This is a genomic window from Massilia sp. X63 (assembly GCF_041023745.1).
Taxonomy (GTDB): Bacteria; Pseudomonadota; Gammaproteobacteria; order Burkholderiales; family Burkholderiaceae_D; genus Telluria.
In genome coordinates this window covers 1-57,671 of record NZ_JBFTEF010000005.1, presented here as the reverse complement: position 1 = coordinate 57,671, position 57,671 = coordinate 1, and the positions used below count along the sequence as shown (strand labels likewise).

General features: G+C 66.0%; 43 protein-coding genes and 1 tRNA gene (1 of these 44 running past the window's edge). 24 read left to right on the top strand and 20 right to left on the bottom strand.

Features of this window, described 5'->3' with window-relative positions:
* From AB3347_RS11665 to ispB, 3 genes are all read right to left on the bottom strand, one after another.
* Positions 1–1,244, bottom strand: the 5' portion of a protein-coding gene (locus AB3347_RS11665; RefSeq protein WP_369091970.1) for a prolyl oligopeptidase family serine peptidase. The gene continues 1,123 nt to the left of window position 1, outside the view; the window shows 1,244 of its 2,367 coding nt (coding positions 1–1,244); it begins with the start codon at positions 1,242–1,244; the stop codon falls past the left edge of the window.
* A 708-nt stretch (positions 1,245–1,952) separates the two neighbouring features.
* Positions 1,953–2,029: transfer RNA gene (locus AB3347_RS11660), tRNA-Pro, on the bottom strand.
* Positions 2,030–2,081: 52 nt separating this feature from the next.
* Positions 2,082–3,068, bottom strand: coding sequence for an octaprenyl diphosphate synthase (gene ispB / locus AB3347_RS11655; RefSeq protein ID WP_369091969.1), 987 nt, complete (start codon positions 3,066–3,068; stop codon positions 2,082–2,084).
* 294 nt (positions 3,069–3,362) lie between these two features.
* On the opposite strand from ispB, the gene rplU reads away from it, so the two are divergent.
* The 6 genes from rplU (at position 3,363) to AB3347_RS11625 (ending at position 7,268) form a co-directional block, all read left to right on the top strand.
* Positions 3,363–3,674, top strand: a complete 312-nt coding sequence (rplU, locus tag AB3347_RS11650; protein WP_027865917.1) for a 50S ribosomal protein L21 — start codon at positions 3,363–3,365, stop codon at positions 3,672–3,674.
* A gap of 43 nt (positions 3,675–3,717) precedes the next feature.
* Positions 3,718–3,990 carry a 50S ribosomal protein L27 gene (gene rpmA, locus AB3347_RS11645; RefSeq protein ID WP_027865916.1) on the top strand — a complete coding sequence of 91 codons (273 nt, stop codon included), beginning with the start codon at positions 3,718–3,720 and terminating at the stop codon, positions 3,988–3,990.
* Positions 3,991–4,099: 109 nt separating this feature from the next.
* Positions 4,100–5,212, top strand: coding sequence for an Obg family GTPase CgtA (gene cgtA, locus AB3347_RS11640; protein ID WP_369091968.1), 1,113 nt, complete (start codon positions 4,100–4,102; stop codon positions 5,210–5,212).
* Between the two features lie 9 nt (positions 5,213–5,221).
* Positions 5,222–5,632 carry a DUF4345 family protein gene (locus AB3347_RS11635; RefSeq protein WP_369091967.1) on the top strand — a complete coding sequence of 137 codons (411 nt, stop codon included), beginning with the start codon at positions 5,222–5,224 and terminating at the stop codon, positions 5,630–5,632.
* Positions 5,629–6,756 (top strand): glutamate 5-kinase, encoded by a 1,128-nt coding sequence (gene proB, locus AB3347_RS11630; RefSeq protein ID WP_369091966.1) that lies wholly within the window; start codon positions 5,629–5,631, stop codon positions 6,754–6,756. The genes AB3347_RS11635 and proB overlap by 4 nt, the downstream gene beginning before the upstream one ends.
* A 149-nt stretch (positions 6,757–6,905) precedes the next feature.
* Entirely contained in the window at positions 6,906–7,268 is a 363-nt protein-coding gene (locus AB3347_RS11625; protein ID WP_369091965.1) for a nuclear transport factor 2 family protein, read from the top strand.
* A 15-nt stretch (positions 7,269–7,283) separates the two neighbouring features.
* Here the strand turns inward: AB3347_RS11625 and nth are convergent, their stop codons facing one another.
* Together nth and rsxB are read right to left on the bottom strand one after the other, a co-directional pair.
* A complete protein-coding gene (gene nth / locus AB3347_RS11620) occupies positions 7,284–7,967 on the bottom strand; it encodes an endonuclease III (protein WP_369091964.1) in 684 nt (227 codons plus the stop codon).
* 5 nt (positions 7,968–7,972) lie between these two features.
* On the bottom strand, positions 7,973–8,668 hold the full coding sequence (gene rsxB, locus AB3347_RS11615) for an electron transport complex subunit RsxB (RefSeq protein WP_369091963.1): 696 nt from the start codon (positions 8,666–8,668) through the stop codon (positions 7,973–7,975).
* A gap of 164 nt (positions 8,669–8,832) precedes the next feature.
* On the opposite strand from rsxB, the gene AB3347_RS11610 reads away from it, so the two are divergent.
* Positions 8,833–9,165, top strand: coding sequence for an RcnB family protein (locus tag AB3347_RS11610; protein WP_369091962.1), 333 nt, complete (start codon positions 8,833–8,835; stop codon positions 9,163–9,165).
* Positions 9,166–9,225: 60 nt separating this feature from the next.
* Here the strand turns inward: AB3347_RS11610 and AB3347_RS11605 are convergent, their stop codons facing one another.
* The 5 genes from AB3347_RS11605 to AB3347_RS11585 all read right to left on the bottom strand — a co-directional run bounded on the left by AB3347_RS11605 (position 9,226) and on the right by AB3347_RS11585 (position 14,283).
* A complete protein-coding gene (locus tag AB3347_RS11605; protein ID WP_369091961.1) occupies positions 9,226–10,461 on the bottom strand; it encodes a polyhydroxyalkanoate depolymerase in 1,236 nt (411 codons plus the stop codon).
* Between the two features lie 292 nt (positions 10,462–10,753).
* Positions 10,754–11,851, bottom strand: coding sequence for an NAD(P)/FAD-dependent oxidoreductase (locus AB3347_RS11600; RefSeq protein WP_369091960.1), 1,098 nt, complete (start codon positions 11,849–11,851; stop codon positions 10,754–10,756).
* Positions 11,852–11,959: 108 nt separating this feature from the next.
* A complete protein-coding gene (gene fdxA / locus AB3347_RS11595) occupies positions 11,960–12,283 on the bottom strand; it encodes a ferredoxin FdxA (protein WP_369091959.1) in 324 nt (107 codons plus the stop codon).
* 195 nt (positions 12,284–12,478) lie between these two features.
* On the bottom strand, positions 12,479–12,754 hold the full coding sequence (locus tag AB3347_RS11590; protein WP_369091958.1) for a protealysin inhibitor emfourin: 276 nt from the start codon (positions 12,752–12,754) through the stop codon (positions 12,479–12,481).
* Complete coding sequence (locus AB3347_RS11585; protein WP_369091957.1) at positions 12,751–14,283, bottom strand: hypothetical protein; 1,533 nt, start codon at positions 14,281–14,283, stop codon at positions 12,751–12,753. The genes AB3347_RS11590 and AB3347_RS11585 overlap by 4 nt, the downstream gene beginning before the upstream one ends.
* A 193-nt stretch (positions 14,284–14,476) precedes the next feature.
* On the opposite strand from AB3347_RS11585, the gene AB3347_RS11580 reads away from it, so the two are divergent.
* On the top strand, positions 14,477–14,758 hold the full coding sequence (locus AB3347_RS11580; RefSeq protein WP_369091956.1) for a polyhydroxyalkanoic acid system family protein: 282 nt from the start codon (positions 14,477–14,479) through the stop codon (positions 14,756–14,758).
* Positions 14,759–14,809: 51 nt separating this feature from the next.
* Here AB3347_RS11580 and AB3347_RS11575 read toward each other — a convergent pair whose 3' ends face one another.
* Both AB3347_RS11575 and AB3347_RS11570 read right to left on the bottom strand, forming a co-directional pair.
* A complete protein-coding gene (locus AB3347_RS11575; protein ID WP_227800198.1) occupies positions 14,810–15,064 on the bottom strand; it encodes an acyl-CoA-binding protein in 255 nt (84 codons plus the stop codon).
* A gap of 258 nt (positions 15,065–15,322) precedes the next feature.
* Positions 15,323–15,679, bottom strand: a complete 357-nt coding sequence (locus AB3347_RS11570; protein ID WP_369091955.1) for an FKBP-type peptidyl-prolyl cis-trans isomerase — start codon at positions 15,677–15,679, stop codon at positions 15,323–15,325.
* Positions 15,680–15,852: 173 nt separating this feature from the next.
* Here AB3347_RS11570 and AB3347_RS11565 point away from each other — a divergent pair, with 173 nt between their 5' ends.
* The 5 genes from AB3347_RS11565 to AB3347_RS11545 all read left to right on the top strand — a co-directional run bounded on the left by AB3347_RS11565 (position 15,853) and on the right by AB3347_RS11545 (position 24,423).
* Positions 15,853–16,662 carry an EI24 domain-containing protein gene (locus tag AB3347_RS11565; protein ID WP_369091954.1) on the top strand — a complete coding sequence of 270 codons (810 nt, stop codon included), beginning with the start codon at positions 15,853–15,855 and terminating at the stop codon, positions 16,660–16,662.
* Between the two features lie 13 nt (positions 16,663–16,675).
* On the top strand, positions 16,676–17,476 hold the full coding sequence (locus AB3347_RS11560) for a competence/damage-inducible protein A (RefSeq protein WP_369091953.1): 801 nt from the start codon (positions 16,676–16,678) through the stop codon (positions 17,474–17,476).
* A 259-nt stretch (positions 17,477–17,735) separates the two neighbouring features.
* Positions 17,736–21,020, top strand: coding sequence for a transglycosylase domain-containing protein (locus AB3347_RS11555; protein ID WP_369091952.1), 3,285 nt, complete (start codon positions 17,736–17,738; stop codon positions 21,018–21,020).
* Between the two features lie 38 nt (positions 21,021–21,058).
* Positions 21,059–22,399, top strand: a complete 1,341-nt coding sequence (locus tag AB3347_RS11550) for a TAXI family TRAP transporter solute-binding subunit (protein ID WP_369092298.1) — start codon at positions 21,059–21,061, stop codon at positions 22,397–22,399.
* 71 nt (positions 22,400–22,470) lie between these two features.
* A complete protein-coding gene (locus AB3347_RS11545; protein ID WP_369091951.1) occupies positions 22,471–24,423 on the top strand; it encodes a CocE/NonD family hydrolase in 1,953 nt (650 codons plus the stop codon).
* Between the two features lie 142 nt (positions 24,424–24,565).
* Here AB3347_RS11545 and AB3347_RS11540 read toward each other — a convergent pair whose 3' ends face one another.
* The gene (locus AB3347_RS11540; protein ID WP_369091950.1) at positions 24,566–25,024 is read right to left on the bottom strand and encodes a rhodanese-like domain-containing protein; all 459 of its coding nucleotides are present in this window, start codon (positions 25,022–25,024) and stop codon (positions 24,566–24,568) included.
* 303 nt (positions 25,025–25,327) lie between these two features.
* On the opposite strand from AB3347_RS11540, the gene glnA reads away from it, so the two are divergent.
* The 5 genes from glnA to corA all read left to right on the top strand — a co-directional run bounded on the left by glnA (position 25,328) and on the right by corA (position 31,092).
* Positions 25,328–26,743 carry a type I glutamate--ammonia ligase gene (glnA, locus tag AB3347_RS11535; protein WP_369091949.1) on the top strand — a complete coding sequence of 472 codons (1,416 nt, stop codon included), beginning with the start codon at positions 25,328–25,330 and terminating at the stop codon, positions 26,741–26,743.
* Positions 26,744–26,902: 159 nt separating this feature from the next.
* Positions 26,903–27,424: a DUF4124 domain-containing protein gene (locus AB3347_RS11530; protein ID WP_369091948.1), complete on the top strand. Its 522-nt coding sequence runs from the start codon at positions 26,903–26,905 to the stop codon at positions 27,422–27,424.
* A gap of 38 nt (positions 27,425–27,462) precedes the next feature.
* The gene (glnL, locus tag AB3347_RS11525; RefSeq protein WP_369091947.1) at positions 27,463–28,545 is read left to right on the top strand and encodes a nitrogen regulation protein NR(II); all 1,083 of its coding nucleotides are present in this window, start codon (positions 27,463–27,465) and stop codon (positions 28,543–28,545) included.
* Between the two features lie 60 nt (positions 28,546–28,605).
* Entirely contained in the window at positions 28,606–30,078 is a 1,473-nt protein-coding gene (ntrC, locus tag AB3347_RS11520) for a nitrogen regulation protein NR(I) (RefSeq protein WP_369091946.1), read from the top strand.
* 45 nt (positions 30,079–30,123) lie between these two features.
* Positions 30,124–31,092, top strand: coding sequence for a magnesium/cobalt transporter CorA (corA, locus tag AB3347_RS11515; protein ID WP_369091945.1), 969 nt, complete (start codon positions 30,124–30,126; stop codon positions 31,090–31,092).
* Between the two features lie 127 nt (positions 31,093–31,219).
* Here corA and AB3347_RS11510 read toward each other — a convergent pair whose 3' ends face one another.
* Positions 31,220–32,086 carry an EamA family transporter gene (locus AB3347_RS11510; protein ID WP_369091944.1) on the bottom strand — a complete coding sequence of 289 codons (867 nt, stop codon included), beginning with the start codon at positions 32,084–32,086 and terminating at the stop codon, positions 31,220–31,222.
* A complete protein-coding gene (locus tag AB3347_RS11505) occupies positions 32,083–33,708 on the bottom strand; it encodes an NAD(P)/FAD-dependent oxidoreductase (RefSeq protein WP_369091943.1) in 1,626 nt (541 codons plus the stop codon). Before AB3347_RS11505 ends, AB3347_RS11510 begins: the two co-directional genes overlap by 4 nt.
* A gap of 764 nt (positions 33,709–34,472) precedes the next feature.
* On the opposite strand from AB3347_RS11505, the gene AB3347_RS11500 reads away from it, so the two are divergent.
* The gene (locus AB3347_RS11500) at positions 34,473–37,370 is read left to right on the top strand and encodes a TonB-dependent receptor (RefSeq protein ID WP_369091942.1); all 2,898 of its coding nucleotides are present in this window, start codon (positions 34,473–34,475) and stop codon (positions 37,368–37,370) included.
* 145 nt (positions 37,371–37,515) lie between these two features.
* On the opposite strand, the gene AB3347_RS11495 is transcribed toward AB3347_RS11500, so the two are convergent.
* Positions 37,516–38,241 carry a 16S rRNA (uracil(1498)-N(3))-methyltransferase gene (locus AB3347_RS11495; RefSeq protein ID WP_369091941.1) on the bottom strand — a complete coding sequence of 242 codons (726 nt, stop codon included), beginning with the start codon at positions 38,239–38,241 and terminating at the stop codon, positions 37,516–37,518.
* Positions 38,242–38,375: 134 nt separating this feature from the next.
* Here AB3347_RS11495 and tkt point away from each other — a divergent pair, with 134 nt between their 5' ends.
* Together tkt and gap are read left to right on the top strand one after the other, a co-directional pair.
* Entirely contained in the window at positions 38,376–40,373 is a 1,998-nt protein-coding gene (gene tkt, locus AB3347_RS11490; protein ID WP_369091940.1) for a transketolase, read from the top strand.
* An 84-nt stretch (positions 40,374–40,457) separates the two neighbouring features.
* Positions 40,458–41,468 carry a type I glyceraldehyde-3-phosphate dehydrogenase gene (gene gap, locus AB3347_RS11485; protein WP_369091939.1) on the top strand — a complete coding sequence of 337 codons (1,011 nt, stop codon included), beginning with the start codon at positions 40,458–40,460 and terminating at the stop codon, positions 41,466–41,468.
* Positions 41,469–41,521: 53 nt separating this feature from the next.
* On the opposite strand, the gene map is transcribed toward gap, so the two are convergent.
* From map to glnE, 4 genes are all read right to left on the bottom strand, one after another.
* Positions 41,522–42,286: a type I methionyl aminopeptidase gene (gene map / locus AB3347_RS11480; RefSeq protein WP_369091938.1), complete on the bottom strand. Its 765-nt coding sequence runs from the start codon at positions 42,284–42,286 to the stop codon at positions 41,522–41,524.
* Positions 42,287–42,421: 135 nt separating this feature from the next.
* Positions 42,422–45,316 (bottom strand): TonB-dependent receptor, encoded by a 2,895-nt coding sequence (locus AB3347_RS11475; protein ID WP_369091937.1) that lies wholly within the window; start codon positions 45,314–45,316, stop codon positions 42,422–42,424.
* Positions 45,317–45,651: 335 nt separating this feature from the next.
* On the bottom strand, positions 45,652–48,552 hold the full coding sequence (locus tag AB3347_RS11470) for a TonB-dependent receptor plug domain-containing protein (protein WP_369091936.1): 2,901 nt from the start codon (positions 48,550–48,552) through the stop codon (positions 45,652–45,654).
* Positions 48,553–48,862: 310 nt separating this feature from the next.
* Positions 48,863–51,601, bottom strand: a complete 2,739-nt coding sequence (gene glnE, locus AB3347_RS11465; RefSeq protein WP_369091935.1) for a bifunctional [glutamate--ammonia ligase]-adenylyl-L-tyrosine phosphorylase/[glutamate--ammonia-ligase] adenylyltransferase — start codon at positions 51,599–51,601, stop codon at positions 48,863–48,865.
* A 170-nt stretch (positions 51,602–51,771) separates the two neighbouring features.
* Here glnE and AB3347_RS11460 point away from each other — a divergent pair, with 170 nt between their 5' ends.
* The 3 genes from AB3347_RS11460 to AB3347_RS11450 form a co-directional block, all read left to right on the top strand.
* Entirely contained in the window at positions 51,772–55,968 is a 4,197-nt protein-coding gene (locus tag AB3347_RS11460) for a YhdP family protein (RefSeq protein WP_369091934.1), read from the top strand.
* Positions 55,969–55,974: 6 nt separating this feature from the next.
* Positions 55,975–56,772, top strand: coding sequence for a carbon-nitrogen hydrolase family protein (locus AB3347_RS11455; protein WP_369091933.1), 798 nt, complete (start codon positions 55,975–55,977; stop codon positions 56,770–56,772).
* 669 nt (positions 56,773–57,441) lie between these two features.
* On the top strand, positions 57,442–57,671 hold a 230-nt coding region (locus AB3347_RS11450; protein WP_369091932.1), incomplete at its 3' end, for a transposase.

The window sequence follows — 57,671 nt, the reverse complement described above, 5'->3', positions numbered from 1 at the left end:
ATCGTGTACAGGTGCGAGTAGCCGCTTTCCTCGGACAGGTACCACAGGGTGCGGTTGTCCGGCAGCCAGCCGAATTCGTTGTTGTCGTAGTTGACCCAGGCGCCGTCGGTCAGGCGGTGCAGCGGCTTGAGCCTGGCCGCCTGCAGGTCGACGCCGGCGATCCAGCGGTCCTTGTTGTCCACCGAGCGCAGCATGACGGCGACGTTGGCGCCGTTGGCCGACCATTCGATGGCATCGGCGCCGTCGCCGATGCGCACCGCGCGGTTGCCCTTCAGCGGCTCCTTCTTGGCGGCGGCGCGCAGCTCGGCCAGCGGATCGACCGTGATCCCGGGCAGCACGTCGAAGGACAGGTCCTGCACCGTGTTGGTGCGCAGGTCGACCAGCTTCAGTGCATGCGGCGCCGGCATGTTGCGGCCGACCCGGGTGCGCTGGTCGTCGAATTCCTCGTAGCCGGATTCGGTCACGTAGCGCGGCATCTTGCCGACGCGGCCCTTTTCTCCGCCTTTCGGCGCGGTGACGACCAGCAGCCAGCGGCCGTTGGGCGACAATGCGCTGCCTTCGATCTCGACCTTGTCGCCCAGGTAGATCGGGGCAGGGGGCAGGGTCGGGTCGACGCGGCGCAGCTCGTTCATGCGCTCGCGCAGCGCATCGCGCTCGTCCTTCTGGCGCTTCAGGGTGGCGATCAGGCGCAGCTGCTGCTCGCGCAGCGGGTCCGCTTCGCTCACGGCCGGGTCCTTGGCGGCGCGCGGCAGCGCGACCGGGCCGACCACCCTGGTGGCGCGGTCCCAGCTGTACCAGTCGGTGCCGATGCGGTAGTGGACGCTGCGCTCGTCGCTGGAATACTGCATCGCATCGAGCTTGCTGGCGCCGCGCGTGATCTGCACCAGCGCGCCGCTCTTCAGGTCGCGCTCGAACAGGTCGCCGTTACGCAGCATCAGGGCGCGGGTCTGGGCCGGGTTGTAGACGACGTCGGCGCCGTCGATTCTGGCGCCGTCGGCATCGCTCACCAGCTTCGGCTTGCCGCCCTGCGCCACCTGCCAGGTGTCGCGCACCGGCGAGCCGTCGCGCTTCTGCTTGTAGAACACCTGCTTGCTGTCCCAGCTCCACCAGGCGGTTTCCGCCGGGGTGCCGATCCAGTCCGGGTGGGCCATGGCCTGGTCGAGGGTGATGGGCGTGGACGCCGCCGCCGGCAGCGCGAAGAGTGCCAGGTGCGCTGCAAAGATCGTGAGTGCTGGTGTACGCATCGTGTCGTGAGTGCTGAGTGAAAGGGATTGGCTTTCTTGCCAGAAAATGCGACTTGCATTCTAGCTCAGCATTCCACACTGCGGGCGGGGGATCGGGAAGATGCGCCGGCCGATAAAGACAGCGCCGGCGTACGTACGTACGACCGGCGCGTGCATGTGCATACGGCTGCTGCGCCGCAGCGTGTCAGGCCGCCTTGCGCAGGCCCTTGGCCGGGCGCAGGAACAGCGCCAGGCGCACCACCAGCGCCACGATGGCGCAGGCGCTCAGGACGGTGTCGAGCATGGTCATGATCAGCCCCGCACTGCCGGTGCCCAGCCGCCATGGGCGGCATAGAGTTCGATCGAGAAGCTGCGCACGGCAGCGGCGGCGTTGGCGAGGAAGCGACGGGTGAGGCGCATGGTGGAATCTCCTACATTGATTATGTTGCGATGTTGCAGTGCAGTATAAGGAGGTCCAAGCCATAAATAAACTTTAGATTGGTGATCCCAGCGATGCGTTGCATGAATAATTGTTGAATTCACCCGACCGCTGATATTTACGGCGCGAATGTCTCTTTGTTGCCACTGTGAATATTGCGAGGGATTGTGCGCGGGGGTGTTGCAAGTACGGTGCACCTGTGTTGCGCGCGAGCGCGGCCCGACCTGCAGCCGGCCAAAAATGAAAAAAGCCAGATCAGCTTGCGCTGGATCTGGCTTTCTCGAATTCTGTGGTCGGGGTGAGAGGATTCGAACCTCCGGCCTCTACGTCCCGAACGTAGCGCTCTACCGGGCTAAGCTACACCCCGACTGTTTGAGACTTCGTTTCCGAAATCTCGGGAAGGCATTACTATAGTCGGCTCAATGGTTCCTGTCAACAGCGAAACTGCAGAGCTGCAGCAGGCTTGCCTTGTAGACGCTCTCCGGCAGGCCGGCGATGGCTTCGGCAGCGCGCCGGGCGGCCTGTTCGGCCTGGCGGCGGGTGTAATCCAGGGCGCCGCTCGAGGTCACCGCGGCCAGTACCGCTTCGAACTGTTCTTCGTCACCATGCTCGATGCAGCTGCGCACCAGCTGGCGCTGTTCCGGCGTGCCGTTTTCCATCAGCCAGATCAGCGGCAGGGTAGGCTTGCCTTCGCGCAGGTCGTCGCCCAGGTTCTTGCCGATCTCGGTGGCGTCGCCGGCGTAGTCCAGCACGTCGTCGATCAGCTGGAACGCCGTGCCCAGCGAGCGGCCGTATTCGCCGGCCGCGGCGATCGCGTCGTCGTCGGCGCCGCCGACCAGGGCGCCCAGCTCGGCCGCCGCCTCGAACAGCTTGGCGGTCTTGGAGCGGATCACATTCAGGTAGTTTTCATGGGTGACGTCCGGGTCGTGCATGTTCAGCAGCTGCAGCACTTCGCCTTCGGCGATCACGGTGGTGGCGCGCGACAGGATGCTCATCACGCGCATGTTGTCGAGGCTGGTCATCATCTCGAACGAGCGCGAGTACAGGTAGTCGCCCACCAGCACCGAGGCGGCGTTGCCGAACAGGGCATTCGCGGTCTGGCGGCCGCGACGCATCGAGGATTCGTCGACCACGTCGTCGTGCAGCAGGGTCGCGGTGTGGATGAATTCGACCACCGCCGCCAGCTCGTGGTGGGCGCTGCCCTTGTAGCCGTAGGCGTTGGCCAGCAGCAGCACCAGCACCGGGCGGATGCGCTTGCCGCCTGCGCTGATGATGTACTCGGCGATCTGGTTGACCAGGCTAACTTCCGAGTGCAGTCGCTGTCGGATCACCGTATTGACGGCCTCCATGTCGGTGGCGATCGATTGGGCGATGGTGTTCTGTGCGTGTTGGGTAGCGGCTGACAAGGCGAACCTGCAATAAACGGTGAGTATTGGCGTAGTGATGTTAATTTTGGCGAGATTATACGTCATGCAAGGGAAGCTCGTCCCACTGATGACTCCCGACGGCGGAAACTGGTCCGACCGCATGACGGCGCCGGCCTTGGCAATGCGCCAACTCTGCAACACGGCCGGCAGGAATCGTCAAGGCCTTTTGACGCGCTGCAGCGACTTATGTATAATCCCCTGTTCCCCGGCATCCGAACAGTCCAGCGTCTCGACGCCGGCGGGATTCTTTTAACATTTGATGAGGTTTCAATCATGTACGCGGTCATAAAAACCGGTGGCAAGCAATACAAAGTTGTCGCTGGCGAAAAACTCAAAGTAGAACAGATACCTGCTGACATTGGTTCCGAACTCACCATCGATCAAGTTCTCGCGCTCGGCGCGGGCGACAGCATCAAGTTTGGTGCTCCGCTGGTCGAAGGTGCCTCGGTCCTGGTGAAAGTTGTTTCCCACGGTCGCCACGACAAGGTCCGCATTTTCAAGATGCGCCGTCGTAAGCACTACCAGAAGCGTCAGGGCCATCGCCAGAACTTCACCGAAATCCAGGTGGTGTCGATCAACGGCTAATCGCCGTTCGATTCACCAAGTTCATTCATCAAGGAGCAAATAAATGGCACACAAAAAAGGCGGCGGTACTACCCGCAACGGCCGTGACTCAGAAAGCAAACGCCTCGGCGTGAAAGTCTACGGCGGCCAGGCGATCAACGCCGGCGGCATCATCATCCGTCAACGCGGCACCCCGGTGCGCGCTGGCACCAACGTCGGCACCGGCAAGGATCACACCCTGTTCGCGCTGGTCGACGGTACCGTCAAGTTCGTCAAGCAAGGCGTCGGCTCGAAGCAGTTCGTGACCGTCGTTGCTAACGAAGCAGTCGCTGCTTAAATAGCACACCTGCGCCGCATCCATGGCGGCGCTTCTTTGCAAGGCGCAAGCCTTCCATCGAAAGGCTCTGCCCACGGTAGGGCCTTTTTAGTTTTTATCGGTCATCATCATGAAGTTTATCGACGAAGCAAGAATTGAAGTCATCGCCGGCGACGGCGGCAACGGGTGCGCCTCGTTCCGCCGCGAGAAGTTCCGCCCATTCGGCGGCCCGGACGGCGGCGACGGCGGCAAGGGCGGCTCGATCTACGTGGTGGCCGACCGCAACATCAACACCCTGGTGGACTTCCGCTATTCGAAGACCCACCACGCCCGCAACGGCGAACCGGGCCGCGGCTCTGACTGCTACGGCAAGGGCGCCGAAGACGTCTACCTGCGCATGCCGGTGGGCACCCTGATCGTGGACGACGTCAACGGCGAGATCATCGCCGACCTGATGGAACACGGCCAGACCGAACTGCTGGCCAAGGGCGGCGAGGGCGGCTGGGGCAACATCCACTTCAAGACCTCGACCAACCGCGCACCGCGCCAAAAGACCGAGGGCAAGGAAGGCGAGCGCCGCACCCTGCGCCTGGAGCTGAAAGTGCTGGCCGACGTCGGCCTGCTGGGCATGCCGAACGCCGGCAAGTCGACCTTCATCACCGCCGTCTCGAACGCCAAGCCGAAGATCGCCGACTACCCGTTCACCACCCTGCATCCGAACCTGGGCGTGGTGCGCGTGTCGCACGAGAAGAGCTTCGTGATCGCCGACATCCCGGGCCTGATCGAAGGCGCCGCCGAAGGCGCGGGCCTCGGCCACCAGTTCCTGCGCCACCTGGCGCGCACCGGCCTGCTGCTGCACATCGTCGACCTGTCGGGCTTCGATGAGAAAGCCGATCCGGTCAAGGAAGCCAAGGCCCTGGTCAAGGAGCTGGAAAAGTACGACGAAGAGCTGCTGAACAAGCCGCGCTGGCTGGTGCTGAACAAGCTCGACGTGGTCGATGAAGCCGAGCGCAAGAAGCGCGTCAAGGACTTCGTCAAGCGCATGGCCTGGAAGGGTCCGGTGTTCGAGATCTCGGCACTGAACCGCGAAGGCTGCCAGGACCTGGTCAATGCGATCTACCTGCACCTGGAAGAGAAGCGCACCAGCGAACACCGCGCCGAAGAGACCTCGATGACCGAGGAAGCGCGCGGCATCAACTCGATCGACCCGGACGATCCGCGCTTCAAGATCCTCGAGGACTAAGGCGCGAACTTGGCTGCAGCGTCGCTGAACCGCAGCTGGCTGCGCAGCCAGCTGCTGCAACTTCTCGCCACCGCCAGTTCGCTGGCGGCGCTGGCGGCCATGCTCGATCCCGACCGCATTGCGTCGGCGATGGGCATCTTTCTCGTCGGCGTGAACGGCTACAGCCAGTTCTACGCCGTCTACGTGGGCATGCGCCTCGCTACCGCGATGCTTGCGCTGCTGGCAGCGAGACAGGGCGACCGGCCCCTCCTCGTCGACCTCACCGCATTGTTCCTCCTGGCCCAGCCGGCCGGGCGCCTGGTCGCGGCTTTCGCGATCGGATTGCCGAAGGGGGTATTATTAGCAGTCTGCGCGGTCGAGTTGTTGGCAGGACTTTCCCTGCTGGCCTTACGGCCGCGAGGAAAATTCCTGTCGCCATGACTCAAGTTCACTCCGCTCTCCAGCAAGCCTCCCGCATCATCGTCAAGGTCGGTTCCTCGCTCGTCACCAACGAGGGCAGGGGCCTGGACCAGTCCGCCATTGCCCGCTGGGCGTCCCAGATCGCCGCGCTGCGCGGCCTCGGCAAGGAAGTCGTGCTGGTCTCGTCCGGCGCGATCGCCGAAGGCATGCTGCGCCTCGGCTTCGCCGCCCGCCCCACCGACATCCACGAACTGCAGGCCTGCGCCGCCGTGGGCCAGATGGGCCTGGCGCAGATCTACGAGACCAGCTTCCGCAGCCATGGCATCGGCACCGCCCAGGTCCTGCTCACCCACGCCGACCTGGCCGACCGCGAACGCTACCTGAACGCGCGCTCCACGCTCACCACCCTGCTGCGCCTCGGCGTGGTTCCGATCATCAACGAGAACGACACCGTGGTCACCGACGAGATCAAGTTCGGCGACAACGACACCCTGGGCGCGCTGGTGGCCAACCTGATCGAGGCCGACGTGCTGGTGATCCTTACCGACCAGAGCGGCCTGTTCTCGGCCGACCCGCGCAAGGACCCGGACGCGCGCCTGATCGCGCACGCCCAGGCGGGCGACCCGGCGCTGGAAGCGATGGCCGGCGGCGCCGGCTCCAGCCTGGGCCGCGGCGGCATGCTGACCAAGGTGCTGGCGGCGCGCCGCGCGGCGCGCTCGGGCGCCCATACCATCATTGCCTGGGGCCGCGAAGAGAACGTGCTCACCCGGCTGGCGGGCGGCGAGGCCATCGGCACCCAGCTGAGCGCGCCGACCGGGCGCCTGACTGCGCGTCGCCAATGGATGATCGACCACCTGCACACCACCGGCGAAGTGGTGATCGATGCCGGCGCCGTGCAGAAGCTCACCAACGAAGGCAAGTCGCTGCTGCCGATCGGCGTGGTCGCCGTGCGCGGCGAGTTCGGGCGCGGGCAGGTGATCACCTGCATCGACGAAGCCGGCAAGCCGCTGGCGCGCGGGCTGACCAACTACACCAGCAGCGAAGTGCGCCGCATCATGCGCCATTCGTCGGCCGAGATCGAACGCATCCTCGGTTACGTCGAGGGCCCGGAGCTGGTTCACCGCGATAATCTGGTCTTGTTGTAGGGTGTTCGGCTCGCCGAACGCGCGTTCAAGTACATCATGGGCCGCCACCGTGCATCCGCGAGTCGGACGCGCGGTCGGCAAAGCCGACCACCCTACGTTAAGATGGGCACGCGCCAATGTGGCGCGTTTTTTATCCATCAACGGAGCCCATGAACCCGACTTCCCCCCTCGCTGTCGTCCAGGCGCAGCTCGATGCCTACAATGCCAAGGACCTCGATGCGCTGATGAACACCTATGCGCCGGATGCCCGGCAGTTCGCCCTGCACGGCGCGCTGCTGGCGCAAGGCCACGCGCAGATCCGCCCGCGCTACCAGGAGCGCTTCGCCGAGCCCGACCTGCACGCGCGCCTGTTGAGCCGCCAGGTGGCCGGCAACGTCGTCACCGACCTCGAGATCGTGACCCGCAACTTCCCGGAAGGACGCGGTACGGTGGAGATGCTGTGCGTGTATGAAGTGGTCGGCGGGCGCATCGTGTGCGCCTCGTTCGCAACCGGAGAAAAACGCCTCGCCTGAGACGTGCTAGCCGAGTTAGGCCGCCTGGCTGGCCAGGTCGGCCGCCGGATCCATCACCCCGGCGGGCGCAGGGGTCTTGTCCTTGAACTCGCACAGGTCATTGATCAGGCAGTTCCAGCATTTGGGCTTGCGCGCCACGCAGGTGTAGCGGCCGTGCAGGATCAGCCAGTGATGCGCATCGTGCAGGAAGTCCTTGGGCACGAACTTGAGCAGCTTCTGCTCGACGATGTCGACGTTCTTGCCCGGCGCGATCTTCGTGCGGTTGGCGACCCGGAAGATGTGGGTGTCGACCGCCATGGTCGGCTCGCCGAAGGCCGTATTCAACACCACGTTGGCGGTCTTGCGGCCCACGCCGGGCAGGGCTTCCAGCGCTTCGCGCTCGCGCGGCACCTCGCCGCCGTACTGGTCCACCAGGATCTGGCAGGTGGCGATCACGTTCTTGGCCTTGTTGTTGTACAGGCCGATGGTCGAGATATACGACTTGAGTTCGTCCAGCCCCAGGTCGAGGATGGCCTGTGGGGTATTCGCCACCGGGTACAGGCGGCGCGTGGCCTTGTTCACGCCGACGTCGGTCGACTGGGCCGACAGCAGCACCGCGATCAGGAGCTCGAAGGGCGTGGTGAATTCGAGCTCGGTGGTCGGCTTCGGGTTGGCGGCGCGAAAGCGCGTGAAGATTTCTAGGCGTTTGGCGGGGTTCATGCTGCTCAGGTTTTATCGGGCGGCGGGCTGTCGGACGCGTTCGCCGCGGCCTTCTGGCGCGCGCGCTCCATGGCGGCCGCGATGATGGCGCGCTTGCGTTCCTTTTCCGCCAGTTCTTCCGGCGTGTTGGTCACTTCGGCCGTCACCGCACGCATCTTTTCCAGCGCCTTGGCGGCCAGCCGGGCATCGTTTTCTTCCTTCTCGCGGCGCAGGCGCTCGCTGCGGAAGTCGTGGCGCGCGCGCGCCGCCTCCGCGGCTTCCTGCGACCAGGCGTCCCAGCCGGTGCGTTCGCCCGTCACCGGCAGCATCGAGATGCAGTCGACCGGGCAGGGCGCCACGCACAGGTCGCAGCCGGTGCACAGGCTCGGCAGGATGGTGTGCATCTGCTTGGCCGCCCCCAGGATGGCGTCCACCGGGCAGGCCTGGATGCACAGCGTGCAGCCGATGCACAGCGACTCGTCGATGAAGGCAACCGGGCGCGGGCGCTCGACGCCGTTGGCCGGGTTGATCGGGATGACCGGGCGGCCGGTGACGGCGGACAGGCGGCGGACGCCCTCGATGCCGCCGGGCGGGCACTGGTTGATCTCGGCTTCGCCGCGCGCGATCGCTTCCGCATACGGACGGCATGCGGGATAGCCGCACTTGGTGCATTGCGTCTGCGGCAGCACGTCTTCGATCTGGTCGGCGAGGGTCTTGGTCACGATGCGGAGGAGGGCAATGAAAGCCGCCGGTAAAAGCCGACATTATCCGCCAAAACTGCAGGCGATGCGACTTTGGCAGCACGAGGGGCACTGCGTGCTGGAGCGAACAGACCACCGTGTCCGTGCGTGCTGTACTGGAGCCTCGACGCTGAAGAGGAGCTCTCATGAACAAACTCATCGTTCCGCTGCTGGTCGCCGCGGCGCTGGCCGGTGGCGCCGCGGCCCAGGTGCACCAGCGCGGCGAACAGGAAGCCCGCGCCCAGCAGGCCCGCGCCGTCAAGACCGGTCCCTACCGCAGCGTGGAAACCAGCGGCCAGCTCAAGCGCGGCGGGCAGCTGCCGCCACGCTATCGGACGCATCATTATGTGGTGGAGAACTGGAAGACGCATCGCCTGACCGAACCGCCGCCGGGGCACCAGTGGGTGCAGGCCGGCAGCGATTATGCCCTCGTGGCGATTGCGACGGGCGTGGTGCAGGAGGTGCTGGTAGGGCGGTAAACGCCGGGCGCCCAAAAGAAATGCCGGAGCAAGCTCCGGCATTTTTCACGTCAGGCAGGCTTACGCATGCTTGCGGATGAACTCCCCGATCTTCGGGCAGATGATCTCGCGCCAGCGGCGGCCCGAGAAGATGCCGTAGTGGCCGCACTTGGGCGCCACGAACTCCTGGTGCATGTCCTTCGGGATGCCGGTGCACAGGTCGTGCGCGGCGCGGGTCTGGCCCAGGCCGGAGATGTCGTCCAGCTCGCCCTCGACGGTGAACAGGGCCACCGTCTTGATGTCCTGCGGACGCACCAGCTGGCCGCCGACTTCCCAGGTGCCCTTCGGCAGGCGGTGTTCCTGGAACACCGTCTTGATGGTCTCGAGGTAGTACTCGGCCGGCATGTCGAGCACGGCGTTGTATTCGTCGTAAAACTGGCGGTGCGCCTCGGCCGAGTCGTCGTCGCCGCGCACCAGGTGCTGGTAGAACTCGCGGTGGCTCTGGGCATGGCGGCCCGGGTTCATCGCGATGAAGCCGGCGTGCTGCAGGAAGCCCGGATAGACCTTGCGTCCGAAGCCCGGGTAGTTGCCCGGCACCGAGTAGATCACGGTGTTCTCGAACCACGAGAAGGGTTTCTCGACCGCCAGGTCGTTGACCGCGGTCGGCGACTTGCGCGGGTCGATCGGGCCGCCCATCATCGTCATGGTCTTCGGCAGCTTCGGATCATTGTTGGTCGCCATCAGCGAGATCGCGGCCAGCACCGGCACGGTCGGCTGGCACACCGAGATCACGTGCACGTCCGGGCCGAGGTGGCGGATGAAATCCTGGACGTAGTAGATGTAGTCGTCGAGGTGGAAGGGGCCGGCGGACAGCGGCACCATGCGCGCATCGATCCAGTCGGTGATGTAGACGTCGTGTTCGACCAGCAGGGCGCGCACGGTGTCGCGCAGCAGGGTGGCGTGGTGACCCGACAGGGGCGCGACGACCAGCACCTTCGGCTGTTCCAGCGCGGCGAATTCCTTGTCGCTCAGGTCTTTCTTGAAATGGATGAGCTTGCAAAAAGGCTTTTCGACCGTCGTGCGTTCGATGATGCCGACGTCGGCACCCTGGATGGCGACGGTCTTGATGCCGAATGCCGGCTTTTCGTAATCCTTCCCGAGGCGGTACATCAGCTCGTAGCCGGCGGCGATACGCTGCGAGAACGGGGTGTGCGCGAATGGCGAGACAGGGTTCGAGAACAGTTTCGAGGACGCATCTGCCCATTGCATCAGCGGGGTCAGGAAGGAGCGTTGCATCTCGTGCAGTTGGTAAAGCATAAATAATTCCTTCGGATGGACTAGGCGTCGCAATCGTTTGCGCGTGCTCTCAGTCAATTATAGGGGATAGTGATTTACTTGTGGAAACAGTCCTTTTCACATCCCTTGTGCATAGTCCAGTTGTAGCATATTTGCGTCCCGCCGCTCGGTGAAGCGGCCCACATAAGCAGGTAGGCCCTGTCCGACAGCGCTTTCCGTGGCTTCGCACTAACTGAACGCAGATGGGGGCGGCAATGAAAAATGCCGCCGGGCTTGCGCCGGGCGGCATCTTTGTAGGAGAGTTTCCTGCTTATCAGTCGAAGACCGGGGTTTCGACGCCGAGAATCTTGTGCAGCTTCGGCGAGGTGGTCGTGTACTGCATGTGGATCTTCTTGTCCGGGAAGATGTAAGGCGCGGCGCCGAAGGCGGCCAGCGCGGCCTCGTGGAAGCCCGACAGGATCAGCTTCTTCTTGCCCGGGTAGGTGTTGATGTCGCCCACGGCGAAGATGCCCGGCACGTTGGTCTCGAACTTCTCGGTGTCCACGACCTTGAGCTGCTTGCGCTCGATGTCCAGGCCCCATTCGGCGATCGGGCCCAGCTTCGGCGACAGGCCGAAGAACACCAGCAGCATGTCCAGCGGCACGCGGCGGGTGACGCCGTCGGCGCCGGTGACCTTCACTTCGCTCAGCTTGCCGTCGGTTTCGTCGAAGCCGACCACCTGGCCGGTGATCAGCTGCATTTCGTATTCGTCGCACAGGGCCTTCATCTTGGCCACCGACGCCGGCGCGGCGCGGAAGTCCTCGCGGCGGTGCAGCAGCACGACCGACTCGGCCTTGCCGACGAAGTTCAGGGCCCAGTCCAGGGCGGAGTCGCCGCCGCCGCAGATGACCAGGTTCTTGCCTTCGAACAGTGCAGGATCCTTGACGCGGTAGAACAGCTGGCTGTTCTCGAACTTCTCGATGCCGTCGACCTTCATGGTGCGCGCCTGGAACGAACCGACGCCGGCAGCGATGAAGATGGTCTTGGTGATGAAGCGGGTGCCGGTCGAGGTCTCGACGTTGAAGCGGCTGTCTTCGCGACGCTGGACGGTGGTGACTTCCTGGCCCAGGTGGAAGGTCGGCTCGAACGGCTCGATCTGCTTGAGCAGGTTGTCGGTCAGTTCCTGGCCGGTGCACACCGGCACCGCCGGGATGTCGTAGATCGGCTTGTCCGGGTACAGTTCCACGCACTGGCCGCCGACGGCCGGCAGCGAATCGATGACGTGGGCCTTGATTTCGAGGAGGCCGAGTTCGAAGACCTGGAACAGGCCGACCGGACCGGCGCCGATGATCACGGCATCGGCTTCGATCGCGCCGGCGAACGAGCTGTTGGGAGCGATGCTGCCCGCTTCGTGGGAGGCACTGATAGTCATGCGCTTAAATCCTGTGTTTTTTGGGTATGGATGGGACGATGGCCGCTAGTGTGCCACGATTGACGAACCTGCGCTGGCCGGGACCCTGGCGGGCCCGGCCGGGAAAAATCAGCGGGCCAGCTGGTCCAGCTTGCTCTTGACGTCTTTCCACTCATCCGCGTCGGGCAGGGCCGGCTTGGTCTTGGTGATCGACGGCCAGGCGCGCGACAGGTCGGCGTTAATCTTGATGAACTGCTGCTGGTCGGACGGCACGTCTTCTTCCGCATAGATCGCGTTCACCGGGCACTCGGCCACGCAGACGGCGCAGTCGATGCACTCGTCAGGATCGATGGCGAGGAAATTCGGGCCTTCCCGGAAACAATCTACCGGGCATACATCGACGCAGTCGGTATAGCGACAACGGATGCACGATTCGGTGACAACGTGGGTCATAACAGTCCTATTAGTTGGTGTAGTGTGTCGCGGCACCGGGCGCTGTGTGGGCCGGCGGGACTTGCAAAGCACTGTATTTTAGGGCAATTCGGGTTTTCCTACAAATTAGGCTTATACACAATATATATAAGCAAATGAGGACCGTGGCGGGAGCTGCGCGCGTGCCGCCACGGTCCGATCCGGCTCAGTTGCCGCTCATGCGCTGGTGCGCAGCCGATCCAGCAGGGCCTGCCAGTCGCCGCCGCTGCCGTCCTCGCGCAGGAACACGGTGTGGCAGCGCTGGCCGTCCTCGACCGTGATCTCCCAGCGCGGCAGGTCGGCCCCGACCGGGCAACTGGGCGAGGCCGAGAAGAAGTCGACCCGGTGCAGCAGGTCTTCCAGCTCGCCGCCAACCGGGTGGGCGGCGGTGTCGAGGTCGTAGGCTTCGGCCAGCCCGGCGAAGCCGCCGCAGGCGCGCGCGCTGATCTTCATGTCGGCTCCGCCACGCCGGCCACCGGCACGATGTTCGTCCCCAGCGCAGCCGTGGGCAGCACGCATTCGCCGAGCCGGCCGTTGGATGCGCACCAGCGCGCCAGCGCCTGCGCTTCGCCGTCGAGCACCCGGTCCACCCGGTGGTACTCGGGCAGGTTCATGGTGCCGCAGCAGGCGCGCCGGTCCTGGCGCGCGCCGGGCTTGTCGCAGACCTTCGGTGCGAGCGGCCCGCATGCCAGTTGGGCCGTGGCGGCCTCGCCCGGGTTCTCGACCACGTGGCGGCGCGCGAACTGGTTGCGGATGAAGCCGGCGTAGATGGGCGGCTTGCCGTCGTCCTGCACGATGCGCAGCATCTCGTTGACCACGTCCACGTAGCTGGCGGCGCTGTCGGGGGCGGCGATCAGGGCGCGCAGCAGCAGGCCGCGCAGGTAGGCCGCCACCCGGTGCAGCACGGCGGCGCAGTCGTCCACCGTGGGATTGCGCTCGTAGGCGAACATGTCGGCCAGCACGTCGTACATGGCGCCGGTGAACACCTGCGAGATCGCATGCACCTGGGTGCCGGCCTGGCTGAGGGTCAGGTCGTTGTCGGCATTGCGCAGGCCGGTGCTGCCGCCGAGCGCCGTCCCGAACTGCTCGGCGATGTCGGATATGAAGGTCTTGTCGTGCAGGTGGGCCTTGGTCTGGGCCACCACCGCCTCGCACTGGTCGAGCTGGGACAGGGCCAGGAAAATCGCGGTGAGGTCGCCGAAGGCTTCGTGCAGGCCGCCGGTCTGGGGCGGGGCGTCGGCCAGCAGCCACTGCGGCTTGAGGCCGTCGAGCACGGCGTGCGCGGTCTCGTGGGCCACGATGTCGAAGGAGCGGCAGGTATAGATGCGCGCGGCTTCCTCCGGCTGCGCGCCGCCGTTGGCGCCGGGCGGGATGAAGTCGCCGAACTTCAGGCAGCCCTGGTTGCGGCTGTAGAAGGCGTTCATGGTGTTCGGCAGGCCGTAGGGATACACCGTCAGCGGACGCGTGTCCATGCTGGTGTTCCACTGCCAGGGCAGGGGCATCTCGAGGCCGGCCGCCAGCATCGAGCGCTGGTACATGGTCAGGGTCTGGCGCACCACGGCGAAGGTATGCACGGCGTCGAACTGCGGGGTGTCGGGCTGGGTGACGAAGTCGCCGAAGGCGTTCGGTTCGACCGGATCGATGCCGGGCGCACCCGGCGCGATGCGGGCGTCGCGCGGACCGGCCAGCACCGGGCCGGGCAGGTAGGCGCGGCGGGTGCCGATCTCGCCCACCGACGGGTCCTGCTTCCACATCAGCACGCGCGCGCCGAAGGCGTAGGGCAGCGGCGGCGCTTCGGCCTGCGCCTCTTCGTCGGACGGCGCCGAGTCTGCGGGCGCCTCATTCGGCTCGAGCGGGCGCTCGAGCAGCCTGGCGAGGCGGTGTTCCTGCTGGTAGGGGGCGCTGGGCGTGGGGATGAAGCGGACCGGCGGCTGGTCACGAGGCGTGTCCAGTTCGTCCGGCAAGAGGGCACCTGGTTCCATGACGGCTCCTTGCGAAATGTCGGGCGGCAGCTCCATGGTCGCGCGCCCGGCGGCGCGAGCATTGACTACGGTCAATTGACTTAGATCGGGGCCCGAATCGCCCGCGCGTCTGGCTTACTGCGCCGCCAACTGGCATCATGGCGGACTTTCTCGCAACAGTTCAGTTACTTATCAGAAAGAAGGATTGCCCAGCATGTCGGAAATTAGCATCGTCCAGGAACACAATCTGCCCCCTGAACAGGCGCGCGCGGCCGCCCAGCAGGTGGCGCACAAGATCGCGGCCGAGTACGGCCTGGCGTGCAAGTGGGATGGCGACGTGCTGCGCTTCGAGCGCAGCGGTGTGGAAGGGGCCCTGAGCCTGGAAGGCCAGCGCGCCGCGTTGCGCATCCGCCTGGGCATGTTCATGGGCATGTTCGCCCCGGCCATCGAGGCCAAGGTGACGGAAAAGATGCGCAAGGTGTTCGTGCCGGCCTAAGGTCCAGGCCGGCAGTGGCGCCCATGCGGGCGGCCACGGTTGGTCAGGGCATCAGCCCTTCAGTTCCTCGATCAGGTCGATGTACTGCTGCATCGCGTCTTCCTGCGAGGTGCCCTTCAGGGCGGCCCAGGCGTCGAACTTGGCGCGGTTGACGAAGTCGGTCATGCCCGGACGCTCGCCGGTGGCGTCGCCGCTCGAACCCTGCTTGTAGAGCGCGTAAATCTTCAGCAAGGTCATGTTGTCCGGGCGTTCCGGCAGATTCTTCGATTCGGCCTGGGCCTGGGCAAACTGTTCCTGCAAGCTCATGGATACTCCTGTATTGGTTGCGTTGGCAATGTGGTAATGCAGGAGGCGATCTTAGCGCAGGCGGGGCCTGTTCACCGCCAAACGGGGCGAACTTTAGAGGGGATGCTCGGGGGAGGGTGGGCGGGGGAAAATAGTCCAGTGGACTGTTTTCCGCCCAGGCGGTGATCGCTACGGCATGCACCGCGCAAATGATCCGGCTGCTTGAACGCGTGGGCGGGCAAGCCGCCCACCCTACAGCACGGCAGCTTGCCGCGAGGCTTAAACGGCCAGCAGTTCGACGTCGAAGATCAGGGTCGCGTTCGGCGGGATCACGCCGCCGGCGCCGCGCGCGCCGTAGCCGAGGCTGGCCGGGATGGTCAGGCGGCGCTGGCCACCGACCTTCATGCCCTGCACGCCTTCGTCCCAGCCGCGGATCACATGGCCGGCGCCCAGTGCGAACTGGAACGGGTCGTTGCGGTCCTTGCTCGAATCGAACTTGGCGCCCTCGCTGCCGTCGTCGTTGCGCAGCCAGCCGGTGTAGTGGACGGTGACGTGCTGGCCGGCTTTCGCCTCGGCGCCGCTGCCGACGACGGTGTCTTCGTATTGCAGGCCGGAATCAGTGGTAATGGTGGACATGGTTTTCCCTGTTGTTCAAGTTGAACGGCGATTGTAGTGCATGCGCCCGGGGCACGCCAAACGGCCCCGGCGCGGAACTGCCGCGCCCATATGCGTACAATGGGAACATTGGAATCCAGACAAGGAGCCGCGATGCCCCACCGTTCCCGCCCGCGCCCGTGCAAGGCCGCCCGATGAAGGGCGTCGGCATTGCTTACCGGCGTGCGCTGCGCGCCCAGTTCTCGCGCCGCATGCTGCTGCTGTCCGGCGCGCCGCTGGTGCTGTCCTTGCTGCTGTGGGGCGCGCTGCTGTGGACCGGCCTGCAGCCGCTGCTCGACTGGCTGCAGGCCACGTTTGCCGACTACGGCCTGTTCCAGGCCAGCGGCAGCATGCTGGCTACGCTCGGCCTGGGCATGCTCAAGGTGATGGTGGTGCCGCTGCTGGCGATCGCCGTGCTGCTGCCCCTGATGATCGGCTCGGCGCTGCTGTTCATGGGCGTGATCGCGATGCCGGCGATCGAGCGCCATGTCGGCAACAGCCAGTATCCGAAGCTGGAGCGGAAAGAGGGCGGTTCCTTCCTCGGCAGCGTCGCCATCAACGTCGGCAGTACCGCCGTGTTCGCGCTGCTGTGGCTGTTCACGCTGCCGCTGTACGCGGTGCCGCCGCTGGCCTGGCTGGTGCAGGCCTGCCTGTGGGCCTGGGTGACCTCGCGGGTGATGAGCTACGACGCGCTGGCCGCGCACGCCAGTCCGGAAGAACGGCGCGAACTGGTGCGCCGCCACCGCGGCGCGCTGCTGGCGATCGGTTTCGCCTCGGGCCTGGCCGGGGCCTTGCCCGGCATCGCCTGGATGGGCGGGGCCCTGATCTCGATCGTGCTGTTCCCGTTCCTGGCCATGCTGTCGCTGTGGCTGTACATCATGATCTTCCTGTTTGCCGGGCTGTGGTTCCAGTATTTCTGCCTGGGCGCGCTGGAAGAGTTGCGCGGCGGCGTTCCACCAACTTGAAAAGAGGATATCGATGGGATTCGGTCTGATCGTCGTGGGCGACGAAATCCTGTCCGGCAGGCGCCAGGACAAGCATTTTGCGAAAGTGGTCGAGCTGCTCGCGGCGCGCGGCCTGCAGCTGGCCTGGGCCGAATTCGTCGGCGACGACCCGCAGCGCCTGACGGCGACCCTGCGCCGCAGCTTCGCCGGGGACGACGTGGTGTTCTCCTGCGGCGGCATCGGCGCCACCCCGGACGACCACACGCGCCAGTGCGCCGCCGCAGCGCTTGGGCTGCCCCTGGCGCTGCATCCGGAAGGACGCCTGCTCATCGAGGAGCGTATCCGCGCGACCGCGCGCGAGGCCGGCATCGAGGCCGACCTGCAGGCGCCCGAGAACCTGCAGCGCCTGAAGATGGCCGAGTTCCCGCAGGGCGCCACCCTGATCCCCAACCCCTACAACCGCATCGCCGGCTTCAGCGTGCAGCGGGCAGGGGTGGCGCCGCACCACTTCGTGCCGGGCTTCCCGGTGATGGCCTGGCCGATGCTCGCATGGGTGCTCGACACCCACTATGCGCATTTATTCCATGCCACGGTCCACCTGGAACGTTCGCTGATCGTTTACGAACAGGCGGAGGCGCTGCTGACACCGCTGATGGAGGCGCTGGAGCGCGATTATCCGGGCTTGCGGGTGTTCAGCCTGCCGAGCGTGGGCGACGCGCGCACCCGCCGCCACATCGAACTCGGCGTGAAGGGCGCGCCTGCGCAAGTCGAGCCAGGCTTCCTTGCCATGCAGGCAGAACTGCAGCGTTGCGGGGCCGAATTCCAGCTTTTGTAGGACTACATGCCGTCCAGTTAACTCTGCCGTTGTTTTTTTGCGAAAATACTTCGCGCGAATCAAAATTGTTAAACCGTGTCTCGCGCGAGGGGTATTGATGTGGTGGAATGATACCTGTGGAGGTGCAATCCTGAGTGAGTTTGCGCCGCACATTTTTGCGGACTGACGAGGACCCAATCACTCGAACACACCAGAGGCAAGGATGGCGGGCAGGTTGGCGGGGATTGAGCACGAATTGATTCAAACCGGTTGAGCCATCATGGAAAGTATTCGCCGCACCAAGCGGCCCAGTAATGTCATCCGCGCAGTGGGTCTGTGGCTCGGGCAGCTCGCCCAGTCAGCTGCCGGCCGCGCACCCGTGCTCGCATCCGCGGGCGGCAACGACGTCCCCCTGTACGAAGCCTATCCGCACCTGGCGGCCGGCGGCGGCGGTGCGCCCTCGGGCGCGCCGGTGCCGCCGGACGTGCCCGGAGGCGGCTCCGAGGGCACGCCCGAAGGCACGCCCGAGAGCGCGCCGCGCAAGCGCCGCTACAAACCCTGGCTCTACCTCATCTTCCTGATTTTGCTGGCGCTGCTGGCCGGCTGGGGCGCGCTCGAGATGCGCACTTCGCGCCTGCAGGCGAAGATCTTCGCCGAGATGGCCGAGGACCTCACCTACCGCATGGAGAAGGGCCCCAGCCAGGCGATCCGCTTCCCGGCCGCCAGCCCCTACGACACCCGCCTGGGCTACGCCGGCCTGCCGGCCTACCTCCAGAAGCTGCAGTCGCGCGGTTACGTCATCGACGCCCAGGCGCGCATGTCGCCCAAGATGCTCGAGATGGCCGACCGCGGCCTGTACGCCACCTACCACGAGAAGACCAAGGTCGGCCTCGAGATCCTCGACTGCCGCGCGCAGCCGCTGTTCGCCTCGCGCTTCCCGGAGCGCTTCTATCACAAGTTCGAGGACGCGCCGCCGCTGCTGGTGCAAAGCCTGCTGTTCATCGAGAACCGCGAGCTGCTCGACCCGGCCTACCCGCACCGCAACCCGGCGGTCGAATGGGACCGCTTCTCGAAAGCGGTGTTCGACAAGACCCTGAGCAGCGTCGGCCTGGGCGGCGGCGGGCGCGTGGCCGGCGGCTCGACGCTCGCGACCCAGATCGAGAAGTACCGCCACTCGCCCGAAGGGCGCACCGGCTCGCTGCAGGACAAGATGATCCAGATGGCCTCGGCCACGCTGCGCGCCTACCAGGACGGCGAAGACACCACCAATGCGCGGCGCCAGATCGTGCTCGACTACCTGAACACGGTGCCGCTGTCGGCCAAGCCGGGCTACGGCGAAGTCAACGGCATCGGCGACGGCATGTGGGTCTGGTACGGGCGCGACTTCGCCAAGCTGAGCGAGCAGCTGCGCGGCCCGATGAACAGCGCCGACGCCGTCACCGCCTACAAGGAAGCGCTGTCGCTGATGATCGCGCAGCGCCGCCCGGCCTACTACCTGGGCGCCGGCGAGCACGACCTCGAAACGCTCACCAACAGCCACCTGCGCGTGCTGGCGCAGGCCGGCGTGATCTCGCCGCAGCTGCGCGACGCCGCGCTCAAGGTCGCGCTGCACCCGGCCCAGGGCTCGGGCGTGGCCGCGCCGGGCGCCGACGCCTTCGTGTCGCGCAAGGCCGCCAACGCGGTGCGCAACCACCTCGGCTACCTGGTGGGCGACTCGCGCCTGTACAACCTCGACCGCCTCGACCTGTCGGTGGTCTCGACCCTCGACGCCCAGGTCCAGCAGGCCGTCACCGACACGCTGCGCCAGCTGTCCGACGCCGAGCATGCGAAAGAAGCCGGGCTGACCGGCAAGGGCCTGCTCGGCAACGGCGACCCGTCCCAGGTGGTGTACAGCTTCACCCTGTATGAGCGCGGCGAGCACGTCAACTACCTGCGGGTCCAGACCGACAACTACGACCAGCCGCTCGACATCAACGAAGGCGCCAAGCTCGACCTGGGCTCGACCGCCAAGCTGCGCACCCTGGTGACCTACCTCGACATCGTCGACCAGCTGCACAAGCGCTTCGAACAGATGGACGAGATCGGCCTGATGGGCGTGGAAGTCGATCCGAAAGACCGCATGTCGCAGTGGGCGCTGGAGTACTTCCGCACCCTGCCGAAGGGCGCCGACCGCGGCCTCAAGCCGATGCTCGCCGCCGCGATGGAACGCAAGTACTCGGCCAACCCGGGCGAAGCCTTCTTCACCGGCGGCGGCGTGCACACCTTCGGCAACTTCAGCAAGCTGGACAACAGCAAGATCATGACGGTGACGCAGGCGCTGCGCAATTCGACCAACCTGGTGTTCGTGCGCATGATGCGCGACGTGGTGCGCTACTACATGTTCCAGCTGCCGGGCTCCTCGGCCCAGCTGCTGGCCGACGCCGACGACCCGCGCCGCGCGATGTACCTGGCCCGCTTCGCCGACAACGAGGGCAAGGTCTTCATGGCCAAGTTCTGGAACAAGTACAAGGGCAAGACCCCGGCCGAGGTCGAGGAGCTGCTGTTCTCGGGCGTGCGTCCGCTCGCGTCCAAGCTGGCGGCCGCGCACCGCACCGTGTTCCCGGACGCGACCATGGAACAGTTCGGCGCCTTCATCGACAAGAACCTGCCGGCCTCGCACGACATGGATGCGGACCGCATCCCCAAGATGTACGAGATGTACGACCCGCGCAACATGTCGCTGGCCGACCGCGGCTACGTGGCCTCGGTGCACCCGCTCGAACTGTGGCTGGCGGGCTACCTGCGCACCCACCCGAACGCCGGCTGGACCGAAGTCACCGATGCCAGCGTGAAGGAGCGCCAGGAAGTGTATTCGTGGCTGTTCAAGACCCACCGCAAGCACGCCCAGGACAAGCGCATCGCCGGCCTGCTCGAGGTGGAAGCCTTCCTGAAGATCCATGCGCAGTGGAAGAAGATGGGCTATCCGTTCGACTCGCTGGTGCCGTCCTATGCCACCACGCTGGGCGCCTCGGCCGACCGTCCGGCCGCGCTGGCCGAGCTGATGGGCATCATCGTCAACGGCGGCGTGCGCAAGCCCGTCGAGCGCATCGACTCGCTGCACTTTGCCAAGGACACCCCGTACGAGACCCTGGTCAAGCGCAGCAAGGGCGGCGGCAAGGAACAGGTGCTGGCGCCCGAGGTGGCGCGCGCGGTGGCCGACGCGATCCAGGGCGTGGTCACCGACGGCACCGCCAAGCGCGTCAAGACCGCCTTCACGCAGCGTGATGGCAGCGTGATCGCCGTGGGCGGCAAGACCGGCACCGGCGACCAGCGCTTCGAGGTGTATGCGCGCGGCGGGCGCGTGATCGAGTCGCGCTTCGTGAACCGCTCGGCGACGTTTGTGTTCAACATCGGCGAGCGCTACTTCGGCAGCATGACCGCCTACGTGCACGGCCCGCAGTCCGGCAACTACGACTTCACCAGCGCGCTGCCGGTGCAGCTGCTGGCCAACCTGGCCCCGAGCCTGATGCCGATGATCGAACCGCCGCCGGACAGCATCGCCGCCCAGCGCCAGTGCGTCCGTTGAACGGACGTGCCGGCGCAGTCAGGCGTGCCGTGACGCGCATGCGCCAGTTCAGCATCGTGTCCCTGCGCGACCTGCTGACGGCAATGGGGCCGACGCTGCTGGCGGCGATCGCGGTGGCGGTGCTGGCCTACCTCTGGGTCGACCCCGCGCCGCCGCGCCGCCTCACCTTGGCCACTGGCCAGTTCAACAGCGCCTACGAGGAATTCGGCCGCCAGTACGCCCGGCTGCTTGCGCGCGACGAGATCACGCTGACTCTCCAGCCTTCGCTCGGTTCTGCCGAGAACCTGGAGCGCCTGATCGACGGCAAGGTCGACATCGCCTTCGTGCAGAGCGGTTCCACCGTGGACGACCAGGCCGAACAGGCTGGCCTGGTCTCGCTCGGCAGCCTGTTCACCGAACCGGTGTGGCTGTTCCTGCGCGAAGGCGCCAGGGTCACGCAGCTGACCGACTTGAAGGGAAAACGCATCAACCTGGGGCCGGAAGGCACCGGCGTGCCGCGCCTGTTCCGCCAGGTGCTGGACGCGAACGGCATCGCACCGGGCGAGCTGCAGATCGGCGCGCTGGAAAACACCCCGGCCACGGTGGAACTGCTGGCCGGGCGCATCGACGGCCTGGTGTTCAGCTCCGCGCCGGAAGCGCCGCTGATCCAAATGCTGCTGCAGACCCCGGGCATCAAGCTGTTCAACTTCACCCAGGCCGACGCCTACACGCGGCGCCTGCCGTTCCTGACCCACGTGGTGCTGCCGCGCGGGATCGTCGACCTCGGGCGCGACATCCCGGCCCAGGACTACCACCTGATCGCCCCCACCGCCACCCTGGTGGCGAGGGAAAGCCTGCACCCGGCCCTGGTGGGCCTGCTGGTCAAGTCGGCCGGCGCGATCCACGGCAAGGCAGGCTGGTTCCAGCAGCAGGGCCAGTTCCCCTCGCCGAAGTACACCGAGATCCCGGTGGCGGCCGAGGCGGCGCGCTACTACCGCGACGGCCCGCCCTTCATGCAGCGCTACATGCGCTTCTGGCTGGCCAACCTGTTCGAACGCCTGTGGGTGGTGGGGGTGGCGCTGGCGGCGCTTCTGATCCCGCTGTCCCGGATCGTCCCGCCGATCTACGTGTGGCGGGTGCGCTCGCGCGTGTACCGCTGGTATGGCGAGCTGCGCAAGGTGGAGCAGGAGCTGGAAGCGATCGCGCCCGAGGAACGCGAGTCTGCGCGCACCGGCCTGCTGGACCGCCTCGACGACATCGAGGAGCGCGTCAACCACATCTCGATCCCGCTGGCGTATGCGGAAGAGCTGTACCGCCTGCGCAGCCACATCAACTTCGTGCGCGAACGGGTGCGCGGCACCATCGACCAGCATGGCTTGGCGGTCTCCCGGAAGCGCTAGTGCGGAAGTAGCAATTTTCTGTCGGAAACGGATTACACTGGCGCTCTTTGTTCCGTTCCCCGAAAGAAGCCATGATCCGTCCTTCCTTGTCCGCCCTTGCCCTGGGCGTGATGCTGGTCTGCAGCACAGGAGTGCAGGCGAGCACCCAGGCCGCGCCCGCCGATGCGCCCGCACAGAAGCGCAGTCCGCGCGAGGCCTACACCAAGTACGAGTACCGCATCCCGATGCGCGACGGCGTGAAGCTGTTCACCACCGTGTACGTGCCGAAGGACAGCGCGAAACCCTACCCCTTCCTGATGCAGCGCACCCCCTACAGCGCCGGCGTGTACGCGCAGGGCGAGCAGCGCTACGGCGTGGACTGGTTCCCCGAGGCGCTCGGCCCCTCGCGCGAACTGGAGGACGCCGGCTACATCTTCGTGACCCAGGACGTGCGCGGCCGCTACATGTCGGAGGGCAGCTGGCAGGAAATGACGCCGCATGTCAGCCCCAAGCGCGCCAAAGGGGAGGGCCAGGAAAGCGAGGACATGCACGACACCGTCGAGTGGCTGCTGAAGCACGTCCCCAACAACAATGGCCGGGTCGGCATCTGGGGCATCAGCTACCCGGGCTTCTACACGGCGGCCAGCATCATCGATTCGCACCCGGCGATCAAGGCCGCTTCGCCGCAGGCGCCGATCGCCGACCTGTACATGGGCGACGATTCCTACCACGGCGGCGCCTTCATGCTGTCGGCGAACTTCGATTTTTATTCGTCCTTCCTGCCGCAGCAGAATCCGACCGTGGGCAACAAAGAGCGTTCCCGCTTCGCCTACGGCGAGGCCGACGCCTACGACTTCTTCCTGAAGCGCCTGACGATGGAGAACATCCTCGCCAGCCTGAGCGCGGAGCAGCGCGAACTGCTGGTGCCGACCATCGAGCACGATACCTACGACGAGTTCTGGCGTTCGCGCGCGATCACCCCGCACATGAAGAACGTGAAGGCGGCGGTGCTGACCGTGGGCGGCTGGTTCGATGCCGAAGACCCGGCCGGGCCGTTCGCGATCTACAAGGCGGTCGGCAAGTACAACCCGTCCACGCCGAACGCGCTGGTGATGGGCCCGTGGGTGCACGGCGGCTGGGCGCGCGGCGACGGCGCGCGCCTCGGGCACGTGAGCTTCGACACCAAGACCAGCGAATACTTCCGCCGCGAGATCCAGTTCCCCTTCTTCGAGCAGCACCTGAAGGGCGTGAAGCCGGCGCGCGCCTTGCCCGCCGTGACCGCCTTCGAGACCGGCACCAACGTCTGGCGCAGCTATGCGGCCTGGCCGCCGGCGCCGGCGAAGGCCCGTACGCTGTACTTCGGCCCGAACGGCACGCTCGGCTGGCAGCAGCCTGCCGCTTCCGGCGCCGGCTACGACGAGTACGTGGCCGATCCGAAAAAGCCGGTGCCCTTCATCGGCTACCCGGCCACTGGCGTGCCGCGCGAATACATGGTCTCGGACCAGCGCTTCGCCGCCACCCGTCCCGACGTGCTGGTCTACCAGAGCGAGGTGCTGGAAGAAGACCTGACCGTGGTTGGTTCGGTGGTGCCGAAGCTGTTCGTGTCCACCACCGGCACCGACGCCGACTGGGTGGTCAAGCTGATCGACGTCTACCCGAGCGAGTACCCGACCCCGGCGGCCGAGCGCAGGGGCAACGACGTCGGCCCGCCGCAGCTGAACCTGGGCGGCTACCAGCAACTGGTGCGCGGCAATCCGCTGCGCGGCAAGTTCAGGAACAGCTTCGAGAAGCCCGAGCCCTTCACCCCCGGCAAGCAGGAAGCGATCAGCTTCGACATCGGCGAGGTGAACCACACCTTCCGGCGCGGCCACCGCATCATGGTGCAGGTGCAGAGCTCCTGGTTCCCGCTGGTCGACCTGAACCCGCAGACCTTTACGCACATCCCGAAAGCCAAGCCCGAAGACTTCAAGAAGGCGACCCAGCGGGTGTACCGCGCGCCGGGCGCGGCATCGGGCTTGCAGCTGATGGTGATGCCGGCGCACTGATGTTCGTAGGGTGAGCAAGGTAATTTAGGCCATTGGCCTAAATTACCTTGCCAACGCGTTCAAATCAGGCATGAATAGCCTGCGCGATCATTCTTTCGCTTGTTGAACGCGTGGGCGGGAAACCCGCCCACGCTACAAAACCTTAAGCCCCGATCCAGGGCAGCCCCGCCTTGCACCACCCGCCGACCGTCTTGCGGTGCCCCTCGGCGTCGCGATCTCCCTCGAAACCTTCCAGGATGTCGTAGGACTCGGCAAAGCCGTGCTCGGTGGCCACGCGTGCGCCGTGGCGCGAGCGCACCCCGGAGCGGCACAGGAACAGCAGTACCTCGTCCTTGCGCGCCAGCTGTTCGAGCTGCGCACCGAATGCGGGATTCGGCGCCCCGCCCGGGTAGGTGACCCATTCCACCGCGAGGTGCTGGGCCTGGGGAAGCGCGACCCGCCCGACCCAGTCGCGCTCGGCATTGGTGCGCACGTCGACCAGTTTCACGCGCGGATCGCTCTGCAGGAGGGCGAAGGCCTCTTCGGGCGTGACGGCGCCGGCATAGGGCTGGCCGGCGGCGCGCTGGCGTGCGGCGGCGAGGATGGCTTCGGTAGTGGTCATGATGTCTGGTCCGTGAAAGCGTCGATGTAAGGCAAAGAAAAAGGCGTGCACCAACTTGGTTCGGCGTATCCTGCGCTGCGATGGTGCGCTGCGCACCAACTTGCACCAATTTGGTGCGTGCGCACCGCCACGCGCACCGTTGGTCAGTGCCGATTTTAGGACCAAACCCCCAGGCTCACCAACGAAGCATTATGCATTTGCTCATAACGGTAGCTTGGCACGGTTCATGCTTTGAAGTAGAGCAAGATGTCGCATGTGGCCCAGCCCGGTGCGACACCCCCTTTTCAATCAGGAGAGATACGAATGGCAAAGACGGCTGCAGATGTAATCCAACTCATCAAAGACAACGAAGTGAAATTCGTTGACCTGCGCTTCGCGGACACCCGCGGTAAAGAGCAGCACGTCACCGTTCCCGTCTCGCACTTCGACGAAGACAAGTTCGAATCGGGCCACGCCTTCGACGGTTCGTCGATCGCCGGCTGGAAGGGCATCGAAGCCTCGGACATGCTGCTGCTGCCGGACCCGAACACCGCCAACATCGACCCGTTCATGGAAGAGACCACGCTGTTCATGCAGTGCGACGTGATCGAACCGTCGGACGGCAAGGGCTACGACCGCGACCCGCGCTCGATCGCCAAGCGCGCCGAAGCCTACCTGAAGTCGACCGGCATCGGCGACACCGCCTTCTTCGGCCCGGAGCCGGAATTCTTCATCTTCGACGCGATCCGCTGGAAGATCGACATGTCGGGCTGCTTCGTGAAGATCGACTCGGATGAGGCATCCTGGTCGACCGACAAGGAAATCGAAGGCGGCAACAGCGGCCACCGTCCGACCGTCAAGGGCGGCTACTTCCCGGTCCCGCCGGTCGACAGCTTCCAGGACATGCGCTCGGAAATGTGCCTGATCCTCGAATCGATGGGCATCCCGGTCGAGGTGCACCACCACGAAGTGGCCGGCGCCGGCCAGAACGAAATCGGCACCCGCTTCTCGACCCTGGTCGAGCGCGCCGACTGGACCCAGAACATGAAGTACGTGATCTGGAACGTGGCCCACAGCTACGGCAAGACCGCGACCTTCATGCCGAAGCCGATGAACGGCGACAACGGCTCGGGCATGCACGTGCACCAGTCGATCTGGAAAGACGGCAAGAACCTGTTCGCCGGCGACGGCTATGCCGGCCTGTCGGAAACCGCGCTGTTCTACATCGGCGGCATCATCAAGCACGCCAAGGCGCTGAACGCGATCACCAACCCGGGCACCAACTCGTACAAGCGCCTGGTGCCTGGCTACGAAGCGCCGGTCAAGCTGGCCTACTCGGCCAAGAACCGCTCGGCCTCGATCCGCATCCCGCACGTGGCCAACCCGAAAGGCCGCCGCATCGAGGTGCGCTTCCCGGACCCGCTGGCCAACGTCTACCTGTGCTTCGCCGCGCTGATGATGGCCGGCCTGGACGGCATCCAGAACAAGATCCATCCGGGCGAAGCCGCCACCAAGGACCTGTACCACCTGCCGCCGGAAGAAGACAAGATGATCCCGACGGTGTGCGCCTCGCTGGAAGAAGCGCTGGAAGCCCTGGACAAGGACCGCGAGTTCCTGACCCGCGGCGGCGTGTTCAGCGACGGCATGATCGATGCCTACATCGAGCTGAAGATGCAGGAGGTGCAGCGCCTGCGCATGACCCCGCATCCGGCCGAATTCGACATGTACTACTCGTCGTAATCAAGAGGTCAACAGAAGCGTTGCGCCCATGCGTCAGGCGGCGTAAGGCTCTGTAACAAAGGCGGGGAAAGCAAGGGCTTTCCCCGCCTTTTTTCATGCTTGCTGTATAGTCGGGCCGTTCTACAATACGTGCACGTTTATTGTGCAGACGACTTTCTGATGGGAACGACAATTAGCTATTTCCGCCGCTTGGCCATCGTGCTGCTCGCCGGCCCGGCGCTCCACAGTGGGGCGCAGGCCCAGGGCACCGTCTACAAATGCGTGGACGAGCAGGGACGCGTCGAATTCACCGACACCGCACGGCGCGGCTGCAAGGCGCTCGACCTGCCGGGTTATGCGCCGCCCGCGCCGCCGCGCGCCTCGGCGCCGATCCCGGCCGTGCGACCGCTCAACCCGGGGCCGGCCCCGGCCGTGAGCCCGGCCAGCTTCCCGCGCGTCGACACCGCCCAGCAGCGCGCGCGCGACGACGACCGCCGCGAGATCCTCAACGACGAGCTGCGCATCGAGCAGAAGAAGCTGGCGGACCTGCGCCGCGACTTCAACAACGGCGAGCCGGAACGCCAGGGCAACGAGCGCAACTACGCCAAGTACCAGGAACGGGTGGCCTCGATGCGCGACGAAATCGGCCGCACCGAGCGCAACATCGAGGCGCTGCAGCGCGAGATCGGCAACATTCGATGAGCGACTTCGGATGAATGACTTCGGATGAGCGACTTCGGATGAGCGGCCAGGATCCCGCCGTGCGGTTTGCCGGACTCGACCTGCTGGCCTCGAGCGTGCTGCTGCTGGGCGCGCGGGGCGAGGTGCGCTACGCCAACCCGGCCGCCGAAAACCTGCTCGAACTCTCGCTCAAGTCGCTGCAGCGCGCACCGCTGCCCGAGCTGTTCGCCAACGGCGCCGAGCTGGCCGCGCTGTGCGCCCAGGCGCTGGCGCACCAGTACGCCGACCTGCGCCAGGACCTGGTCCTGCAGCGCACCGGACGCGAGCCGCTGCACGTCAACAGCATCGTCAGCGCCCTGAAGGACGGCGAGGGCGCCGAACTGCTGATCGAGCTGCGCGAGAACGTCCAGCAGATCAAGCTCGACCGCGAGGAGCGCATCCTCGACCAGAGCCAGGCCAACAAGGAACTGATCCGCAACCTGGCGCACGAGATCAAGAACCCTTTAGGCGGCATCCGCGGCGCGGCCCAGTTGCTCGAGCTCGAGCTGCCGCCGCAGCACCCGGCCGACCTGACCGAATACACCCAGGTGATCATCAAGGAGGCCGACCGCCTCCAGACCCTGGTCGACCGCCTGCTGGCGCCGCACCGGAAACCCCATATCGTGGGGGACGTCAACATCCACGAAGTGTGCGAGCGCGTGCGCAGCCTGATCCTGGCCGAGTTCCCGAGCGGCCTGTCCATCCGGCGCGACTACGACGCCTCGATCCCCGAGTTCAGGGGCGACATGGAGCAGCTGATCCAGGTGGTGCTCAACATCGCCCATAACGCCGCCCAGGCATTGAGGGGGCGCATCGCGGCGGGCGACGCCGAGATCATTTTGCGCACCCGCGTGGCGCGCCAGGTCACCCTGGCCAAGGTCCGTTATGGGCTGGCATTAGATTTGCATATCATCGACAATGGACCGGGCATCGCACCCGAGATCCGCGACCGCATCTTCTATCCGCTCGTGTCCGGGCGCGAAGGCGGCAGTGGCCTCGGGTTGACGCTGGCGCAGACCTTCGTGCAGCAGCACCTGGGTGTGATCGAGTGCGAAAGCCGGCCTGGACTGACGGATTTCCGGATCCTGCTGCCTTTGCCATAAGCAGGTAGCAGGATCCACCGTGAGTCCCCGAATTATCCATATTGCGGGAAGCACGAATACATGAAACCAATCTGGATTGTCGACGACGACGCATCGATCCGCTGGGTGCTCGAAAAAGCCCTGGCGCGCGAAAGCCTGGAGACCCGCAGCTTCGCCAACGCGCACGATGCGCTGGCCGCTTTCGAGCATGACACCCCGCAGGTGCTGGTGTCGGACATCCGCATGCCGGGCGAATCCGGCATCGAACTCCTTGGCGCCGTCAAGGCGCGCCACCCCGGCCTGCCGGTCATCATCATCACCGCGTTTTCCGACCTCGATTCGGCGGTCGCCTCGTTTCAGGGCGGCGCCTTCGACTACTTGGCCAAGCCCTTCGACATCGACAAGGCAGTCAGTTTGATCCGGCGCGCCCTGGAAGAGAGCCTGCGCGAAGCCAGCGTGGAAGCCGCGCCCGCCGAGACGCCCGAGATCCTCGGCCACGCGCCGGCGATGCAGGAGGTGTTCCGCGCCATCGGCCGCCTGTCGCAGTCGAACGTGACGGTCCTGATCACGGGGGAGAGCGGCACCGGCAAGGAGCTGGTCGCGCGCGCCCTGCACAAGCACAGTCCGCGCGCGGCGCAGCCCTTCATCGCGCTGAACACGGCGGCGATCCCGAAGGACCTGCTGGAATCGGAACTGTTCGGCCACGAGCGCGGCGCCTTCACCGGCGCCCAGGCCATGCGGCGCGGCCGCTTCGAACAGGCCGAGAACGGCACCCTGTTCCTCGACGAGATCGGCGACATGCCTTTCGATCTGCAGACCCGCCTGCTGCGGGTGCTGTCGGACGGCCACTTCTACCGCGTCGGCGGGCACCAGCCGGTCAAGGCCAATGTGCGGGTGATCGCCGCCACCCACCAGAACCTGGAACAGCGCGTGCGCGACGGGATGTTCCGCGAAGACCTGTACCACCGCCTGAACGTGATCCGCCTGCGCCTGCCCTCGCTGCGCGAGCGCAGCGACGACATCCCGATCCTGGCGCGCCACTTCCTGGTGCAGAGTGCACGCCAATTGGGCGTCGAACCGAAGCGCCTGAGCGAATCGGCGATGCGTTTCCTGTCCGGGCTCGAACTGCCGGGCAACGTGCGCCAGCTGGAAAACCTGTGCAACTGGATCACCGTGATGGCGCCCGGCCAGACCGTCGAGGTGAAGGACCTGCCGCGCGACCTGACCCAGGGCCAGGCCGCCGCGCCGGCCCCGCACGAGAGCGCAGCCGGGATGGCCACGGCGCCGGCGCCGGCGGCGGCGGTGCCGGCCGCGCCGGTGTCGCCCGAAGGCTGGATCGCGCTGCTCGAGCTGCAGGCCGCCGGCATGCTCGGCGCCGGCCAGATGGATGTGATGGACACGCTCGGCCGCCAGTTCGAGTCGGCCCTGATCAAGACCGCCCTCAAGCACACCCACGGGCGCAAGAACGATGCCGCGATGCGGCTCGGGATCGGCCGCAACACCATCACGCGCAAGATCGTCGAGCTAGGGATAGATGGCGCACAGGACGAGTGAGAGCGATGGTGTAAGCTTGCATATCATGCACTTACACCATCGCCCATGCTGATCAACTGTGTCGCCTACCAGGAAGGCAAGAAGCTGTCCGACATTCCGGTGGAGGACATCAGCGAACACCTGAAGGAACCCGAGACCTTCGTCTGGGTCGCCCTGCGCGACCCGATCCAGGCCGAACTCCTCACCATGCAGGAAGAATTCGGCCTGCACGAGCTGGCGGTGGAAGACGCCGCGCGCGGCCACCAGCGTCCCAAGATGGAAGAGTACGGCGATTGCATCTTCGTGATCGTCCACATCGTCGAACTCAATGGCGACGAACTGAACGCCGGCGAGCTGGCCATCTTCGCCGGCCCCAACTACGTGCTGTCGGTGCGGCGCGACGCCAACCAGGGCTTCCTTGGGGTGCGCGCGCGCGCCGAGCGCGAGCCGCACCAGCTGCGCAAGGGCTCCGGCTTCGTGCTGTACGCGCTGGTCGACGCGGTGGTCGACCGGTATTTTCCTGTGGTCGACATGCTCGAATCCGAACTCGAATCGATCGAGGACCACATCTTCGGCCAGAAGGGCGAGCAGCGCGCCAACGTCGAGCGCCTGTACGCGCTCAAGCGCAAGTCGCAGGTGCTGCGCCACGCGGTGGTGCCGCTGATGGATGCGGTCGGGCGACTGCACGGCGGACGCGTGCCGGGCGTGGTGGCCGAGACCCAGGATTACTTCCGCGACGTGCACGACCACCTGCTGCGCATCCTGGGACGGCTGGACGCGGTGCGCGACACCATCAACACGGCGATCCAGGTGACGCTGTCGATGGTGGCGATCGACGAGAACGACGTCAGCAAGAAACTGGCTTCCTACGCGGCGATCTTCGCCGTGTTCACGGCCTTTGCCGGCATCTGGGGCATGAACTTCGAATTCATGCCCGAGCTGAAGTGGAAGTACGGCTATCCGGCGGCGCTGTGCGTGATGGGCGGGGTGTGCTACTACATGTACCGGCGCTTCAAGAAAGCGGGCTGGCTGTAGCAGCCGGCCATGTTTTTCGTAGGGTGGGCGGGGCCCCCGCCCACGCGGTGATACTCAAGAGGTGCATCCCACGATACGATGATCTTGCTGCTGGTTGAACGCGTGGGCAGGAAACCTGCCCACCCTACTATTTGCCGGCGGTAGCCGCGGCCCCGCCGCAGGCCAGGATCACCAGCGCGATCGCCAGCCACTGCATGCCGGTCAGGCGCTCGCCCAGCACCACCCAGCCCGCCACGGCCGCGAAGGCCGGTCCGGCGCTGACCAGGATGCCGAACACGCGCCGCGGCAGCCGCGCCAGCGCCGCCATCTCGAGCGTATAGGGCAGGGCGCTCGACAGCACCGCCACCGCCAGGCCGCCCGCCAGCACGGAAGGCAGGAGCAGCGCGCTGCCCGCGTGGACCGCGCCGACCGGCACCGTGAACAGCGCCGCCGCCAGCATGCCCCAGGCCACCGCCTGGCCGCCGTTCAAGGTCGATACCCGCTTGCCGAACACGATGTACATCGCCCAGCAGAAGGCCGCGCCCAGCGCATAGGCGACGCCGACCGGATCGAGCGGGGGAACGCCCGCGTGCACCGGCGCCAGCAGCCACAGGCCGCAGGCCGCCAGCAGCACCCAGCCGAAATCGCGCGCGCGGCGCGAAGACAGCACCACCACGCCCAGCGGGCCGACCACTTCGATGGCCACCGCGATGCCGATCGGGATGCGCGCAAAGGCGCCGTAGATCAGGAGGTTCATGCAGCCCAGCATCAGGCCGTACACCAGCAGGTTGAGCGCGTCGCCGCGCGCGGGCAGGGTGCGCCAGGGGCGCACGATGGCCAGCATGATGAGCGCCGCCAGGCCGACGCGCACGGCGGTCACGCCCTGGCTGCCGACCAGCGGGAACAGGTGCTTGGCCCAGGCGGCGCCGGCGTTCACCGACACCATCGAGGCCAGGATCGCCAAGCCGGGGCCGAGCGTCCCGCTGCCTGCCTGCACGCCGGCGGCAGGCTTCATTCGGCCATCGCCAGGGCCACCGCTTCGGCGACGCGAATGCCGTCCACCGCCGCCGACATGATGCCGCCGGCGTAGCCCGCGCCTTCCCCGGCCGGGAACAGACCGCGCGTGTTCAGGCTTTGCAGGTCATTGTCGTTGCGCTTGATGCGGATCGGCGAGGAAGTGCGGGTCTCGACGCCGGTCAGCACCGCGTCTTCCTTGTAGTAGCCCTTGATCTGCTTGTCGAAAGCGACGAAGGCTTCGCGCAGCGCCAGAATCGCGTAGTCCGGCAGCGAAGGCGCGAGGTCGGTCAGGTGCACCGCCGGCCTGAACGAAGGGACCACCGAGCCGAACTCCTTCGAGGGCCGGCCTTTCACGAAGTCGCCCATCAGCTGGCCCGGCGCATCGTAGTTGGAGCCGCCGAGAACGAAGGCGCGCGACTCCAGCTCGCGCTGGAAGGCGATGCCGGCCAGCGGGTGGCCCGGGTAGTCCTCGGGCGTGATGCCGACCACGATGGCGCTGTTGGCATTGCGCTCGTTGCGCGAGTACTGGCTCATGCCGTTGGTGACGACGCGGCCTTCCTCGCTCGATGCCGCCACCACGGTGCCGCCCGGGCACATGCAGAAGCTGTACACCGAACGGCCGTTGGAGGCATGGTGCACGATCTTGTAGTCGGCCGCGCCGAGCAGCTTGTTGCCGGCGTTCGGGCCGAAGCGGCAGACGTCGATCAGCGATTGCGGGTGTTCCACGCGGAAGCCGATCGAGAAGGGCTTGGCCTCGATGTAGACGCCGCGCTCGTACAGCAGTTCGAAGGTGTCGCGCGCGCTGTGGCCGATCGCCATCACCAGGTGACGGGTCGGGATCTCCTCGCCGCTCGACAGGCGCACGCCCTGTACCTGGCGCACCCCGTTTTCCTCCGAGACGAACACGTCGTCCACGCGGGTCTCGAAGCGGATCTCGCCGCCCAGGGCAATGATCTCGGCGCGGATCTGCTCGACCATCTTGACCAGTCGGAAGGTGCCGATGTGCGGCTTGCTGACGTACAGGATTTCCTCCGGCGCGCCGGCCTTGACGAACTCGGTGAGCACCTTGCGGCCGTAGTGCTTCGGGTCCTTGATCTGGCTGTACAGCTTGCCGTCCGAGAAAGTGCCGGCGCCGCCTTCGCCGAACTGCACGTTCGACTCGGTGTTGAGCTTGCGCTTGCGCCAGAAGCCGAAGGTGTCGACGGTGCGCTCGCGCACGATCTTGCCGCGCTCCAGCACCAGCGGGTTCAGGCCCATCTGGGCCAGGATCAGGGCCACGAACATGCCGCAGGGGCCCATGCCCACCACCACCGGCCGCGGGGTACCCGGCGCCGGCTTGGCCGCGGGAACGAACTTGTAGCTGGTGTCGGGCGAGGGGCCAATATATTGGTCCTTGGCAAGGCGCGCCAGCACGGCGGCCTGTGCGGCTTCATCGCGCAGGCTCACGTCGATCGCGTAGATCAGGACGATGGCCGACTTCTTGCGCGCGTCGTAGCTGCGCTTGTAGACGGTGAAATCGGCCAGGTCGGCGTCCTGGATGCCCAGGCGCGCCACGATGGCTTCGCGCAGGGCAAGTTCGGGATGGTTGAGGGGGAGTTTGAGTTCGCTGATTCGGATCATGGAGTGTGGTTGCTGGCAATGCAACAAGGAGAGAAGGCAAAGCCGCTATTTTACTGGACTCGCCGCGCTCACGGCCCCTTGCCGATGGGGAATCCACACAAAAGCAGCCACGCACCCCGAGCGCGCTGTTTCCTTCAGGCTCTTACTTTAGATGGAGACTGTGAAATATGCATGTCAATGCGATGTTGTGCCCCCGCAACGCTTTGCCCCTGCGAAAGTACTTCCCGCAAGCACTGGCATCGATGCAATTTAGGTTGATGCCGGACCCTGCCGGTCATATACAGATGTGACGCTTGTACTTACGGTAATTACGTTCAATTTGATGTCTTCGTATGTCAGATTGCGCGCATCCATCCAATTGCGGTCCAGGCCGTTTCGACCCTCGCCACCATGCGCCGCAGGCCGCATATGTTCATTGTTAAAAATAAATGTGTTGTATTTAATGCTTATGCGCATTCGTGTTCAATTGACTCCTTTCCTGACGCTATGGTTTTATGTATTCACTTAAATAACATTTTCTAACTGCTAGTTATTTGAGGCTACATGTCCTAGAAGCACAGGTACCGGAGAACATTGCTGTTAAAAAACGGCAATATACAGATGTAGCGTTATATGCATGTTTCACCCCTTCAAGCCCTCGGCAGCGCCAGCGCGTCCGGGAGCGCGCAGTTTGCGCACGGTTTGCAGGAGACGGCCGACCCGCGGGACACCCCGGGGGCGGTGGCAAAAAACCATTCAAGAAAAGCCAAGAAGGAGAAGTATCCATGACGTTCAAATTGAAGTCGCTGCCGTTCGCAGTCGCATGCGTGGTCGCCAGCGGCGCCCTGGCCGGCGCTGCGCCGGCCTTCGCCCAGACGACGGAAGCCGCCGGCGGTTCGACGCCCCAGCGCGTGGTCGTGACCGGTTCGCTGATCAGCCGCACCAACACCGAAACCCCGACCCCGGTGCAGGTGCTGACCGCCCAGGACATCCAGAAGAGCGGCAAGACTTCGGTGGCCGAACTGCTGACCGACCTGGCCGCCAACGGCGCCGGCACGCTCGGCACCGGCTTCGCCGGCGCATTCGCCAACGGCGCATCGGGCATCTCGCTGCGCGGCCTGACCGTTGGCGCCACCCTGGTGCTGATCGACGGCCACCGCATGGCCGGCTACCCGCTGTCGGACGACTCCCAGCGCTCCTTCGTCGACGTCTCCTCGATTCCCTTCGACGCCATCGAATCGATCGAAGTCCTGAAGTCCGGCGCCTCGTCGCTGTACGGCTCGGACGCGATCGCCGGCGTCATCAACATCAAGCTGAAGAAAAACCTGAACGGCACCCGCCTGGCGGCCGAGTACGGCGACACCCAGCACGGCGGCGGCAAGACCCGTCGCGCGTCGATCAGCAGCGGCATCGGCGACCTGGATGCGGACGGCTACAACGCCTTCTTCACCCTGGAAAGCCGCAAGCAGGACGCGATCAAGGTCTATGAGCGCGAGCAGTTCGGCTATGCCAACCGCGACTGGCGCGCACGCGGCGGCAACAACATCAACCTGGGTGTGCCGAGCGCCAACGTCAACAGCTTCCTGACCCCGACCAACAGCCCCTTCCTGTACAACCCGGCGGGCACCAACCCGGCAGGCGTGGCCAACGTCGACAACCCGGCCAACTACGTGTTCCTGGATCCGACCAAGTGTAACTTCCAGAAGTACCGCGCCGGCGGCTGCCAGGTCGACGACCGCCTCTCGAACATCCAGCCGGAAACCGAGAACGTCAACCTGCTGGTCGGCATGACCAAGAAGCTGAACGACAACTGGGAACTGGCGCTGAAGGGCTCGATCTTCCAGCGTCAAAGCGAGAACAACCGCAACGCCAACCCGCAAGCCTACAGTGCGACCGCCTTCAACGGCTATAACGTGGTCAACAGCAGCGGCGTGACCCCGCGCGTGGGCGCGATCCCGAGCACCCTGTTCGCCCCGGGTGCGCGCGTCGGCGCCGGCTTCACCAACCCGTTCGGCTCGAACGCCCGCCTGTACGGCTACATCCCCGACATCGGCCCGACCCTGCGCACCCTGAACAAGTCGACCGCCTCGCGCGTGTCGGCCGACCTGACCGGCAGCGCCGCCGGCTGGGACGTGAACGCCGCCGCCGGCTGGACCAAGGTCAAGATCGACGCGGAGTACAGCGGCAACATCAACCGCCAGAACCTGTACAACGCCCTCTACAACGGCAGCTGGAATGTCCTCGGCGGCAACTCGCCGGAGCTGGTCGCCGCCGTCGCGCCGACCTTCTACAACACCCTGGAATCGACGCTGACCTATGCCGACCTGGTCGGTTCGCGCGAAATCCTGCCGTCCTTCGGCGCAGGTCCGCTGTCCTTCGCCGCCGGCGTGCACTGGCACAAGCGCGAGCAGAACGCGCCGCCGTCCTCGCTGACCGCGATCGGCGCCGTGAACAACACCTCGGCCTTCACCATCGGCGAAGAGACCAACTCGGCAGTGTTCGCCGAGCTGCGCGCGACCCCGATCAAGAACGTCGAACTGGGCGTGTCGAGCCGTTATGACCACTACGACACCTACGGCAATTCGTTCACCCCGGCGGCCAACTTCAAGTGGACCCCGGCGGCGAACTTCGGTGTGCGCGGCACCTTCGCGCGCGGCTTCCGCGCGCCGAACCCGGCCGAGGTGGGCAATGCCGGCTCGTCCTTCACCTTCAACTCGATCCGCGATCCGATCAACTGCCCGAACGGCAGCCGCACCACCGCCGGCAACGTGCCGAGCGCGTGCTCGTTCGCGCCGCCGTACCTGCAGACCACCAATCCGAACCTGGAGCCGGAAAAGTCGAAGTCGTACACGCTGGGCATCATCTATGAACCGATGCGCGGCCTGAACATGACCCTCGATTACTACAAGATCAAGATCGAGAACCTGGTCGTGACCCGTGCCGGTAACGATCCGAGCTTCGTGCCGACCTGGGTGCGCGGCCCGATCGCGCCGATCGACATCGCCACCGGCGTCGGCAACGGCACCACCGTCGGCATTCCGAAGGCCGGTCCGATCCTGTACGCGGAATCGCCGTACATCAACGCCGGTAGCAACGAGACCCACGGCATCGAAGCGGACGTGCGTTACCGCTGGCGCCTGGGCAACGACATGGGCACCCTGTCGGCAGCCCTGTCGGCCGCGCACACCTTCGGCTACAAGACCACCGTCGGCGGCGAGACCTACCAGCTGGCCGGTACCCAGGGCCCGTCGTCGGTCGGCGGCGCAACCGGCAACCCGAAAGACCGTGCTCAGTTCACCCTCGGCTACAACCGCGGCCCGCTGGACGTGACCGCCACCGTGAACTACACGAGCGGCTTCTCGACCATCGACCCGGCACTGGGTGAAACCGACTGCGCGACCACTGCCGAACACGTCGGCGGCCGCCTGTACTTCACGGGCATGGTCCAGCCGGCGCAGTACTGCAACGTGTCCTCGTTCACCACCACGAACCTGAACGTCCAGTACAAGCTGACCCCGAACCTGACCCTGCGTGGCGCGATCCTGAACCTGTTCGACCGCGAAGCACCGTACGACGTCGCCACCTACGGCAACTCGGGTGCCGGCACCTCGTACAACGCCTCGCTGCACCAGGCGGGCGCGATCGGCCGCTTCTTCAGCCTGGGCGTGAACTACACGTTCTAAGCAGCTGATGCGGACGGCGGCAGCGATGCCGCTGTCCCGACAAGCAAAAGCCCCGGAGCAGGCCTGCCTGCTTCCGGGGCTTGTTTTTTTACCGATTGGTAAAAACCGGGCGCCTGTTCTCTCTCTCTATATATGTATGGCGCGCTTACATGCCTCCCCACAGTCCCCCGAGCATGGCCAGCGCCGCCAGCGCGGCGGTCTCGGTGCGCAGCACGCGCGGGCCCACCGACAGGGCCAGCGCGCCGGCGCCGAGGGCCGCATCTTCCTCTTCACGGCTGAAGCCGCCTTCCGGGCCGACCATCAGGGTCAGCGCCTGCGGGCCATTGACTTTGGCCCAGTCCGCCAGGGACTGGTCGGCGCGCGGGCTCAGCAGGATGCGCGGGGCGGGCGCGGGCGCCGCCAGCCAGCGTCCGAAGTCGAGCAGGGGATCGAGCCGCGCCAGCCGGTTGCGCCCGCACTGCTCGGACGCCGCTTCGATCACGCCCTGCCAATGGGCCTGGCGTTTCTCGGCGCGCTCGCCCGACAGGCGCACCACGCTGCGCTGCGCGGCCAGCGGCTGCACCGCGGCCACGCCCAGCTCGACCGCCTTCTCGATGATCCAGTCCATCTTGGTCCCTTCCGGCAGGCCCTGGGCCAGGGTGACGGCATAGGGCAGCTCGACCTCGATGGCCTCATGGGTATCGATGCGCGCCGTGGCGCGCCGCTTGCCGCTCTCGAGCAGGGTGGCGCGCACCTGGCCGCCTTCGCCGTTGAACAGGGTCAAGGCGGCGCCGGGCTGCAGGCGCACCACGTGCAGGTGGTGGGCGACGGCTTCCGGCAGGTCGACGGTGGCGCCGGCAGGAAGCGGCTGGGGGCAATAAAAACGGGGCATGCGGCGCTCTTGGAGAATGATCAAACCTGCATTTTAATCCGGCGGCGCAGCGGGCTGGCAGAGCGGTCTGGTAGAATACCGGGTTACGGCCAGCTGCACCGCCACCGCTTTCCAATCCAGACCTTCGTACTTCCATGAAATCTACGCAAACCACTACCCTGATGGCCAACGCGATCCGCGCGCTGGCGATGGACGCTGTCCAGAAAGCCAACTCGGGCCACCCGGGCATGCCGATGGGCATGGCCGAGATCGGCGTCGCGCTGTGGGACAAGCACTACCGCCACAACCCGGCCAATCCAGGCTGGTTCAACCGCGACCGCTTCCTGTTGTCGAACGGCCACGGTTCGATGCTGCACTACGCGATGCTGCACCTGGCCGGCTACGACCTGACGATGGACGACCTGCGCGACTTCCGCCAGCTGCACTCGAAGACCGCGGGCCACCCGGAAGTGGGCATCACCCCGGGCGTGGAGACCACCACCGGCCCGCTGGGCCAGGGTATCGCCAACTCGGTTGGCATGGCGCTGGCCGAATGGCTGCTGGGCTATGAGTTCAACCGCCCGGGCTACGATGTGGTCGACCACTACACCTACGCATTCCTGGGCGACGGCTGCCTGATGGAAGGCATCTCGCACGAAGTGGCCTCGCTGGCCGGCACCCTGCGCCTGAACAAGCTGATCTGGCTGTACGACGACAACGGCATCTCGATCGACGGCCGCGTGGAAGGCTGGTTCACCGACGACACCCGCAAGCGCTTCGAAGCCTATGGCTGGAACGTGATCGGTAGAATCGACGGCCACAGTGTCGCCGACGTGTCCGCCGCCATCGAGCAGGCCAAGCAGTCCGACCGTCCGACCCTGATCATGTGCAAGACCATCATCGGCAAGGGCGCCCCGAACCTGGAAGGCGGCGACAAAGTCCACGGCGCCCCGCTGGGCGACAAGGAAATCGCAGCCGTGCGCCAGCACCTGCTGTGGGATCCGATCCCGTTCGACATCCCGGGCGAGATCTACGAAGCCTGGGACGCGAAGGCACGCGGTGCGCAGTTCGAGGCCGAGTGGAACGCCAAGTTCGCCGAATACCGCGCCGCGCACCCTGAGCTGGCCGCCGAATTCGAGCGCCGCATGAAGGGCGATCTGCCGGGCAACTTCGACGACGTGCTGAACGCCGCCATCGCTTCCTGCGTCGAAAAGAAGGAAACCATCGCCACCCGCAAGGCCTCGCAGAACGCGATCCAGGCCCTGGCGCCAAGCATGCCGGAATTCCTGGGCGGCTCGGCCGACCTGACCGGCTCGAACCTGACCAACTGGAAAGAATCGGTGGCGGTGCGCTCGGGCATTCCGGGCAACCACATCAACTACGGCGTGCGCGAATTCGGCATGGCCGCGATCCAGAACGGCGTGGCCCTGCACGGCGGCTTCCTCCCGTTCGGCGCGACCTTCCTGACCTTCTCGGACTACAGCCGCAACGCCCTGCGCATGGCCGCGCTGATGAAGATCCGCTCGCTGTTCGTGTTCACCCACGACTCGATCGGCCTGGGCGAAGACGGCCCGACCCACCAGTCGATCGAGCACGTCTCGTCGCTGCGCCTGATCCCGAACCTGGACAACTGGCGTCCGTGCGACACCGTCGAGTCGATGGTGGCCTGGGGCGCGGCAGTGCAGCGCAAGGACGGCCCGTCGACCCTGATCTTCTCGCGCCAGAACCTGCCGTTCATGGAGCGTGAGGCAGCGACCATCGCCAACATCGCCAAGGGCGGCTACGTGCTGCGCGACGCCGCCGATGCGAAGGTGATCCTGATCGCCACCGGTTCGGAAGTCGAGCTGGCCATGAAGGCCGCCGATGCGCTGGCAGGCGAGGGCGTCGCCGCGCGCGTGGTCTCGATGCCGTCGACCGACGTGTTCGAGCGCCAGGACGCGAGCTACAAGGCGAGCGTGCTCCCGCGCGGCATTCCGCGCGTCGCCATCGAGGCCGGCGTGACCGACTTCTGGTACAAGTACGTGGGCCTGGAAGGCGCGGTGGTCGGCATCGACACCTTCGGCGAATCGGCGCCGGCGCCGGTCCTGTTCAAGCATTTCGGCTTCACCGTCGAGAACGTCGTGGCCAAGGCCAAGGGCGTCATCGCGGCGTAAAGCGTCTCAGCGGGCTGCCTCTCGGCGGCCCGTTGTCCATCTGCGGTACGAAAAAAGTTTTTTTCTATAATCAGGAGCAAAGCAATGACGATCAAAGTTGCAATCAACGGTTATGGCCGCATCGGCCGCAACATCCTGCGCGCCTTCTACGAAGGTGGCAAGAAGCAAGACATCCAGATCGTGGCGATCAACGACCTCGGCAACGCCGAATCGAACGCCCACCTGACCCGCTACGACACGGCGCACGGCAAGTTCCCGGGCACCGTCACGGTCGAAGGCGACAACATGATCGTCAACGGCGACAAGATCCGCGTGTTCGCGCAGCGTAACCCGGCCGAAATCCCGTGGGGCGAGCTGGGCGTGGACGTGGTGCTCGAGTGCACCGGCTTCTTCACCACCAAAGAGAAGGCCTCGGCCCACCTGAAGGGCGGCGCCAAGAAGGTCATCATCTCGGCGCCGGGCGGCAAGGACGTCGACGCCACCATCGTCTACGGCGTCAACCAGGACGTGCTGAAGTCGACCGACACCGTCATCTCGAACGCTTCCTGCACCACCAACTGCCTGGCCCCGCTGGTCAAGCCGCTGCACGACGCCATCGGCCTGGAAACCGGCCTGATGACCACCGTGCACGCCTACACCAACGACCAGGTGCTGACCGACGTGATGCACGAAGACCTGCGCCGCGCCCGTTCGGCCACCCAGTCGATGATCCCGACCAAGACCGGCGCCGCCGCCGCGGTCGGCCTGGTGCTGCCGGAACTGAACGGCAAGCTGGACGGCTTCGCGATCCGCGTGCCGACCATCAACGTGTCGATCGTCGACCTGTCCTTCATCGCCAAGCGCGACACCACCGTCGACGAAGTCAACCAGATCATGAAGTCGGCCTCGGAAGGCGCCCTGAAAGGCATCCTGACCTACAACACCGACCCGCTGGTCTCGGTGGACTTCAACCACAACCCGGCCTCGTCGAACTTCGACGCCACGCTCACCAAGGTGTCGGGCCGCCTGGTCAAGGTCTCGTCGTGGTACGACAACGAGTGGGGCTTCTCGAACCGCATGCTGGACACCACCGTGGCGCTGATGAACGCCAAGTAATCGGGTAGCTGCAGCATGAAAAAAACCGGCCTCGGCCGGTTTTTTTCATGGCCTCAGGCGTCCGGCCAGGGTGTCAGGATCTCGAAGCCGTTCCTGGTCACCGCCACCATGTGTTCCCACTGGGCCGAGAGCGAGCCGTCGGCGGTGACCACGGTCCAGCCGTCCTCCAGCTGGTCGACGTCGGCGCCGCCCAGGTTGATCATCGGTTCCACCGTGAAGGTCATGCCTTCCTTGAGCAGCAGGCCGGTGTTCGGGCGGCCGTAATGCAGCACCTGCGGGTCTTCGTGGTAGACCCGGCCGATGCCGTGGCCGCAGTATTCGCGCACCACCGAGAAGCCGGCGCCTTCGGCCAGCTTCTGGATCGCGTGGCCGACGTCGCCCAGGCGCGCGCCGGGGCGGACCTGGCGGATGCCCGCCATCATCGCGTTGTAGGTGGTGTCGACCAGCTTCTTCGCCTCGGGCGCGGGCGTGCCCACGAGGTACATGCGGCTGGTGTCGCCGTGCCAGCCGTCCTTGATCACGGTGACGTCGATGTTGACGATGTCGCCGTCCTTCAGCACTTCCTGCTCGCTCGGGATGCCGTGGCAGACCACGCCGTTGACCGACGTGCACAGGGTCTTCGGGAAGCCGTGGTAGCCGACGTTGGCCGGTGTTGCCTTCTGCACCTTGCGGATGTATTCGTTGCAGCGGCGGTCGAGTTCTTCGGTGGAGACGCCCGGGACCACGTATTCCTTGATCATCGCCAGCACCTCGGCCGCCAGGCGGCCGGAGACGCGCATCTTGGCGACGTCCTTGTCGTTCTTGAGTTTGATTGCCATTCTTCGATTTCTGTAGGGGAGGGCGGCGCGGCCGCCCGATCCGCCATGATACCTGCGCCCAATGAAAAATGCCCGCCAGGCTAGCCTGGCGGGCATTGTCGTCACGAGAACCCTTGCGGGCCCCGCGTTACACCATTAGAACGACTGGGTGTAGCGGATGTAGACGAAACGGTCCAGCAGCTGGTCAACGTCCACCGAAGCGGCGTCAGCCTGGGTGCTGTACACGATGCGCGGCTTCTTGTCGAAGACGTTGTTCACGCCCAGCAGGATGCGGCCGTTCCACGCGGTCTTGTAGCCGACGCTCAGGTCATGGATGGTGACCGAACCCAGCTTGTTGGCGCCGGTGCCGAAGGTGGTTTCGGCGTTAGGCATGTTGCACTCGACGTCCACGTCCCAGCACTGGTCCTTGACCGGGCTGAAGTAACGGAAGCCCCAGGTGGCGCTCCAGTTGCCCATGTTCCAGTCGATCGAGTTGTTCGACTTCACGCGGTTGTAGAAGTACTCGCCGGCGTATTCGTTCCACTCGTTTTCCGAGCTGCTGCGGGTGCGGAACTTGTCGGTGTACGAGGTTTCGCTACGCAGGCCGAACTGACCGTAGGCGGTACGCGGGAAGCGGTAGTTGATCGCCAGGTCCAGGCCTTCGGTTTCCATTTCGCCCAGGTTGGCGTTGCCGCGCGACAGCTGGTTGATCTGGCCGGTGATCGGGTCACGCTGGATCACGCTGCAGAAGTTGGCGTTGCCCTGGATGAAGCACTGGTTCGCCACGTAGGTCGCGCCGATCGCGGTGATGCGGTTGCTGACCTTGATGTTGTACCAGTCCAGGCCGACGGTGAAGCCGGACAGGAAGGATGGGCTGTAGACGAAGCCGGCGGTCTTGGTGACCGCGGTTTCCGGCGACAGGAAGGAGTTACCGGCGCCCGAGTTGAAGGCCACCAGCGACTGGGTGCCGTTGGTGCTGGTGATCGGGGTGCCTGCCTGCTGCAGCTGGCGGTAGTTGGCCGGGGTGCCGCGCACGCCAGCGAAACCGCTGGCGCAACGTGCCGCCACCGCCGAGTTACGCGACGCTTCGCCGAAGCGGGTGTCGCACGGATCCAGGAAGGTGTCGAAGGACTGCGAACCGCCGCCTGCCAGGTCGTCCAGGGTCGGTGCGCGGAAGCCTTCCGCCCAGGTACCGCGAACCAGCACGTCCTTGACCGGCTTGTACATGAAGCTGGCCTTGCTGTTGTTGGTCACGCCGAAGTTGCTGTAGTCCGAGTGGCGGGTGGCCAGGTTGAAGCTCAGCAGCTCAGCGAACGGCTGGCTCTTGAACACCGGGATGTTCACTTCAGCGTACGCTTCGCGCACGGTGTAGCGGCCGTAGGTCGGCAGGCCCGACAGGTTGGTCGAGTAGCCCGACTGCGAGAACTGGTCAGGAACGTCGTTGCCCTTGACTTCGCGGTGCTCGACGCCGACTGCCACGCCCAGCGCGCCGGCCGGCAGCTGGAACACTTCGCCGCCCAGGTTGGCGGTGGCGCTGTTGATGGTCGAACCGTAGGTCTTGGCGCCCGAGGTGTTGACGTAGGACAGTGCCTGTGCGGTCGATGCCGACGGGCCGCCCAGGATGTCGAACGGCACGCAGTCAGCCAGCGGGATCGGCGAGTTCGGGGTGCCGCACTGGACCTGGCCGGAGGCGTTCATGAACGACGGGCCGAGGGCTTTCTTCAGGGTCAGCAGGTTGATGTTGCCGCTGTCGCGCGACACGCCCGAGACCTTGTTGTGGTTGTAGCCGATGTCCCAGTTCCAGGCCGTGTCACGGAAGGTGAATTCGCCTTCGAGGGTCGCATCGATGTGCAGGGTGCGGTTCTCGTTCTCGGTAATGCGCGGCAGCTCGATGGTGCGGCGGTAGAAGTACAGGTCCTCGCCCTTGCCGGCGCCTGCAACCTGGTTGCCGTACGGGTTGAAGTAGCTGTCCTTGTCGATGAAGACCGGGAATTTGGCCTGGCTGGCCGATTGCAGCGGGTAGCCGGCGATCTGGCGGATCGACTCGCGCTGCGAGTACATCGCGGTGGTCTTCAGGCGCATGTCTTTCGGCAGCGCGACTTCGCCCTTGACGAACAGGGTGTCCAGCTTGTTCGGCGACAGCAGGTCCATGTCCTGCGACGAGTTGTACTTGTCCTCGTTGGCGCCGGCGTAGGTGTGGTAGCTGTTCGGGTCGCGCGAGTTGGCGCCGGTGCCCTTGCCGTCCCAGTTGCCGGTGTGGTTCAGGATCTTGTTGAAGCCGGTCGGGCTGCCGCTGGCGGTGACCTGGCGGATGCGGCCCCATGGGGCAGCGCCGAAACCGTCGGCGAAGTGGGCCGGACCGTAGGAGGTCGAGGTGATTTCGCGGGTCTGGGTGCCGACGCGGCCCTGCTCGGTGTGCGCCAGGCCGAACATCAGCGACGCTTTGTCGTTGCCGGCGCCGTAGGTCAGCGAGAAGTCCTTGTTGCGGCCGTCGCCTTCTTCGAACGCGCCGGTGTACAGCGAGATCTGGCCGCCTTCCATCGACTTCTTCAGGATGATGTTCACCACGCCTGCGATCGCGTCCGAGCCGTAGATCGACGAAGCGCCATCCTTCAGGATTTCCATGCGCTCGATCATGGCCGACGGGATGGTCGACAGGTCGGTGTAACCGGCAACGGTCTGGGTCCAACGCTTGCCATCCACCAGCACCAGCAGGCGATTCGAGCCCAGGTTGCGCAGGCTGACGTACTGGCCGCCGGCTTCGGTGTTCGAGGTCAGCGAGCCGCTGCGGCTGAAGTCAGGCGCGCCGGCCGACGACAGGTTGTTCAGGATGTCACCGACGGTAACCAGGCCGGTTTTCTGGATCTGTTCCTGGTTCAGGACCTGAACCGGCTGGGCCGTTTCCAGGTCAACCTGGCGGATACGGGAGCCAGTCACTTCGACGCGCTGCAGCGGCTGCGAAGTTTCCTGCGCGATCGCGGCGGTCATGCCGAGGGTCATGCCGCCCAGGCAGATCACGCGGATCGACTGGGACAAGATTTTTTCCATCATGTTGCAAAACTCCTTGGGTGAAAACGCGGCCATGCCGTCGTGAAGCACAGCCACAGGGAAGGTCTGTTGGACCACCTGAAAGTAGTCAATGTTTCAACTGGAATTACTTTCAAGTCAGCAATAAGATCACCCGCCATGCATCACTGTCAACGGAATCAGCGTAAATACTCACTGAATTGTTGCAAATATGTGTATTTACTTCATGCTTTCAATTTAACCATTGACATATACATATCTCTTGTGCAAGTGAAAAAAAGCCCGCCCGGCTTGCGCCGGACGGGCTTTCTACGCAATTAAATTGCGCGGATTGGCTTAACTGTAGTGCGTGTTCAGAATCAGAAGTTCTGGTTGTAGCGCACGTAGAAGAAGCGGTCGATCGGCAGTTCCGGATTGACCGAGCTCGACGAGTTCGGGCCGCCGTAGCCGCTGTTGGCGTTGTAGACGATGATCGGCGCCTTGTTGCCGATATTGTTCACGCCGGCCAGCAGCTTCGCGTTCCAAGGCAGGGCATAGCCGACCGACAGGTCGCTGAACCACATTTCCTTGTACTTGTTGTAGCCGGTGCCCCAGGTGACCTTGCCGGTCGGATTCGAGCACTCGACGGCCGGGCTGACGGTCCAGCAACGGTTCTTCTGGCTACTGTAGAAGCGGTTGGCCAGGGTCACGCTCCAGTTGCCCATGCTCCAGTCGAAGGCGACGTTCGACTTGATCTTGAACAGGTCGTACTCGCCGGCATACTCGGTCCAGTCGGCCGTGTTGCTGCTCTTGCTGCGCCAGGAATCCACGTAAGTGGTTTCCGAACGGAAGCCGAACTGGCCGTAGGCCGTACGCGGCAGGCGGTAGGCCAGGCTCAGGTCGTAGCCTTCGGTCTCCATCGCACCCAGGTTGGCATTGCCACGCGACAGGTTCACGATCTGGCCGGTCAGGGCATCACGCTTGATCGCATCGCAGAAGTTCTGCACGCCGTTGACGTAGCACTGGTTGACGACGAAGCTGGCGCCGATCGCGGTGATGCGGTTGCTGACGCGGATGTTGAACCAGTCCAGGCCCACGGTCAGGCCAGGAACGTAGGACGGGTTGTAGACGAAACCGGCGGTACGGGTGACCGCGGTTTCCGGCTGCAGGGACGAGTTGCCGGCGCCGGTCTGGAATGGCGTCGGGGTCTGGGCGCCGCCGGCCGTGACCGGGGTGCCGGCCTGGTTCACCTGGCGGAAGTTGGCCGGCACGCCGGCGGCGGTGCAGCGCGCCTTGGTGGCCGGGTTCGAGGCCGCGTCGCCGAACGCGCTGTCGCAGGCGTCCAGGTAGCTGTCGTAGGATTGCGAGCCGCCGCCGAAGGTGTCGTTCAGGGTCGGGGCACGGAAGCCTTCGGCCCAGGTGCCGCGCACCAGCAGGTCCTTGATCGGCTTCCACATGAAGCTGGCCTTGCTGTTGGTGGTCGAACCGAAGTTCGAGTAGTCCGAATAGCGCGAGGCCAGGTTCAGGTTCAGCAGTTCGGCCATCGTCACACCCTTGAGCAGCGGGATGTTGGCTTCCAGGTAGGCTTCGCGCACGGTGAAGCGGCCGCTGGTCGAGTTGCCGGCCAGGCCGGTCGAGTAGCCCGACTGCTCGAACTGGCCCGGACGGTCGTAGCCGCGCACGGTGCGGTATTCGAGGCCGCCGGCGACGCCGACCGCGCCGGCCGGCAGGGTGAAGATTTCACCGCTCAGGTCGGCGTTGGCGTTGCTGATGGTCGAGCCGTAGGTGGCCTGGCCGACGGCCATCACGTAGTTCAGGGCTGCCGGGGTCGAGGTCGACGGGCCGCCGAGGATGTCCCAAGGCACGCATTCCGCCAGCGGGATCGGGCTGGCCGCGGTGCCGCACTGGATCGTGCCGGAAGCGTTGCGGAACGACGGACCCAGTGCCTTCTTCAGGTTCAGCAGGTTCAGGTCGCCGTAGCCGGTGTTGGTGCCTTCGACCTTGTTGTAGTTGTAGGCGACCGACCAGTTCCACGGCAGGCTGCGCAGTTCGAAATTGCCTTCCAGGGCAGCATCGAGGTGCAGGGTGCGGTTGGTGTTGTCGGTGCGGCGCGGCACTTCGATGGTGCGGCGGGCGAAGAACAGGTCGATGCCCTTGCCGGCGCCGGCTACCTGGTTGCCGTACGGGTTGTAGTAGTTGTCCTTGTCGATGTAGACCGGGAACTTCGACTGGGTGGTCGAGGTCAGCGGATAACCGGCGATCTGGCGGGTCGAGTCGCGCACCGCGTACATGCCGGTGGTGGTCAGGCGCATGTCATACGGCAGGGCGATCTCGCCCTTGGTGAAGATCGAGGTCAGCTTGTTCGGCGACAGCAGGTGCATCTGCTGGGTCGAGTTGAACACATCGGCATCGGCGCCGGCGTAAGCGTGGTAGCTGGACGGATTGCGCGAATCGGCGCTGGTGCCCACGCCGTCGAAGGTGCCGGTGTGGTTGATGATGCGGTTGAAGCCGCCTGCCGTGGCACTGGTGTTCGAGCCACCATTGGCTGCCACCGGGGTGATACGGCCCCAAGGCGACGTGCCCAGGCCGCCATTGTAGTGTGCCGGTCCGAAGGTGAACGCGGTGCGGTTGCGGTCCTTGGCCCAGACTTCGCCCTGCTGGGTGTGGGTGATGCCGAACAGCAGGCTGGCCTTGTCGTCGCCGGCGCCGTAGGTGACCGAGAAGTCCTTGTTCTTGCCGTCGCCCAGGTCGTTCTGGCCGACGTAGGCGCTGGCAGTACCACCCTGCATGGTCTTCTTCAGGATGATGTTGACCACGCCGGCAATTGCGTCCGAACCGTAGATCGACGAGGCGCCGTCCTTCAGCACTTCGATGCGCTCGATCAGTGCCGACGGGACGGTGGACATGTCGGTGTAGCCGGCCACCGATGCGGTCCAGCGCTTGCCGTTGACCAGCACCAGCAGGCGCTGCGAACCGAGGTTGCGCATGTTGATGTACTGGCCGCCCTGTTCGCGGTTCGAGGTCAGGACCGAGCCGCGGCTGAATGCCGGCGTGCCCACCGACGACAGTTGGTTGACGATGTCGCCGACCGTCACCAGGCCGCTCTTCTGGATCTGCTCCTGGTTCACGACCTGGACCGGCTGCGCGGTTTCCAGGTCGACCTGGCGGATGCGCGAGCCGGTGATTTCGACGCGTTGCGGGGCCTCTTGAGCCTGCGCCACGGAAATCATCGACTGGAGGGCGACGGCGACAGCCACCGCGATCTTGGTTCGTTGTTGCATGTGTTCTCCATCTTTGCGTCAGCGATGAGACGCGTTTCTAAGTTTTTTAAAGGGTGCAACCTGTGCAGGCCAGCGCGGCACGGAGTGTGACGATGCTGAAGTGCATACACATCTGTATCAGAGCATTCTGTGTTGACCAGTGTCAATATACGTCGAGGTTAAAACTGTATGAAAAACAACAGTTACTCGATGTAAATCTCTGACCCGAGAGTCAATAGGAAGACAGCGCAGGTTTGTCGTGCGCCAAGAAGGAAACCGCATGGGGAAAGGGGCGCACGCACCCGTCGGGTGCGTGCATGCGCGCTGGGTATCAGGCGCCGAAACAGGCCTGCCAGAGGCGGCGCACGGCGTCCGGATGGGCGCCCAGCAACTGCGGGTCGACACGGGCTTTTTCCTGGCCCTGCAGGCGGACCTGGTGCTGCAGGCGGCGCATGGCGCGGTAGGCGTCGGCGACGGCTTGCGCCAGCCCGGCGTCGATCAGGCCGAGTTCGCCGCACACGCGCAGCAAGGCGATGTTGCCGGCATTCGCCGTTAGCTGCGGGTAGTCGGCCGCATGGCGCAGCACCAGGTACTGGACGATGAACTCGATGTCGATCATGCCGCCTTCGTCCTGCTTGAGGTCGAAAAGCTCGCTGCGGTTGACGTTGGCGTCGCGCATGCGCCGGCGCATGGCAAGGACCTCGAGCTTCAGTTCCGCTTCGCGGCTGCTCCGGTCCTGGCGCAGCACCTGCTCGCGGATCGCCTCGAAGCGCGCGCCGATGGCGGCGTCGCCGGCGCAGAAGCGCGCGCGCGTCAGGGCCTGGTGTTCCCAGATCCAGGCGCTGGCCATCTGGTAGCGCTCGAAGGCGGCCACGGTGGAGACCAGCATGCCGCTGGCGCCGTCCGGGCGCAGCGCGGTATCGATGTCGAACAGGATCCCGGCCGCCGTATGGGCCGTGTTCCAGGTGATGAAGCGCTGCGCCAGCTTGGCGTAGTTGGACGGCGCCATCTCGTCCTCGTCGTCGTACAGGAAGATCACGTCGAGGTCGGACACGTAGCCGAGTTCCTTGCCGCCCAGCTTGCCATAGGCGATGACGGCGAAGCGCGGCTCCTCGCGGTGGCGGCTGGCGACCGTGCGCCAGGCGTGGCGGATGGTGGCGCCGACGATGGTGTCGGCCAGCAGCGACAGGTGGTCGGCCAGGCGCTCCACCGAGAGCTCGCCGGCCAGGTCCAGGGCCAGCAGCCGGAACAGCTGGGCATGGTGGGCTTCGCGCAGGATGTCGAGCTGGCGCTCGGTGTCGCCGGCGGCGGCATGCAGTTGCTGGTCCAGTTCCGCGGCCAGCTGGGCGAGTTGCTCCGGACTGCCGGCGCCCTCGTTGCGGTCGTCCAGCAGCTCGTCGAGCAGGATCGGGTGCTGGGTCAGGAAAGTGGCGGCCCAGCCGCTGGCATTGATCATCCGGATCACGCGCTCGAGCGTGTGCGGGTATTCGGTCAGCAGCGACAGGTAGGCCGAGCGCCGCGCGATGGCTTCGAAGAAGTCGAGCAGGCGCCCGAGGGTGGCGGCATGGCTGCCGATGCCGGCTTCGCGCACCACGGTGGCAATCTGCCCCAGGGCGGCGTCGCCCAGCGCCAGCAGCTTGGCGCGGCTGGCCTCGGGCAGGCTGGCCAGGCGCGGACCCTGCAGGGTGGCCACCAGGCGCGCCGCGGCCCCGCGCGGGTCGTCGTAGCCAAGCTCTTCAAGACGGGCGCCGATCGCCTCGCGGTTTTCCGGGTCGTCGGCCAGGGTGGCCACCTCGGGGTCGGCGCTCTCCGACTTGTCGGCGAAGATCGCGTCGAACTGGGCGGCCACGAAAGCGCGCTGTTCTTCCAGCCGGGCCAGCAGGGTCGGCACGTCGGGCAGCTTCATCATCCGCGCCACCGTCAGGCGGTCTTCCTCGCTGGCCGGCAGGGTGTGGGTCTGGGCGTCGTCCAGGTATTGCAGGCGGTGCTCCAGGTTGCGCAGGAAGGCATAGGCCTCGAGCAGGCGCGCTACCGTGTCCTGGGGCAGCAGCTCGCGCTCGGCCAGCAGGCGCAGGGTGGCCCGGGTCGAGCGCTCGCGCAGCGCCGGATCGCGCCCGCCGCGGATCAGCTGGAACACCTGGGCCAGGAATTCGATCTCGCGGATCCCGCCGCGGCCCAGCTTGACGTTGTGGCTGCGCTCGGGGTGCAGGCGCTCCTGGCGCTTGACCTCGGCGCGGATCTGGGCGTGCATGTTGCGGATCGCGTCGATCACGCCGAAGTCGAGGTAGCGCCGGAACACGAAGGGGCGCACGATCGCATCCAGGGCCGCGATGTCCTCCGGGTCGCCGGTGACCGCGCGCGCCTTGACCCAGGCATAACGCTCCCATTCCCGGCCCTGCACAATGAGGTATTCCTCGACCATGTTCAGGCTCGCCGCCAGCGGACCTGAATTCCCGTTGGGACGCAGCGCCATGTCGACGCGGAAAGTAAAACCGTCCTCGATGATTTCCGACAGGGCGGCGTTCAGGCGGCGGCCGAGGCGCACGAAGAATTCGTGGTTGGACAGCTGGCGCTGGCCGGGGCCGGCCGCGGTCTCGCCATCCTCGGGGTAGACGAAGATCAGGTCGATGTCCGAAGACACGTTCAGTTCGCCGCCGCCGCCTTTGCCCATGGACAGCACCATGAGCTGCTGGGGGCGGCCCGATTCTTCGCCGGTCGGCATGCCGTGGGTGGCCACCAGTTCCTCGGCGAGCGCGGCGGCATGGGTCTGGATGGCGAAGTCGGCGAAGCGGGTCATGGTGCTGACCACTTCGTCGAGGTCGGCCTGGCCTTCCAGGTCGCGCCGGATGATGGCGCAGACCAGCAGGTTGCGCAGGCGGCGCATGGCGCGAGGGAGGGGCAGGCCAGCGTCCAGTTCGCGGGCCAACAAGGCGCCCAGGTCGGCGTCGGCCAGCGATAATCGGCACACCTCGTCGAGCCGGGCCTGGCGGGCGGGATCGGCGCCGAGCCAGCGTTGCAGGAAACGGGAAGCGGCGGCCGGTGAACCGGATGCCAAGGAAGCAAGAGTCATGGTGTCGATCCGGTGTGTGTTTTGCCGTCCGGCAGGCATTCGTGCGGTAGAATTGCCCGCCGTGCCGCACAGGAACCAGCGTGAGCACGATGGTAAGGTAGACGCCGCGACTGTTGCAAGCGATCTGTTATAAGAGAATCATTTTACGGCGAGCCTTTTTGAGCACCTTGATGGACAACCGGGAACCGCAGGCGGCCGAAGGGCACCTGGCGTTGGCCGTGCGCTGGCAGCGGCTGCGCGCGGCCTATCGCTATGCCAACCTGGCTTCGCACCATTTCCTCGGCTTCGCCATCAAGCTGGTCCTGCTGCTGTATTTCGCGCTGGCCCTGCTGTTCCTGGTGCTGCGCTACGCCATCCTGCCCAACATCGACCTCTATAAAGGCGACATCGAAGCGGCCGCCGGGCGTGCGCTCGGCAACCGGGTCACGATTTCGCGCCTGGACACCTCCTGGCAGGGCATCCATCCCGTGTTGACGCTGGGCGACGTGCGCCTGATCGACCGCGGCGGACGCCAGCTGCTGGCGCTGCCGCGGGTCGAGGCGGCGCTGTCCTGGTGGAGCCTGGCCGCTTTCGAGCCGCGCCTGCATGCGCTCCAGATCCAGAGCCCGCAACTGGACGCGCGGCGCGGCGCGGATGGCGTGATTTCCGTGGCCGGGGTGCGGCTCGACCCGAACAGCAAGGACGACGGGCGCGGCGCCGACTGGCTGCTGCGCCAGCGCGAGATCGTGATCCGCGGCGGCCGGGTCGACTGGACCGACGAGCTGCGCGGCCGGCCGACCCTGGTCCTGAGCGACGTCACCCTGGCCCTGCTCAACCGCTTCGGCGGCGGGCACCGCTTCGCATTGCGCGCCACTCCGCCGCGCGCGCTCGGCCAGCCGCTCGACGTGCGGGCGCGCTTCCGCCACCGCTTCGGCGCCCGGCCTTCCGACCTGACGCGCTGGAAGGGCGAGCTGTATGCCGACCTGCGCGACGCCGACCTGGTCGGCTGGAAGCAGTACATCGACCTGCCGTTCCAGATCGCCAGCGGACGCGGCTCGGTGCGCGCCTGGCTGAACGTCGACCAGGCCCGGGTGGCCGGCTTTACCGCCGACCTGGCCCTGGCCGAGGTCAACGCGCGCCTCGGCGCCAGCCTGGCGCCGCTCGAGCTGGCGCGGGTGTCGGGACGCCTGGCCGCGCGCGAAGAAATGCTGCCCGGGAAGGACGAAGGCAAGCCCACCTTCGGCGCCCACGGCCATACGGTGAGCCTGACCGACTTCTCGGTGAGCACCCGCGACGGCCGCATGCTGCCGCCCGCCACGCTCGAGCAGCGCTGGCTGCCGGCGCGCGCCGGCAAGCCCGAGCACGGCGAGCTGAGCGCGCGCCAGCTCGACCTGGGCGCGCTGGCGGCGCTGGCCGGCTACCTGCCGCTGCCGCCGCAGCAGCGCCAGATGCTGCTCGACTATGCCCCGCGCGGCCGCCTGCTCGACGTCACGGCCGAATGGGAAGGGCGCTATCCGGCGCTGCGCACCTATCGCCTGCGCGGCGAGGTCGCCGGCCTGTCCGTCAATCCGCAGCCGGCGCGTGCGGCCCAGCCGGCACGCAACGGCCAGGCGGCGCTTCCGGCCAGGCCCGCCACGCCCGGCTTCCAGAACCTGAGCGGCAGCATCGACGCCAACCAGGGCGGCGGCAGCGTGACGGTCGCGTCGACCGGACTGGTGCTGCAGATGCCGGCCTGGTTCGCCGAACCGGCCATGCCGCTCGACCGCCTCGACCTGAAGGCGCGCTGGACCTACGACCCCGGCCGCCAGCTGCTGGTGGAAGTGGAACGCCTGGCTTTTGCGCAGGGCGCGCTCTCCGGCGAGCTCTCGGGACGCCACAGCCTGCCCCTGCTGCCGGAAGGCGGCGCGGCGGGCCCGGGCACCGCCGACATCAGCGCCACCCTCGACGGCTTCGCGATCGGCAGCGTGGGCCGCTTCCTGCCGCTGGCTACTCCCGAACACCTGGCGCACTGGCTGGGCACGGCGCTGCAGGGCGGGACCCTGCGCGATGCGCGCCTGCGCCTGCGCGGCGACCTGGCGCATTTCCCCTTCCGCGCCGGCGGGGGGATGAATGCGGTGCTCGAGCGCGCGCGCGGCGAATTCCGCGTCGGCGGACGCCTCGAGAACGCGCGCCTCGAATATGCGCCCGGCCACCGCCATCCCGACGGCACGCCGCTGTGGCCGCTCGCCGAGAACATCAACGGCCGCATCGAGTTCGACCGCGCGCGCATGGAGATTCGCGGCGACCGCCTGAGCACCATGGGCGTGGCGCTGTCGAACGTGAAGGCGGTGATCCCCGACCTGGGCGCGCACGAGCAGATGATGCTCGAGATCGACGGCAACGCCGCCGCGCCGCTGCAGGAATTCCTGCGCTACGTGGCGGCCAGCCCGGTCCCGGAATGGATCGGCCACTTCACCGACGAGACCCGCGCCAACGGCAATGCGCGCCTGGGCCTGCGCCTGCGCATGCCGCTGGCGCACCTGCCGGAGACCAAGGTGCAGGGCAGCCTGCAGCTGCTGGACAACGAAGTCAGCCTGTTCCCGGAACTGCCGCCGCTGCAGGGCGCCCAGGGCAAGATCGATTTCTGGGAGCGCGGCGTCGCCCTGAACGGCATCGGCGCCAATTTCCTCGGCGGGCCGCTGGCGCTGTCCGGCGGCACCCAGCGCGACGGCAGCATCGCGATCCGGCTCGGCGGCACCCTGTCGAGCGAAGGCATGCGCCGCACCGCGCCGGCGCCGGCGCTGGGACGCCTGGCCGCGCGCCTGTCGGGCAGCACGCCCTACACCGGCAGCGTGGTGGTGCGCGAGGGACGGCGCACCGTGACGGTCGAATCGAACCTGGCCGGCCTCGGCCTGGAACTGCCGGCGCCGCTCAACAAGCCGCAGGCGGACAGCCTGCCGCTGCGCTTCGTGCTGCTTGGGGAGCCGGGCGTCAACGGCGTGGGACACGACGAGATCCGGGTGGCGCTGGGCGAGGGCGTGGCGGCGCGCTACCTGCGCGAGAAGCAGGGACACGGTCCCTGGACGGTGCTGCGCGGCGGCATCGGCGTGAACGTCCCGGCCCCGGAACCCGACGACGGCATGATGATCCACGTGAACATGCGCGCGCTGAACGTCGACAGCTGGATCGCGGCCGGCAAGGCGATCGCGGGCGAGGGCGCCGACGGCGCCGGGACCGAAGGCGGCGCCAACTTCGCGCAATACGTGATGCCGACCGTGATCGCCGGCCGCGTGGGCGAACTGACGATCGGCGAGCGGCGCATGGCCGACGTGGTGCTGGGCGCCACCCACCTGAAGGACACCTGGCAGGCCAACCTGCATTCGCGCCACGCCAGCGGCTACGTGACCTGGGCCGAGTCCGGCAGCGGCCAAGGGCTGGGCAAAGTCACGGCGCGCCTGGCCTCGCTGGTGATCCCGGAGTCGGACGAGGCCGAGGTCAAGAACCTGCTCGAATCGAACCGCGGCGCCAGCGCCACCATCCCCTCGCTCGACATCGTGGCCGAGCAGTTCCAGCTGTTCGACAAGCGCCTGGGCCGCCTCGAACTGCAGGCGAACAACGTGCAGGCCCTGGCCGGGCGCGAATGGCGCATCAATCGCCTCACCCTGGACAACCCGGACGGCCAACTCAAGGCGAACGGGCGCTGGCTGACCAAGGACGGGCGCAGCAACACCAGCCTGAATTTCATCCTCGACATCGACGACGCCGGCAAGCTGCTCGACCGCCTCGGCTTCCCGGAAACCCTGCGCCGGGGCAAGGGCAAGATGTCGGGCGATATCGCCTGGAGCGGCCTGCCGTATGCGCTGGACATTCCGAGCCTGTCGGGCCAGATCGAGATGAACGTGGAATCGGGCCAGTTCCTGAAGCAGGACCCGGGCGCGGCCAAGCTGCTCGGTGTGCTGAGCCTGCAGGCCCTGCCGCGCCTGCTCAAGCTCGATTTCCACGACGTGTTCTCGGAAGGCCTGGCCTTCGACGGCATCAGCGCCAACGCCCTGATCCAGCGCGGCGTGCTGCGCACCGACAACCTCAAGATGCACGGCGTGGCCGCGACCATCCTGATGGACGGCAGCGCCGACATCGCCAACGAGACCACCAACCTGCGCGTGGTGGTGATCCCCGAATTCAACCTCGGCACTGGGCCGCTGGTGTACGGCCTGGCGGTCAACCCGATCATCGGCATCGGCAGCTACCTGGCCCAGCTGTTCCTGCGCGCGCCGGTGATGAAGGCGCTCACTTACCAGATGCGGATCTCGGGACCATGGAAATCCCCGACCATCGTCAAGATCGACAATCCCGCTGCGCCGCCACCCCAGCCCCCGGCCGGCAAGCGCCCGAACGCCAAGAAGGAGTGACAGGACATGAGCAAGGTAGCCGCAGTGCAGATGGTGTCCACCCCGCGGGTGGAAGACAACCTGGCCACCGCGCGCCGGCTGGTGGCGCAGGCCGCGATGGATGGCGCGCAGCTGGTGGCGCTGCCGGAATACTGGCCGATCATGGGCATGAGCGACAGCGACAAGGTGGCGCATGCCGAGCCCGAAGGAAGCGGCCCGATCCAGGATTGCATGGCCGAACTCGCGCGCGAGCACGGCATCTGGCTGGTGGGCGGCACGCTGCCGCTGGTGTCGCCTGACGCCGGCAAGGTGCTCAACACCACCCTGGTGTACGACCCGCAGGGCGAGAAGGTCAGCCGCTACGACAAGATCCACCTGTTCGGCTTCAACAAGGGCAGCGAATCCTACGACGAGGCGCGCACGATCGTGCCGGGCCAGGCCGTGGGCGCGTTCGAGGCCCCGTTCGGCCGGGTCGGCCTGTCGGTGTGCTACGACCTGCGCTTTCCGGAGCTGTTCCGCGCGATGGGCGAATGCGCACTGATCGTCGTGCCGGCCGCCTTCACCCACACCACCGGCCTGGCGCACTGGGAAGTGCTGCTGCGCGCCCGCGCGATCGAGAACCAGTGCTACGTGCTGGCCTCGGCCCAGGGCGGCACGCATGCCAACGGCCGCCGCACCTTCGGACACAGCATGCTGGTCGATCCCTGGGGCGAAGTGCAGGCGGTGCTGCGCGAAGGCGAGGGCGTCATCACGGGCACGCTGGACGAGGCTTTCCTGGCGAGCGTGCGCGAGAGCCTGCCGGCGCTGAAGCATCGCAAGCTGTAAAGGCCGCGCCTGGCGCGCGGGCTGCAGGCGCCAGATACGCAGGATTTTCCATTGCGAATGCCCGCAGGGTGGCAGGGTTGCGCTCGCCAATGGCCGTGGCGACGTCTTCTGCAATCTCGACAAGGTATTCGCCGGCAAGCTGAAGAACATATGGCGTGAGCCAGGGCGCTTCGCTTTTCAGCACTTCCCGCAGACATTCTTGACGCACGTGGCCATCGTAATGGCGCGTCCCCAGGCACAGGAGGATGAGCTTGGCCGTAGCCTGCACGTTCCCTAGTTGTCGACGTAGCAGCTCAGGGTCGTAGTAGACCCGATAAGGGATGCGAAGCGCTTCGCCCTCCACCTCGACCAGGAAGGCATGGCTGGGCGGATGCCACTCTCCAACAGTCACAGCCGCAACAGCGTCCCGCACGGCCGAGCGCAGCATCGACGGAAATGCCATTGTCTCGTCGCATCTGGCTTCACAAGGCACGAGAAACACCGGAACCCTCCATCGAAAAAGGCTGGCTAAAATTATCTCGGTGCTGCGCTTCCAAAGGACGGTTCAAGGCCCGATTGCAGACCGATTGTAGTGTCTGCTATCGACCCAGGCTGTGTAAAAACGTTGGACCGTGTAAACGAACCCGGCTGGGTAAACGTTGAGGAAGTATCTCATCACTGGGGTGCCAAATGAAGCGCTTTATCGAAGGCGAAGATCGTGGACAAGGCACGCTACTGCCAGAGCACCTGGACGACTACGTCACCGAGGACAATCCGGTTCGCGTGGTCGATTTTTTTGTTGATGAACTCGATCTAGCTGGCCTTGGGTTTGCGCGGGTAGTACCTGCAAAGACTGGCCGGCCAGCTTACCACCCGGCGGTCCTGCTCAAGCTCTACATCTACGGCTACCTGAACCGGAT

Coding starts and splice junctions, on each gene's coding strand:
- rplU (WP_027865917.1), top strand. CDS start 3,363: ATGTACGCGGTCATAAAAACCGGTGGCAAGCAATACAAAGTTGTCGCT.
- rpmA (WP_027865916.1), top strand. CDS start 3,718: ATGGCACACAAAAAAGGCGGCGGTACTACCCGCAACGGCCGTGACTCA.
- cgtA (WP_369091968.1), top strand. CDS start 4,100: ATGAAGTTTATCGACGAAGCAAGAATTGAAGTCATCGCCGGCGACGGC.
- proB (WP_369091966.1), top strand. CDS start 5,629: ATGACTCAAGTTCACTCCGCTCTCCAGCAAGCCTCCCGCATCATCGTC.
- AB3347_RS11625 (WP_369091965.1), top strand. CDS start 6,906: ATGAACCCGACTTCCCCCCTCGCTGTCGTCCAGGCGCAGCTCGATGCC.
- nth (WP_369091964.1), bottom strand. CDS start 7,967: ATGAACCCCGCCAAACGCCTAGAAATCTTCACGCGCTTTCGCGCCGCC.
- AB3347_RS11610 (WP_369091962.1), top strand. CDS start 8,833: ATGAACAAACTCATCGTTCCGCTGCTGGTCGCCGCGGCGCTGGCCGGT.
- AB3347_RS11605 (WP_369091961.1), bottom strand. CDS start 10,461: ATGCTTTACCAACTGCACGAGATGCAACGCTCCTTCCTGACCCCGCTG.
- AB3347_RS11600 (WP_369091960.1), bottom strand. CDS start 11,851: ATGACTATCAGTGCCTCCCACGAAGCGGGCAGCATCGCTCCCAACAGC.
- fdxA (WP_369091959.1), bottom strand. CDS start 12,283: ATGACCCACGTTGTCACCGAATCGTGCATCCGTTGTCGCTATACCGAC.
- AB3347_RS11590 (WP_369091958.1), bottom strand. CDS start 12,754: ATGAAGATCAGCGCGCGCGCCTGCGGCGGCTTCGCCGGGCTGGCCGAA.
- AB3347_RS11585 (WP_369091957.1), bottom strand. CDS start 14,283: ATGGAACCAGGTGCCCTCTTGCCGGACGAACTGGACACGCCTCGTGAC.
- AB3347_RS11580 (WP_369091956.1), top strand. CDS start 14,477: ATGTCGGAAATTAGCATCGTCCAGGAACACAATCTGCCCCCTGAACAG.
- AB3347_RS11575 (WP_227800198.1), bottom strand. CDS start 15,064: ATGAGCTTGCAGGAACAGTTTGCCCAGGCCCAGGCCGAATCGAAGAAT.
- AB3347_RS11570 (WP_369091955.1), bottom strand. CDS start 15,679: ATGTCCACCATTACCACTGATTCCGGCCTGCAATACGAAGACACCGTC.
- AB3347_RS11565 (WP_369091954.1), top strand. CDS start 15,853: ATGAAGGGCGTCGGCATTGCTTACCGGCGTGCGCTGCGCGCCCAGTTC.
- AB3347_RS11560 (WP_369091953.1), top strand. CDS start 16,676: ATGGGATTCGGTCTGATCGTCGTGGGCGACGAAATCCTGTCCGGCAGG.
- AB3347_RS11555 (WP_369091952.1), top strand. CDS start 17,736: ATGGAAAGTATTCGCCGCACCAAGCGGCCCAGTAATGTCATCCGCGCA.
- AB3347_RS11550 (WP_369092298.1), top strand. CDS start 21,059: ATGCGCCAGTTCAGCATCGTGTCCCTGCGCGACCTGCTGACGGCAATG.
- AB3347_RS11545 (WP_369091951.1), top strand. CDS start 22,471: ATGATCCGTCCTTCCTTGTCCGCCCTTGCCCTGGGCGTGATGCTGGTC.
- AB3347_RS11540 (WP_369091950.1), bottom strand. CDS start 25,024: ATGACCACTACCGAAGCCATCCTCGCCGCCGCACGCCAGCGCGCCGCC.
- glnA (WP_369091949.1), top strand. CDS start 25,328: ATGGCAAAGACGGCTGCAGATGTAATCCAACTCATCAAAGACAACGAA.
- AB3347_RS11530 (WP_369091948.1), top strand. CDS start 26,903: ATGGGAACGACAATTAGCTATTTCCGCCGCTTGGCCATCGTGCTGCTC.
- glnL (WP_369091947.1), top strand. CDS start 27,463: ATGAGCGGCCAGGATCCCGCCGTGCGGTTTGCCGGACTCGACCTGCTG.
- ntrC (WP_369091946.1), top strand. CDS start 28,606: ATGAAACCAATCTGGATTGTCGACGACGACGCATCGATCCGCTGGGTG.
- corA (WP_369091945.1), top strand. CDS start 30,124: ATGCTGATCAACTGTGTCGCCTACCAGGAAGGCAAGAAGCTGTCCGAC.
- AB3347_RS11510 (WP_369091944.1), bottom strand. CDS start 32,086: ATGAAGCCTGCCGCCGGCGTGCAGGCAGGCAGCGGGACGCTCGGCCCC.
- AB3347_RS11505 (WP_369091943.1), bottom strand. CDS start 33,708: ATGATCCGAATCAGCGAACTCAAACTCCCCCTCAACCATCCCGAACTT.
- AB3347_RS11500 (WP_369091942.1), top strand. CDS start 34,473: ATGACGTTCAAATTGAAGTCGCTGCCGTTCGCAGTCGCATGCGTGGTC.
- AB3347_RS11495 (WP_369091941.1), bottom strand. CDS start 38,241: ATGCCCCGTTTTTATTGCCCCCAGCCGCTTCCTGCCGGCGCCACCGTC.
- tkt (WP_369091940.1), top strand. CDS start 38,376: ATGAAATCTACGCAAACCACTACCCTGATGGCCAACGCGATCCGCGCG.
- gap (WP_369091939.1), top strand. CDS start 40,458: ATGACGATCAAAGTTGCAATCAACGGTTATGGCCGCATCGGCCGCAAC.
- map (WP_369091938.1), bottom strand. CDS start 42,286: ATGGCAATCAAACTCAAGAACGACAAGGACGTCGCCAAGATGCGCGTC.
- AB3347_RS11475 (WP_369091937.1), bottom strand. CDS start 45,316: ATGATGGAAAAAATCTTGTCCCAGTCGATCCGCGTGATCTGCCTGGGC.
- AB3347_RS11470 (WP_369091936.1), bottom strand. CDS start 48,552: ATGCAACAACGAACCAAGATCGCGGTGGCTGTCGCCGTCGCCCTCCAG.
- glnE (WP_369091935.1), bottom strand. CDS start 51,601: ATGACTCTTGCTTCCTTGGCATCCGGTTCACCGGCCGCCGCTTCCCGT.
- AB3347_RS11460 (WP_369091934.1), top strand. CDS start 51,772: ATGGACAACCGGGAACCGCAGGCGGCCGAAGGGCACCTGGCGTTGGCC.
- AB3347_RS11455 (WP_369091933.1), top strand. CDS start 55,975: ATGAGCAAGGTAGCCGCAGTGCAGATGGTGTCCACCCCGCGGGTGGAA.